This is a genomic window from Roseibium aggregatum IAM 12614 (assembly GCF_000168975.1).
GTDB classification, from domain to species: Bacteria; Pseudomonadota; Alphaproteobacteria; order Rhizobiales; family Stappiaceae; genus Roseibium; species Roseibium aggregatum.
Genome location: NZ_AAUW01000008.1, coordinates 56,472 through 114,142 on the forward strand (window position 1 = coordinate 56,472; position 57,671 = coordinate 114,142).

General features: G+C 59.2%; 50 protein-coding genes (2 of these 50 cut by a window edge). 21 read left to right on the forward strand and 29 right to left on the reverse strand.

Translation table 11 applies throughout. From position 1 onward, the window contains the following. Positions 1-1,284: the 5' portion of a Na/Pi cotransporter family protein gene (locus tag SIAM614_RS12280; RefSeq protein ID WP_006934866.1), read on the reverse strand. The gene continues 330 nt to the left of window position 1, outside the view; only the first 1,284 of its 1,614 coding nucleotides appear in the window; the start codon lies at positions 1,282-1,284; the stop codon falls past the left edge of the window. A gap of 219 nt (positions 1,285-1,503) precedes the next feature. Between SIAM614_RS12280 and SIAM614_RS12285 the strand changes: the two genes are divergently transcribed. Continuing rightward, complete coding sequence (locus SIAM614_RS12285; RefSeq protein ID WP_040440109.1) at positions 1,504-3,009, forward strand: phage tail sheath family protein; 1,506 nt, start codon at positions 1,504-1,506, stop codon at positions 3,007-3,009. 71 nt (positions 3,010-3,080) lie between these two features. On the opposite strand, the gene purN is transcribed toward SIAM614_RS12285, so the two are convergent. Then, positions 3,081-3,728 carry a phosphoribosylglycinamide formyltransferase gene (gene purN, locus SIAM614_RS12290; protein WP_006934868.1) on the reverse strand — a complete coding sequence of 216 codons (648 nt, stop codon included), beginning with the start codon at positions 3,726-3,728 and terminating at the stop codon, positions 3,081-3,083. Beyond that, positions 3,725-4,801, reverse strand: coding sequence for a phosphoribosylformylglycinamidine cyclo-ligase (gene purM, locus SIAM614_RS12295; protein ID WP_006934869.1), 1,077 nt, complete (start codon positions 4,799-4,801; stop codon positions 3,725-3,727). Before purM ends, purN begins: the two co-directional genes overlap by 4 nt. A 315-nt stretch (positions 4,802-5,116) precedes the next feature. Here purM and SIAM614_RS12300 point away from each other — a divergent pair, with 315 nt between their 5' ends. The 4 genes from SIAM614_RS12300 to SIAM614_RS12315 all read left to right on the forward strand — a co-directional run bounded on the left by SIAM614_RS12300 (position 5,117) and on the right by SIAM614_RS12315 (position 10,775). Next, positions 5,117-6,214 carry an AI-2E family transporter gene (locus tag SIAM614_RS12300; RefSeq protein ID WP_006934870.1) on the forward strand — a complete coding sequence of 366 codons (1,098 nt, stop codon included), beginning with the start codon at positions 5,117-5,119 and terminating at the stop codon, positions 6,212-6,214. Positions 6,215-6,216: 2 nt separating this feature from the next. Beyond that, positions 6,217-6,897: a P-loop NTPase family protein gene (locus tag SIAM614_RS12305; RefSeq protein WP_006934871.1), complete on the forward strand. Its 681-nt coding sequence runs from the start codon at positions 6,217-6,219 to the stop codon at positions 6,895-6,897. A 133-nt stretch (positions 6,898-7,030) separates the two neighbouring features. Further along, positions 7,031-9,253 (forward strand): RNA degradosome polyphosphate kinase, encoded by a 2,223-nt coding sequence (locus tag SIAM614_RS12310; RefSeq protein WP_006934872.1) that lies wholly within the window; start codon positions 7,031-7,033, stop codon positions 9,251-9,253. Between the two features lies 1 nt (position 9,254). Beyond that, entirely contained in the window at positions 9,255-10,775 is a 1,521-nt protein-coding gene (locus SIAM614_RS12315) for a Ppx/GppA phosphatase family protein (RefSeq protein ID WP_040440041.1), read from the forward strand. 48 nt (positions 10,776-10,823) lie between these two features. Here SIAM614_RS12315 and rnd read toward each other — a convergent pair whose 3' ends face one another. Further along, on the reverse strand, positions 10,824-12,008 hold the full coding sequence (gene rnd / locus SIAM614_RS12320) for a ribonuclease D (RefSeq protein WP_006934874.1): 1,185 nt from the start codon (positions 12,006-12,008) through the stop codon (positions 10,824-10,826). A gap of 146 nt (positions 12,009-12,154) precedes the next feature. Between rnd and SIAM614_RS12325 the strand changes: the two genes are divergently transcribed. The 3 genes from SIAM614_RS12325 to SIAM614_RS12335 all read left to right on the forward strand — a co-directional run bounded on the left by SIAM614_RS12325 (position 12,155) and on the right by SIAM614_RS12335 (position 16,819). Beyond that, a complete protein-coding gene (locus SIAM614_RS12325) occupies positions 12,155-12,781 on the forward strand; it encodes a ParA family protein (RefSeq protein WP_006934875.1) in 627 nt (208 codons plus the stop codon). 162 nt (positions 12,782-12,943) lie between these two features. Next, on the forward strand, positions 12,944-14,911 hold the full coding sequence (aspS, locus tag SIAM614_RS12330) for an aspartate--tRNA ligase (protein WP_006934876.1): 1,968 nt from the start codon (positions 12,944-12,946) through the stop codon (positions 14,909-14,911). A gap of 120 nt (positions 14,912-15,031) precedes the next feature. Beyond that, entirely contained in the window at positions 15,032-16,819 is a 1,788-nt protein-coding gene (locus tag SIAM614_RS12335; protein ID WP_040440043.1) for an ABC transporter ATP-binding protein, read from the forward strand. Between the two features lie 70 nt (positions 16,820-16,889). Here the strand turns inward: SIAM614_RS12335 and SIAM614_RS12340 are convergent, their stop codons facing one another. Together SIAM614_RS12340 and SIAM614_RS12345 are read right to left on the reverse strand one after the other, a co-directional pair. Beyond that, entirely contained in the window at positions 16,890-18,065 is a 1,176-nt protein-coding gene (locus tag SIAM614_RS12340) for a hypothetical protein (RefSeq protein ID WP_208983972.1), read from the reverse strand. A 172-nt stretch (positions 18,066-18,237) separates the two neighbouring features. Then, positions 18,238-19,137, reverse strand: a complete 900-nt coding sequence (locus tag SIAM614_RS12345) for a sugar kinase (protein WP_006934880.1) — start codon at positions 19,135-19,137, stop codon at positions 18,238-18,240. Between the two features lie 156 nt (positions 19,138-19,293). On the opposite strand from SIAM614_RS12345, the gene SIAM614_RS12350 reads away from it, so the two are divergent. The 4 genes from SIAM614_RS12350 to SIAM614_RS12365 all read left to right on the forward strand — a co-directional run bounded on the left by SIAM614_RS12350 (position 19,294) and on the right by SIAM614_RS12365 (position 25,982). Further along, positions 19,294-20,940 carry an EAL domain-containing protein gene (locus SIAM614_RS12350; protein WP_006934882.1) on the forward strand — a complete coding sequence of 549 codons (1,647 nt, stop codon included), beginning with the start codon at positions 19,294-19,296 and terminating at the stop codon, positions 20,938-20,940. Between the two features lie 232 nt (positions 20,941-21,172). Next, positions 21,173-21,736 (forward strand): TetR/AcrR family transcriptional regulator, encoded by a 564-nt coding sequence (locus SIAM614_RS12355; protein ID WP_006934888.1) that lies wholly within the window; start codon positions 21,173-21,175, stop codon positions 21,734-21,736. Positions 21,737-21,749: 13 nt separating this feature from the next. After that, positions 21,750-22,844 (forward strand): efflux RND transporter periplasmic adaptor subunit, encoded by a 1,095-nt coding sequence (locus SIAM614_RS12360; protein ID WP_006934890.1) that lies wholly within the window; start codon positions 21,750-21,752, stop codon positions 22,842-22,844. A gap of 33 nt (positions 22,845-22,877) precedes the next feature. Continuing rightward, positions 22,878-25,982 (forward strand): efflux RND transporter permease subunit, encoded by a 3,105-nt coding sequence (locus SIAM614_RS12365; protein WP_006934892.1) that lies wholly within the window; start codon positions 22,878-22,880, stop codon positions 25,980-25,982. A 564-nt stretch (positions 25,983-26,546) separates the two neighbouring features. Here the strand turns inward: SIAM614_RS12365 and SIAM614_RS31990 are convergent. Together SIAM614_RS31990 and SIAM614_RS12370 are read right to left on the reverse strand one after the other, a co-directional pair. Beyond that, the gene (locus tag SIAM614_RS31990) at positions 26,547-26,750 is read right to left on the reverse strand and encodes a hypothetical protein (protein ID WP_006934896.1); all 204 of its coding nucleotides are present in this window, start codon (positions 26,748-26,750) and stop codon (positions 26,547-26,549) included. A gap of 31 nt (positions 26,751-26,781) precedes the next feature. Further along, entirely contained in the window at positions 26,782-26,967 is a 186-nt protein-coding gene (locus tag SIAM614_RS12370; RefSeq protein WP_006934898.1) for a YdcH family protein, read from the reverse strand. Between the two features lie 121 nt (positions 26,968-27,088). On the opposite strand from SIAM614_RS12370, the gene SIAM614_RS12375 reads away from it, so the two are divergent. The 3 genes from SIAM614_RS12375 to SIAM614_RS12385 all read left to right on the forward strand — a co-directional run bounded on the left by SIAM614_RS12375 (position 27,089) and on the right by SIAM614_RS12385 (position 29,460). Next, positions 27,089-28,018, forward strand: coding sequence for a LysR substrate-binding domain-containing protein (locus SIAM614_RS12375; RefSeq protein WP_006934900.1), 930 nt, complete (start codon positions 27,089-27,091; stop codon positions 28,016-28,018). Positions 28,019-28,156: 138 nt separating this feature from the next. After that, a complete protein-coding gene (locus SIAM614_RS12380) occupies positions 28,157-28,477 on the forward strand; it encodes an antibiotic biosynthesis monooxygenase family protein (protein ID WP_040440045.1) in 321 nt (106 codons plus the stop codon). 128 nt (positions 28,478-28,605) lie between these two features. Further along, positions 28,606-29,460: a GNAT family N-acetyltransferase gene (locus SIAM614_RS12385; protein ID WP_006934903.1), complete on the forward strand. Its 855-nt coding sequence runs from the start codon at positions 28,606-28,608 to the stop codon at positions 29,458-29,460. A 14-nt stretch (positions 29,461-29,474) separates the two neighbouring features. On the opposite strand, the gene SIAM614_RS12390 is transcribed toward SIAM614_RS12385, so the two are convergent. The 3 genes from SIAM614_RS12390 to SIAM614_RS12400 all read right to left on the reverse strand — a co-directional run bounded on the left by SIAM614_RS12390 (position 29,475) and on the right by SIAM614_RS12400 (position 32,222). After that, entirely contained in the window at positions 29,475-30,800 is a 1,326-nt protein-coding gene (locus SIAM614_RS12390; protein WP_006934904.1) for a GNAT family N-acetyltransferase, read from the reverse strand. 90 nt (positions 30,801-30,890) lie between these two features. After that, a complete protein-coding gene (locus SIAM614_RS12395) occupies positions 30,891-31,670 on the reverse strand; it encodes a glycerophosphodiester phosphodiesterase family protein (protein ID WP_006934905.1) in 780 nt (259 codons plus the stop codon). A gap of 84 nt (positions 31,671-31,754) precedes the next feature. Then, positions 31,755-32,222, reverse strand: a complete 468-nt coding sequence (locus SIAM614_RS12400; RefSeq protein ID WP_006934907.1) for a RidA family protein — start codon at positions 32,220-32,222, stop codon at positions 31,755-31,757. 276 nt (positions 32,223-32,498) lie between these two features. On the opposite strand from SIAM614_RS12400, the gene SIAM614_RS12405 reads away from it, so the two are divergent. Continuing rightward, positions 32,499-33,371 (forward strand): cell envelope integrity EipB family protein, encoded by an 873-nt coding sequence (locus SIAM614_RS12405; RefSeq protein WP_040440047.1) that lies wholly within the window; start codon positions 32,499-32,501, stop codon positions 33,369-33,371. Between the two features lie 44 nt (positions 33,372-33,415). Here SIAM614_RS12405 and SIAM614_RS12410 read toward each other — a convergent pair whose 3' ends face one another. Genes SIAM614_RS12410 through SIAM614_RS12420 form a run of 3 tightly spaced genes read right to left on the reverse strand, consistent with a single transcriptional unit; the run spans position 33,416 to position 35,724 of the window. Further along, entirely contained in the window at positions 33,416-34,732 is a 1,317-nt protein-coding gene (locus SIAM614_RS12410) for a DNA polymerase IV (protein WP_081455238.1), read from the reverse strand. A gap of 31 nt (positions 34,733-34,763) precedes the next feature. Continuing rightward, a complete protein-coding gene (locus SIAM614_RS12415) occupies positions 34,764-35,456 on the reverse strand; it encodes an HAD family hydrolase (protein ID WP_006934910.1) in 693 nt (230 codons plus the stop codon). Then, positions 35,449-35,724, reverse strand: coding sequence for a DUF3572 domain-containing protein (locus SIAM614_RS12420; RefSeq protein ID WP_006934911.1), 276 nt, complete (start codon positions 35,722-35,724; stop codon positions 35,449-35,451). The genes SIAM614_RS12415 and SIAM614_RS12420 overlap by 8 nt, the downstream gene beginning before the upstream one ends. A gap of 161 nt (positions 35,725-35,885) precedes the next feature. Here SIAM614_RS12420 and SIAM614_RS12425 point away from each other — a divergent pair, with 161 nt between their 5' ends. Both SIAM614_RS12425 and SIAM614_RS32740 read left to right on the forward strand, forming a co-directional pair. Beyond that, complete coding sequence (locus tag SIAM614_RS12425; protein WP_006934912.1) at positions 35,886-36,257, forward strand: response regulator; 372 nt, start codon at positions 35,886-35,888, stop codon at positions 36,255-36,257. A gap of 360 nt (positions 36,258-36,617) precedes the next feature. After that, a complete protein-coding gene (locus SIAM614_RS32740) occupies positions 36,618-36,866 on the forward strand; it encodes a hypothetical protein (protein ID WP_157139825.1) in 249 nt (82 codons plus the stop codon). Here the strand turns inward: SIAM614_RS32740 and rpmG are convergent. The 14 genes from rpmG to SIAM614_RS12495 form a co-directional block, all read right to left on the reverse strand. Next, positions 36,859-37,026, reverse strand: a complete 168-nt coding sequence (rpmG, locus tag SIAM614_RS12430) for a 50S ribosomal protein L33 (RefSeq protein ID WP_006934913.1) — start codon at positions 37,024-37,026, stop codon at positions 36,859-36,861. The genes SIAM614_RS32740 and rpmG overlap by 8 nt on opposite strands. A gap of 156 nt (positions 37,027-37,182) precedes the next feature. Beyond that, entirely contained in the window at positions 37,183-37,704 is a 522-nt protein-coding gene (locus SIAM614_RS12435) for an AAA family ATPase (protein ID WP_006934914.1), read from the reverse strand. A 58-nt stretch (positions 37,705-37,762) separates the two neighbouring features. Next, positions 37,763-38,509 (reverse strand): NUDIX hydrolase, encoded by a 747-nt coding sequence (locus SIAM614_RS12440; protein WP_006934915.1) that lies wholly within the window; start codon positions 38,507-38,509, stop codon positions 37,763-37,765. After that, a complete protein-coding gene (locus SIAM614_RS12445) occupies positions 38,506-38,976 on the reverse strand; it encodes a DUF983 domain-containing protein (RefSeq protein WP_006934916.1) in 471 nt (156 codons plus the stop codon). Before SIAM614_RS12445 ends, SIAM614_RS12440 begins: the two co-directional genes overlap by 4 nt. Beyond that, positions 38,973-41,225, reverse strand: coding sequence for a ribonuclease R (rnr, locus tag SIAM614_RS12450; protein WP_006934917.1), 2,253 nt, complete (start codon positions 41,223-41,225; stop codon positions 38,973-38,975). The genes SIAM614_RS12445 and rnr overlap by 4 nt, the downstream gene beginning before the upstream one ends. 62 nt (positions 41,226-41,287) lie before the next feature. Beyond that, positions 41,288-43,951 (reverse strand): type I DNA topoisomerase, encoded by a 2,664-nt coding sequence (gene topA, locus SIAM614_RS12455; protein WP_006934918.1) that lies wholly within the window; start codon positions 43,949-43,951, stop codon positions 41,288-41,290. A 188-nt stretch (positions 43,952-44,139) separates the two neighbouring features. Continuing rightward, positions 44,140-45,276 carry a DNA-processing protein DprA gene (dprA, locus tag SIAM614_RS12460; protein ID WP_006934925.1) on the reverse strand — a complete coding sequence of 379 codons (1,137 nt, stop codon included), beginning with the start codon at positions 45,274-45,276 and terminating at the stop codon, positions 44,140-44,142. After that, a complete protein-coding gene (gene plsY / locus SIAM614_RS12465) occupies positions 45,273-45,938 on the reverse strand; it encodes a glycerol-3-phosphate 1-O-acyltransferase PlsY (protein ID WP_006934926.1) in 666 nt (221 codons plus the stop codon). The genes dprA and plsY overlap by 4 nt, the downstream gene beginning before the upstream one ends. A 114-nt stretch (positions 45,939-46,052) precedes the next feature. Then, the gene (locus tag SIAM614_RS12470; protein WP_006934928.1) at positions 46,053-46,832 is read right to left on the reverse strand and encodes a DUF3108 domain-containing protein; all 780 of its coding nucleotides are present in this window, start codon (positions 46,830-46,832) and stop codon (positions 46,053-46,055) included. A gap of 92 nt (positions 46,833-46,924) precedes the next feature. Then, the gene (locus SIAM614_RS12475; protein WP_006934930.1) at positions 46,925-48,226 is read right to left on the reverse strand and encodes a dihydroorotase; all 1,302 of its coding nucleotides are present in this window, start codon (positions 48,224-48,226) and stop codon (positions 46,925-46,927) included. A 17-nt stretch (positions 48,227-48,243) separates the two neighbouring features. Further along, on the reverse strand, positions 48,244-49,200 hold the full coding sequence (locus SIAM614_RS12480) for an aspartate carbamoyltransferase catalytic subunit (protein WP_081455246.1): 957 nt from the start codon (positions 49,198-49,200) through the stop codon (positions 48,244-48,246). A gap of 229 nt (positions 49,201-49,429) precedes the next feature. Then, positions 49,430-50,356, reverse strand: coding sequence for an AEC family transporter (locus SIAM614_RS12485; protein WP_006934934.1), 927 nt, complete (start codon positions 50,354-50,356; stop codon positions 49,430-49,432). 61 nt (positions 50,357-50,417) lie between these two features. Then, positions 50,418-50,906 (reverse strand): Holliday junction resolvase RuvX, encoded by a 489-nt coding sequence (ruvX, locus tag SIAM614_RS12490; protein ID WP_006934936.1) that lies wholly within the window; start codon positions 50,904-50,906, stop codon positions 50,418-50,420. Between the two features lie 48 nt (positions 50,907-50,954). After that, complete coding sequence (locus SIAM614_RS12495) at positions 50,955-52,739, reverse strand: autotransporter outer membrane beta-barrel domain-containing protein (RefSeq protein WP_006934937.1); 1,785 nt, start codon at positions 52,737-52,739, stop codon at positions 50,955-50,957. 234 nt (positions 52,740-52,973) lie between these two features. Between SIAM614_RS12495 and SIAM614_RS12500 the strand changes: the two genes are divergently transcribed. Continuing rightward, on the forward strand, positions 52,974-53,678 hold the full coding sequence (locus SIAM614_RS12500) for a metal-dependent hydrolase (protein ID WP_006934939.1): 705 nt from the start codon (positions 52,974-52,976) through the stop codon (positions 53,676-53,678). A 49-nt stretch (positions 53,679-53,727) separates the two neighbouring features. Here SIAM614_RS12500 and SIAM614_RS30545 read toward each other — a convergent pair whose 3' ends face one another. Beyond that, complete coding sequence (locus tag SIAM614_RS30545; RefSeq protein WP_006934940.1) at positions 53,728-55,755, reverse strand: methyl-accepting chemotaxis protein; 2,028 nt, start codon at positions 55,753-55,755, stop codon at positions 53,728-53,730. A 335-nt stretch (positions 55,756-56,090) separates the two neighbouring features. Between SIAM614_RS30545 and SIAM614_RS12510 the strand changes: the two genes are divergently transcribed. Beyond that, positions 56,091-56,639, forward strand: a complete 549-nt coding sequence (locus SIAM614_RS12510) for a cupin domain-containing protein (protein ID WP_040440117.1) — start codon at positions 56,091-56,093, stop codon at positions 56,637-56,639. Positions 56,640-56,861: 222 nt separating this feature from the next. Then, on the forward strand, positions 56,862-57,671 hold the 5' portion of the coding sequence (locus SIAM614_RS12515; protein ID WP_081455239.1) for an arylsulfatase. Its footprint extends 792 nt past the window's final position; only the first 810 of its 1,602 coding nucleotides appear in the window; it begins with the start codon at positions 56,862-56,864; the stop codon falls past the right edge of the window.

Here is a 57,671-nt window from a genome sequence, read left to right on the forward strand (position 1 = left end):
ATCCAGCGCCAGCTCGTCGATCCGCTGTCTCTGGTCGCAGCGATAAAGCAGGCGGCTCAGGTGATCGAGGATATGAAACTGCCCCCTTAACTCTTCCTGGAACACCATGTCGTTGGGGGGGACGATGATTCTGTCCAGATAGGTTCGTGTGTCCGCAATGGCCTTGGCCAGCTCTTCCCGGTCCAGCTCCTCGTGCGAAACAGGCCTTGCGCCCAGCCGGCTGCGCAACCTTTCGATGATGGCAGCGTCCAGCTCCGCTACGGTCTGACCTGCCAGGGCAGCGGCTGCATGCGGATCCCGCAGCACAAGAGGATCCAGCCGGCTGGTAAGGTCGGAGCCTTTTTCGGGAACCAGTGTTTCAACCAGACGGGCAAAAGGCCGCGCGAAGGGCAGGACCAGAAGCACTCCGAGGGCATTGAAAAAACTGTGAAATGCGACGAGGGCAATCTGTCCTTCGCCGTCTCCGGTCAGTGCCCCCGCCACAAGCTGAAACGGACCCAGCAGAAAAAACGCCATCACACCGGTCAGGACGTTGTAGATCACATGCGCATAGCCCGTGCGCCGGGCCATGGTGCCGCCGCCGATGGTCGCCAGGGCTGCGGTAAATGTGGTCCCGACATCCATGCCGATCACCAGGGCGGCCGCCTGCGGAAAGTTGATGGCACCGGCGCCAAGAGCCGCCAGCGCTGTAGCAACCCCTGCGCTTGAGGACTGGGTCACGACGGTTATCAGCATGCCGATGAACAGAAGTTGCAGACGGCCGAACAGTGTGTCCGGCGGAAAGTCGGTGGGCGTTACGACGCCGCTGAAGGCATCCAGACCGTCCTTCATGTGTTCGATGCCGATAAAGATCAGGCAGAAGCCGGCGAGCGCCTGTCCAGCAAGTGCGACCCGACCGCGAAAGGCCAGCCGCGCGATCGCGCCGAAAAACACGAAGGGCAGGGCGATCTGACCGAGATCCAGCTTGAAGCCGAGAACCGCCACCAGCCAGCCTGTCAGGGTGGTGCCGACATTTGCGCCGAATATGACCCCAAGCGCCTGGGGAAACGTCAGCAGGCCGGACGCGACAAAGCCGACGGCGGCAACGGTGGTTGCGCTGGAAGACTGGATGACCGCTGTGGTGAGGGCTCCTGTCACCGCACCGGACAAAGGCGTTGAGGTGAACCTGGACAACATATCGCGCATGCGCTGCGCCGCGAGGGCCTTCAGCCCATCGGTCAGAAGCATCATACCGATCAGAAACAGCCCGACACCACCAAGCGCCGACAGGAAACTTAACAACATGAAGTGACGTTATCCGACCGGGTGAACCCTCACAATCAGTCAAGATACTATCCGCAGCGCTGTTACGCGTCCTGTGCACGAAAAACGAAACCCGACGTGTTTCCGAGGGCGGCTGCAACTTCTGGCGGAAAGTCCTTTGCTCACCGGCGCGACTGTGGGAGCCTGTGCCGATCAAGAGCCTCAAGTCCCTGCCGGATGCCGCGTCACGAGGAAGAGCACATGAAGAAGTATGAGGCCCCGGGCGTCTACATCGTCGAGAAAAACTCCTATCCTGCACAGGTTGTGGAAGTTGCGACAGATGTCCCTATCTTCATCGGCTACACGGAAAGGGCCGTGCAGCAGGGCAAGGATGTGACCGGCGTACCGGTTCGGGTCACCTCTATGAATGAGTTCGAACTTTGGTTTGGCAAAGCACCGGCGGCGCGATTTGACTTCAGCCTGCGGGCAGGGGAACCGGTTCTGGAGCTGGAGGACTCGAGCCGATTCATTCTGCACTCGGCCATACGCCTGTTTCGGGAAAATGGTGGAAGCGCATGCTGGGTCGTGTCGGTTGGATGTTACGGCGTCGGAGAGCCCGGGATTGCAAAGTCCGCGGAGCATTTCAGTGATGCGATCTGGCAGGAAGTCGCCCAGCAGCAGGAGCCGTCGATGCTCGTCATTCCGGAGGCGGTGCTCCTGCCGTCACCGGAAGACTACAAGGCCGTCTGGGACAGGGGCCTTGCCCATTGTGCCGAGACCAGAAGACGGTTCGCCATTGTGGATGTGTTCAACGGTGACACGAAGAGGACATACGACGAGGCTGACGTGATCTCGGGAAAGACCGGCCTGCGGAATATGCTCTCGGCAGAGGATCTGAGCTTCGCGGCCGCATATTATCCCTGGGTGAACACTGCCCTCCATGTCGCCTCTGATATAACCTTCGACAACATCTCTGCCGGCACCCGAAAGGCTTTTTTCGATTATATCCGGCAGGATACGGACGCACGGACGAACGAGGCTCAAAAAACCGCGCTGGAAAAAGCGCTTGATCTGGCGGTGGATGACGAAACGTCCGACGCTGAAAAGGCACGTGGTGTGCAAAGCTTGAGAGTGCTTTCGAAACGTTACAAAGACCTCATTGACCATGCGGTCGCAGCGCTGAATGTCATGCCTCCGTCAAGTGCGCTGGCGGGTGCCTACGCAATGACCGACACCCGGACCGGCGTCTGGGAGGCCCCGGCAAATATTGGGCTGCTTTCCGTCGTTTCGCCCTGCGTAGATATTTCCGACGCGGAGCAGGACGATCTGAACGCCCCTTTGGACGGCAAGGCCGTGAATGCGATCCGGTCGTTTCCGGCACGCGGTACACTTGTCTGGGGCGCGCGCACGCTGGACGCCAACAGCCAGGACTGGCGCTATGTGAATGTCCGCCGAACGGCGATCATGCTGGAACAATCGATCAAGGCAGCCCTCGACCAATTTGTGTTTTCACCCAATACCGCACCAACCTGTCGAACGATAAAGCTGTCGATTGAGAGTTTCCTGAATGCGCTTTGGATTCGTGGAGCGTTCACCGGAACCTCCTCCGAAGAGGCTTACCGCGTAGACGTCGGACTTGGTACGACCATGACCGCTATAGATGTCGAGGCCGGTACCATGAACGTTGTCGTGCAGGTTTCCCTCCTTCGGCCAGCTGAATTTCTTGTGCTGCCGTTCCGATTGCAGGTCCAGACAAAGCCCGATTGATCCGAAGGTCAGGCAAATTTGCCAGAGAAACCCGCGACCAGTTCACTGTCAGTGGAAAAGCGCTGTGCCGTCTACGGCCAGATAAGCGTTTCGGTGCCTGCGCTGTCGCTGCTGCCTGTCACGCGTGTTCCGGACACCCTGGCCGTGCCGCTGGCTACCATTGAGAGCGCCTTGGGGTAGATCTTGTGTTCGACCTCCAGAACGCGGGCGGCCAGCGTGTCGGGCGTGTCGGCGTCGAGAACCGGAACGGCCCCCTGCACGATGATCGGCCCGTCATCCATTTCGGCCGATACATAATGCACGGTCGCACCGTGCAATTTTACGCCTTCCTGCAAAGCCCGCTCGTGTGTGGCAAGGCCCTTGAACGAAGGCAGAAGGGCAGGGTGGATGTTGATCATCCGGCCTGCCCAGGCGTTGACAAGATAAGGCGTGAGGATACGCATGAAGCCGGCAAGGGCCACCAGTTCGATCTTGTGGTCCTTCAACACGGCATCAACGGATCGCTCGAATGCTTCGCGATCGCCTGCGTAGTCCTTGTGGTCGACGACGGCCGTCTGAATGCCGAATTCCGCAGCTCGTTCCAGTCCCTTTGCGTCCGGGCGGTTGGAAAGAACCAGCGCGATTTCGGCCGGATAATCGGGCGACATGGCTGCGGAAATCAGCGCGCCCATGTTGGAACCGCGTCCGGAAATCAGGATGGCTGTCTTTTTCCGGCTCATGCGCCAAGGTCCAGGCTGCCGTCAAACAGCACCGGTGCAGCGCCTTCAGCCTCGATGGTGCCGATCCGGCTGACCGTCTCGCCAGCTTTGGTAAGGACGTCAACTACAGCGTCCACCGCATCTGCGGAGACGACAATCACCATGCCGGTGCCGCAGTTGAAGGTGCGCAGCATTTCCTTTTCAGCTACACCGCCCGACTTGGCGAGCCAGCCGAACACCGGCGGTACGTTGATCTGGGTGAGATCGATGCGCGCAGAACAGTTCTTCGGCAGGACGCGCGGCAGGTTTTCCGGCAGACCACCGCCGGTAATATGGGCAAGAGCCTTGATGCCGGATGTTTCCTTCAGGGCTGCCAGCAGCGGCTTGACGTAAATGCGGGTCGGCTCCATCAAAGCTTCGCCGAGTGTCTTTCCCTCAGCAAACGGCGCTGCATCCGACCAGTTCATGCCGGACAGCTCGACGATCTTGCGGACCATGGAATAACCGTTGGAATGGACACCGGAAGAGGCAAGGCCAAGCAGCACATCGCCTTCGGCAACATCCGGACGGGGCAGGATTGCGCCCCGTTCCACTGCGCCAACAGAAAAACCGGCGAGATCGTAGTCACCTTCTACATACATGCCCGGCATTTCAGCCGTTTCGCCGCCGATCAGCGCGGCGCCGGCCATCTTGCAGCCGTCCGCAATGCCTGCCACCACATCCGTCGCGGTTGCCACGTCCAGCGCGCCGGTTGCGAAGTAGTCGAGGAAGAACAGCGGTTCCGCGCCCTGAACCACCAGATCGTTGACGCACATGGCCACGAGGTCGATGCCCACAGTGCGGTGCTGGCCGGTCTCAATGGCAATCTTCAGCTTGGTGCCGACGCCGTCATTGGCCGCAACAAGGATCGGATCCTGAAACCCTGCGCCCTTCAGATCGAACAGGCCGCCAAAACCACCGATATCGCTGTCTGCCCCGGGACGGGAGGTTGCCTTGACCAGTGGCTTGATGCGGTTCACCAGTTCATTTCCGGCATCGATGTCGACACCTGCATCGGCATAGGTCAGGCCGTTGGGACCAGAGGATTCGCTCATGGGGCACTCCGAGACTGCGTGCGGTTGGCTGTGCCAGTGCGGATTACAGTCTGCCGCCAAGGAACACAAGAGGCGAGCCACTCTGTGCAGGGCTTAAGAACAGATGGCGGGGCAACTTCCGCATCTTTCTTCGCCGATTGGCTCATTCATTTGCCAGAAAGTGCATTGCCGGCGAAGGGCAAGGCTCAAGTGGCTCGGTGCCGGGCCAGGACCTCTCATGGCTGACTATTCTGGACTTGACCCGAGGCAGGGTTTAATCCCATGTCCGCAGGAAAGCCATTTTCACGCGCCGGAACAAACCGAGGAGCGCCATTCATGACCCTTCGTCGTCAGGTACAGTTCTGGCTGATCTCCCTGATTGTCTTCTGCCTGTTTCTGTATGTCTTTTCCAGCGTGCTTCTGCCCTTCGTTGCGGGCATGGCCGTCGCCTATCTGCTGGACCCGGTTTGCGACCGGCTGGAAAAGCTGGGCATGGGGCGCATGTGGGCGACGCTCTGTATCCTGTTTGCCTTCGTCGTCATTCTTGTGATGTTCTTCATTCTGCTGCTGCCTCTTCTCGGAAACCAGCTCTCGCTTTTCCTTGAGAAGTTCCCGGAACTGATCCGCAAGCTGCAGGCTCTGCTGTCGGAAAACTTTCCGGCCAATCTTGCGTCTGTCGCCGGCATAAGCGCGGAAGATCTTCAGTCCTCCATGTCCAATCTCATCGGCCAGGGGGCTTCCTTTATCGGCAAGCTGGCGCAGTCTCTGTGGAGTGGTGGACAGGCATTGCTGTCGATCCTGTCACTCTTCGTCATTACACCGGTGGTTGCCTTCTATCTGTTGCTGGACTGGGACCGCATGGTTGCGCGCATAGATAGCTGGCTGCCGCGCCCTCATTTGTCGGAAATCCGCGGGCTTGCGCGGGAAATGGATCAGGCGGTTGCCGGCTTCGTGCGCGGGCAGGTGTCCGTGTGCCTCATCCTCGGTTCGTTTTACGCTATCTCGCTGGCGCTGGTCGGGCTGAACTTCGGCCTTCTGATCGGAATGGCAGCAGGCCTCGTCAGCTTCATTCCCTTTGTCGGAGCCGGGTTGGGGCTGGTCCTGTCTCTTGGTGTGGCAATCGTCCAGTTCTGGCCGGAGTGGCCCTGGATTGTCGCCGTCGCCGCGGTCTTTGGTGTCGGCCAGTTTCTGGAAGGCAATATCCTGCAGCCCAAACTTGTCGGTGACAGCACGGGGCTTCATCCCGTGGCGCTGATGTTTGCCCTGTTTGCCTTTGGATATCTCTTTGGATTCGTGGGGATGCTGATTGCAGTTCCCGCAGCCGCGATGATCGGCGTGCTTGCGCGCTTTGCCCTGAAGCAGTATCTGGCAAGCCCGGTTTACCGGGGAACGGGCCATCCCGCGTCGGAACAAGAACAGCAGGTTTCAGAGTAGAAATGGCGGAAACACCACGCCAGTTGCCGTTGGAATTGCCGCATGAAGCGGCCCTGAGCCGTGATGACTATCTGGTTGGAGGCTCCAACCGGGCTGCGTTCGAATTGCTGGAACGCTGGCCGGACTGGCCGTCGCCCGTCGTCGTGCTGGCAGGACCTGTCGGGGCGGGCAAGACCCATCTGGTCCGGGCTTTTCAGGATGAAACCGGTGCGGTTGTTCTGCCGGCGGCCGAACTTACCCCCCACTCTGTGCAAACCCTCGTCGCAGCGCCCGCCTGCGTGATCGAGGACGCGCATCTGGGCATCGACAACACGGCGCTGTTTCACCTTCTGAACGCGGCGCGTCAGGCCGGCAAGACCGTACTCATCACCAGCCGCACCTGGCCTGCAAGCTGGAAAATTTCCCTGGCGGATCTGCAGTCCCGCCTGCGGGCGGCGACCCCCGTGGAAATTCTGGAGCCGGACGATGATCTTCTGCGCCGGGTGTTGGTGAAGCTGTTCGCCGACCGTCAGATTGCGGTCGATCAAGGTGTCGTCGACTATCTTGTGGTGCGAATGGAGCGGTCGCTCGAGGTTGCCATGCGCGCTGTCGAAGCTATCGATCAGGAGGCTTTGGCCGGACGGGTTAAGATTACAAAACCACTGGCTGGGCGGGTCTTGGAAAATGTGCATAAAGGCCAATAATCGCCGATACTGCCACAGGACTGTCATTTGCCCGCTTGGGACTTCATGTTAGTCACGTCGGCAATAACGCAGAATGGGCATGTCCTGTTTTGCCTGATCGAAGCGGAAGTCGCACGGAAAAAGGGATGATGCCATGAACGAAGCCCCTGATATTTCTGACATTCTGCCCGCTTCCACAGTTGCAGCCGATGGCAAGGGAACCGTGCCGGAACTGGCGCCGGAAGGTGAGCTGGCTACATCTCCGGCCCGTTTCATGAACCGCGAACTCTCGTGGCTGCAGTTCAATCTGAGGGTTCTGGAAGAAGCCATGAACCCGAACCACCCCTTGCTTGAGCGGGTTCGGTTCCTGTCGATCTCGGCCAACAACCTCGACGAATTCTTCATGGTGCGCGTTGCCGGTCTGCGCGGTCAGCAGCGAGCGGATGTCACCAATCTGTCCGACGACGGCCTGACACCAACCGAGCAGCTTCAGAAGATCAGCGATGCCGTGCGGGACCTGCAGGCCTCCCAGCAGAAAATCTGGGTGGAATTGCGCCGTGAGATTGCCGACAAGGGTATCGAGATCCCGCAAGGCGAAACGCTGGACCACACGGACAGGGTCTGGCTGCAGGACTATTTCCTGGCCTATGTCTTCCCGGTTCTGACGCCGCTGGCCATCGATCCGGCGCATCCGTTCCCATTCATACCGAACCTCGGCTTTTCCATCGTCTTCGAACTGGCGCCGACATCCGGTGGGCGAGGCATGATCGCGCTGCTCAGAATTCCAAGCCAGGTCGACCGCTTCGTGCAATTGCCCAATGGTGCAGATGGCGCAGCCCGGTTCATCGCCATCGAAAAGGTCGTCAGCCTGTTCATCGGGCGCCTGTTCCCCGGTTATGAGATCCGCGGCAAGGGGGCCTTTCGCGTCATCCGCGACAGCGACCTGGAAATCGAAGAAGAAGCGGAAGACCTCGTCCGCCTCTTCGAGAGCGCCCTGCGCCGCCGCCGCCGGGGCTCGGTGATCCGCCTGGAAATCCAGGAAACCACACCGCCGGCCCTGCGCGAATTCGTGGCCGAGGCGCTGCACGTCGGGGAAAGCGAGATCTTTCTGGCAAACGGGCTGCTTGCGCTCAACAACCTGTCTCAGGTTGTCGATCTCGAGCGGCCGGATCTCAAGTTTCAGCCCTATACCGCCCGCTTTCCCGAGCGCATTCGCGAACATGGCGGCGACTGTCTTGCGGCAATCCACCAGAAGGACATCATCGTCCACCACCCTTATGAATCCTTCGATGTGGTGGTCCAGTATCTGCGGCAGGCGGCGCGTGATCCGGACGTGGTGGCGATCAAGCAGACGCTTTATCGCACATCCAATGACAGCCCCATCGTGAAGGCGCTGGCAGAGGCTGCCGAAGCCGGCAAATCCGTTACGGCGCTGGTGGAGCTGAAGGCGCGTTTCGATGAGGAAGCGAACATCAAATGGGCGCGTGACCTGGAGCGGGCAGGGGTGCAGGTCGTTTTCGGTTTCATCGAACTGAAAACCCACTCCAAACTGTCCATGGTGATCAAGCGTGAACATGGCCAGCTCAAGACCTATTGCCACATCGGCACGGGGAACTACCACCCGATCACCGCGCGGATTTATGAGGATCTGTCCTTCTTTACCGATGATCCCGGCATTGCCGAAGATGCAGCCCGCGTTTTCAACTTCATCACCGGTTACGCTCAGCCGGCGGAGCTGAACAATCTGATGGTCTCTCCGGTCAATCTGCGCCAGCGTATGCTGGAGATGACCGAGGGTGAAATCGAGCATGCGCGTGCCGGACGTCCTGCGCAGATCTGGTGGAAGATGAACTCGCTGGTGGATCCGGCGATCATCGACGCCCTTTACCGTGCAAGCCAGGCAGGCGTGCAGATCGACCTGATCATTCGCGGCATCTGCTGCCTGCGTCCGGGCATTCCGGGCCTGTCCGACAACATCCGGGTGAAATCCATTGTCGGACGGTTTCTGGAGCATTCGCGGATCTATTGCTTCGGCAACGGCCAGGGGCTGCCGTCGCCGGAAGCTCATGTCTACATCGGGTCGGCGGATCTGATGCCGCGCAACATCGACCGTCGGGTCGAGGTTCTGGCGCCGCTCAAGACACCGACCGTACACGAACAGGTCCTGGATCAGATCATGGTCGCCAACCTGAAGGACAACCAGCAAAGCTGGCGCATCCTGTCCGATGGCAGTCATGAGCGCATCGTTCCGAACGCCAATGAAGAACCCTTCAATGCGCATCAATATTTCATGACGAACCCCTCACTATCAGGGCGCGGCAAGTCGCTGAAGAGTGACCGGCCGAGGCCGTTCCTGGAACGGCAAAAACGAGGTTAGCATGACTGCTGAGTTTCACCCGGCACGTGGCCGTCTTAACGGGTCCGGCCCTATCGCAGTCGTGGACATCGGTTCCAACTCCGTGCGCCTCGTGATCTACGAGCGCAAGGCGCGCACGCCGACGATGCTGTTCAACGAGAAGCTGCTGGCCGGTCTTGGCAAGGGCATCGCCGCTACCGGCCGCCTGGCCGACGATTCCGTCAGTCTGGCGCTTGGTGAGCTGACCCGTTTCAAGACGCTGATCAAACACACCGGCTGTCAGGATATCTACATCGTCGCGACCGCTGCGGCGCGTGATGCTGAAAACGGTCCTGAATTCGTGCGCGAGGTCGAGCGGTCTCTGGATGCGCCGGTCCGTATTCTCGACGGTAGTGAGGAAGCGTATTATTCAGCCCTTGGCGTAATCGCCGGCTTCTGGCAGCCGCGCGGCATTGTGGGCGACATGGGCGGCGGCAGCCTGGAACTGGTGGAAATTGCCGACAACACCCCCGGCGCCGGGGCAACGTTCCCCCTCGGCGGATTGCGCCTGTCGGAAGAGGCCGACGGCAAGATCGCAAAGGCGCAGAAGATCACTGAAGCCGCGCTCAAGGACTTTCATTGGCCAGATCTCGCGCCAGGCGAACGGACGTTTTACGCCGTCGGCGGCACCTGGCGATCGCTCGGGCGTCTGCATCTGATGCAGAACAAGTATCCACTGCACGTGATGCACAATTACGAAATCAGCGCGGAAGAGGCGATTGCCTTTTGCAGGCGGATCGCAGTTCCCAATCTCGAAGGTGTGGAGCTTGCCGAGATCGTCTCCAAACAGCGCCGTCCGCTGGTGCCGATTGGCGCGGTCGTTCTGGAGCAGGTGCTGCTGTCAATGAAGGCGGAACGTCTGGTCTTTTCCGCAACCGGCGTGCGCGAAGGTTTGCTGCACGAAAAGCTGCCGTTGGAAATGCAGGCCCATGACCCGGTGATCGAAGCCGCGCGCGAGCTGTGCACCCTGCGGGCGCGCTCTCCTGCCCATGCCGAAGAGCTGATCGTCTGGACGGACACGCTGTTCAGGCAACTCGGCATTGAAGAAACCGCCAACGAGACCCGGCTGCGGCACGCGGCGTGTCTCCTCTCCGATATCGGTTGGCGCGCCCATCCGGATTATCGCGGCGAGCAGAGCCTCAATATCATTTCAAACGCGTCCTTCGTCGGCCTGGATCATGCCAGCCGCGCCTATCTGGCCGCGGCCGTCTTCTACCGCCACCAGGGCCTGCGCGAAGGTGACCTTTCGCCTGTGATCCGGGAACTGTTTACCGACCGTCTGCGCATTCGCGCCAAGGTTCTCGGTGCAACCATGCGGGTGGCCTCGCTCCTGAGCGCGTCGATTGCCGGCATGCTGCCGAAGGTGGGTATCACCAAAACAGACAAGGGACTGTCGCTCGACCTCGGGAAGGAGCTGGCCAATCTCGACGGTGAGCGCCTGCGCAAGCGCGCGAACCAGCTCAGCAAGGTCATCGAGGTCGATGTTGCGGTAAACGCAGGCTGAGGTCAGGGCTGTTCAGTCAGGAAAGCTCAGAAAGCAAAGCGGCAGAGATTACTCTGCCGCTTCCTTTTCCACATCTGGCCGCAGCGGCTGTTCAATCGCGACGATCTGCCGGTCCTGGAAGGCGAGGGCAACTTCGCCGCGTTTCAGCTTGAGGGCGGTTTCGCCGAAAAGCTCGCGCCGCCAACCTTTCATGGCCGCCACATCAGCAGCGTCGTCGGCAGCAATCTTTTCAAGATCATCCACGGTGGCGATCACCTTGGCCGCAACGCCATGGGCTTCGCTGACCAGTTTCAGGAGAACCTTCAGGAGATCGACAGCCGCAGCCGAACCATCCGGGGCCTGACGGCCCTTGGGCAGTTTCGGCATTTCGTTCTTGGGAAGCGAAACGGCGCGTCTGACGGCTTTCAGGATTTCATCTGCGGATTTGGACCGTTCAAAGCCGCGCGGAATGGTTCTAAGGCGCGCAAGCGCTTCCGCGTCCTGAGGCTGCTGGGCCGCCAGTTCGTAAATGGCATCGTCCTTGACAACGCGGCTGCGGGGAACGTCGCGCGATTGCGCTTCCCGTTCGCGCCAGGCGGCGACTTCCATCATGACAGCCAGCTCAACCGGCTTGCGCACACGCAGTTTCAGGCGTTTCCAGGCCTGTTCCGGGTCGGTGCGATACGTGTTCACGGACGTCAGAACCTGCATCTCGTCCTGAACCCAGTGGATGCGGTCCTGCTCGGCAAGATTCGCTTTCAGAAACTGGTAGGCGTCGCGCAGATGCGTGACGTCTGCCAGGGCATAGTCCAGTTGCTTTGCCGTCAGGGGTCTGCGAGCCCAGTCGGTAAAGCGGGACGACTTGTCGATTCGGGCGCCGGTGACCTTGTAGACAAGCTGGTCGTAGGAAATGGAATCGCCGAAGCCGCAGACCATGGCCGCCACCTGCGTGTCGAACAGCGGTGCCGGGATCAGTTCACCCAGGTGGTAGATGATTTCGATATCCTGGCGGGCAGCATGAAAAACCTTTGTCACACTGCCGTCGCGCATAAGCTCGAAAAAAGGCTCAAGGTCCAGCCCTTCTGACAGGGCATCGACGATGAAGGCCATGTCAGGCCCTGCCATCTGAATGACGCAGAGCTTGGGCCAAAAGGTTGTCTCACGGAGAAATTCCGTGTCGACGGTCACGTAATCATGAGCGGCAAGACGCTGACACGCAGCGGCGAGATCTTTTGTTTTTGTAATCACATGCATGGTGACGGAAAGCTATACCCGAGTTCTGCCGCTTTGTCGCCACGAAATGGTAATTTTCGCGCCCAAAGCTCTTGAAAAGGCGCATTTTGTGCGCCTATGTTGAAGCTTAGGCGAGCGTGTGCGAAAGAACACACAGAGGAGTGGAAATGCGCAAGATACTGGTGGTGAATTCCAAGGGCGGTTGCGGCAAGACGACCCTCGCCACGAATCTTGCAGTCGCGCTTGCCGCCCGGGGGGACGATGTTGCGCTTGCCGATGCGGACCGGCAAAAGTCCAGCCAGTCCTGGATCAAACGCAGGCCCAAGAGCCTGGCGCGGATCGAAGGTCTCAACTGGACCAAGGAAGAAGCAATCGGCGACAAGGACAAGGATCTGGATGCCATCATCATTGACGGACCTGGCGGGCTTCGCTCCGAACTGGCCAAGAACCTGATCGCCGAGGCCTCCGATATCATTGTTCCGGTTCTCGCTTCGGCTTTCGACTGGGACGCCACCTTGAAGTTTCTTGACCGCATTTCCGATATCAAGCGCGTGCGCAAGGGCAAGGCCGACATACACGTGGTCGCAAACCGCATCGACCGACGGTCCAATCAGGTCGGCGATCTGGAACAACTGCTTGCCAGGAAGGGCTATCCGCTGCTTGCGCGGATATCCGAGCGGGTGGTTTATGCCCGTCACGCCGCAGCCGGGTCAGGCGTGTTCGATTATTCCGACGCCGGTTCTCACGAGATCCGCGGCCAGTGGCATCCACTGTTGCAAGCGGTCGACGCCTGAGAGAAATTCCGACCCGTTTCCCGTTCAAAAAGGGAGAGGCAAGCATAGCGCAAGCCTTTTCCTTGACTTTCGTGCTGCAACATGGATTGTGCAGCCGGACTCGGCCTGCCTCCGGCGGGCCGTAACGATTTTCTATGCCAAGAAAAATGTCGAGGAATGAGAATGCACCCCTACCGTAGTCACACATGCGGTGACCTCCGTCTGTCCGACGAAGGCCAGACTATCCGTCTTTCCGGCTGGGTCCACAGGGTCCGCGATCATGGCGGGGTGCTGTTCATCGATCTGCGCGATCATTACGGTGTCACCCAATGCGTGGTCGACCCGGACTCCGCGGCCTTCAAGCTGGCCGAAACCGTTCGCTCGGAATGGTGTATCCGCATCGACGGCAACGTGAAGAAGCGGACGGACGAAACCATTAACCCGGACCTGCCGACCGGTGACATCGAAGTTTTCATCCGCGAAATGGAAATCCTGGGCGCGGCGAAGGAACTGCCGCTGCCGGTCTTCGGTGATCTGGAGTATCCGGAAGAGGTTCGTCTGAAGTACCGCTTCCTGGATCTGCGCCGCGAGAAACTGCACCAGAACATGATTCTGCGCTCCAACGTGGTGCGCGATCTGCGCGACCGCATGTGGAACATCGGCTTCAACGAATTCCAGACGCCGATCATCACGGCCTCTTCTCCGGAAGGCGCGCGTGACTTCCTGGTGCCGTCGCGACTGCATCCGGGCAAGTTCTACGCACTGCCGCAGGCGCCGCAGCAGTTCAAGCAGCTCCTGATGGTCTCCGGCTTCGACAAGTATTTCCAGATCGCGCCGTGCTTCCGCGATGAAGATCCGCGCGCCGACCGGTCACCGACGGACTTCTACCAGCTCGACATGGAAATGTCTTTCGTCACCCAGCAGGACGTCTTCGACACCATCGAGCCGGTGATTGCCGGTTGTTTCGAGCGTTTCGGCAACGGTCGTCCGGTCAACCGCAACTGGCCGCAGATTTCCTACAAGGATTCCGCGCTCTGGTACGGCACGGACAAGCCGGATCTCAGAAACCCGATCAAGATGGAAATCGTCTCCGAGCATTTTGCCGGGTCGGGTTTTGCGATCTTCGCCAACCTGCTGGAGCAGCCGGGCACGGAAATCCGCGCCATTCCGGCACCGAAGGGCGGCAGCCGCAAGTTCTGCGACCGCATGAACAAGTTCGCCCAGGAGCAGGGTCTGCCGGGCATGGGCTACATCTTCTGGCGTGCAAATGCAGAAAAAGTAGCGGACGAAGATTTCATTAATCGAATAGCATCGGTACATGATGACGTCATCGCAGAGTCCGGTGGGACTCCGATTGATGAGGGGCAAAAACTTAGCAATATTGATGTTTCGTTGTTGGTGAAGATGCTTCAGAGACTTCAAGAAAATGGGAACGTTTCTGAAGCCGAGGCCTTATTTTCAAAATATATGGAAGCAGCGGGACCGCTGGCAAAAAATATTGGTTCGGAGCGGACTGAAGCGATACGTAAGCAACTAAATCTCGACATCGGCGATGCTGTGTTCTTCCTCGGCGGCAAGCCGAAGCAGTTCGAGCCGGTTGCGGCCAAGGCCCGTGTCATCATTGGCGAAGAACTCGGCCATACGGACAAGGACCGCTTCGAATTTGCCTGGATCGTGGATTTCCCGATCTACGAGCGCGACGAGGAAACCGGCGAGATCGATTTCTCGCATAACCCGTTCTCCATGCCCCAGGGCGGAATGGAAGCGCTGGAAGGCGATCCGCTGGACGTTCTTGGCTATCAGTACGATCTGGCCTGTAACGGTCACGAGCTGATTTCGGGTGCGATCCGGAACCACAAGCCCGAGATCATGTACAAGGCTTTCGAGATCGCAGGTTATCCGGCTGAGGAAGTCGACAGGCGTTTTGGCGGCATGGTCAACGCGTTCCAATATGGCGCGCCTCCGCACGGTGGGTGCGCCGCCGGGATCGACCGTATGGTCATGCTGATGGCTGACGAGGCCAACATCCGTGAAGTCATGCTCTTTCCGATGAACCAGAAGGCGGAAGACCTGATGATGGGCGCGCCGAGCGAACCGACATCGGCGCAGCTTCGTGACCTGCATTTGCGTCTGAATTTGCCGGACGCGTGAGAACATCCTACTTGCGGGTGACCGTTAAATAGGGATACCCCTCTTCAAAAGAGGCGAGAGGCCGGCCCTGCCGGCCTCAGTCGTGTTATGCTTTGCAAGTTTTTGGAAAGGCGGCTTACAGTGCTCAACCCTGCAAAATGGGAGATCTGGCAAGATCCGGATGGCACGGTTCAAGTCATCAAGCGCCTGTTGAGCGAAAATCTCCGGGCCTATATCCCGCGCTACATGGTGGCCTTCGTCTTCATGGGCATGGTTGCGGCAACGACTGCTGCAAGTGCCTGGATCATGAAGGATGTCATCAACGAGGTCTTCATCAATCGCGACAAGATGATGATCTACGTGATCGCCGGGGCCGTCATCTGCATCTTTACCCTGAAGGGTGCTTCGACTTATGGCCAGATGGTCATTTTATCCAGGGTCGGCAACGCGATCGTTGCGGACCTTCAGAACCGCCTGTTCCATCGACTGACCAAACAGGATCAGGCTTATTTCGACCGGATGTCTCTGCCGGAACTCGGCATCCGCGTGAACACCGGTGCCGGCAGCGCGCGTTCGGTCATCGACATGATCGTGCTCAGCCTCGGCAGGGATGTTCTGACCTTGATCGGTCTCGTGGGGGTCATGATTGTCCAGGATCCCCTGATGAGCCTGCTGGCCCTGGTGATCATGCCGCCGATCGTTGTCGGCGTCAGCTTCCTGGTCAAACGGGTCAAGACCTATGCCAAGCGGCAGGTGGTCTCGAACGCCAAGATCGGCTCGACCCTGCAGGAAACCGTTCTGGGAATTCGCATCGTCAAGGCTTTCAGGGTGGAGCCGACGATGCAGCAGCGGATGGCGACCTCCGTTGCCGAAGTGGAGCGCCAGTCCAACAAGATCGCCTCGTTGACGGCCCGCACGTCACCCTTGATGGAATCCCTCGGCGGTTTTGCAATCGCGCTGGTCATTTTCTACGGCGGTTACTCGGTCGTCGAACTGGGCAAGGATCCCGGTGCCTTCTTCGCATTCATCACCGCACTGCTGCTTGCCTATGATCCCGCGCGCCGTCTGGCCCGGCTGAACGTCAATCTCAGCAAGTCGCTGGTCGGTGTGCGCCTGATGTACGAGCTGATCGATGAGCAACCGGACTTGGAGCAGATTGAAGATGCACCGGATATCAAGGTCGGTCGTGGTCAGATCGAGGTGCAGGACGTCAAGTTCTCCTACGGTGAAGGTGCCGCGCTCAACGGGCTGACCTTTACGGCTGAAGGCGGCAAGACAACGGCGCTGGTCGGTGCGTCAGGGGCCGGCAAGTCCACTGTCTTTGCCCTGATCGAGCGTTTCTACGACCCTCAGGAAGGAAACATCTCCGTCGACGGGCAGTCGATCAAGTCGGTCGCAATGGGCTCTCTGCGCCGGAACATTGCCTACGTCAGCCAGGACTCCTACCTCTTTAACATCAGTATCCGCGATAATATCGCCATCGGCAGACCGGATGCTTCTCAGGAAGAGATCGAGGCAGCGGCACGGGCAGCGAACGCCCATGACTTTGTCATGGAAATGCCCGAGGGCTATAACACCCTGGCTGGCGATGGCGGCGGCCGGTTGTCGGGCGGTCAGCGGCAGCGCATTGCCATTGCGCGCGCCATGCTGCTCGATGCACCGATCCTGTTGCTGGATGAGGCAACCTCGGCTCTCGACGCAGAGTCCGAAGCCAAGATCCAGGCCGCGCTCGAAACGCTGATGGAGGGGCGCACCACGCTTGTGATCGCCCACCGCCTCAGCACGGTTCGCCATGCGCACCAGATCCTCGTCATGGATAGGGGGCGAGTTGTGGAAAGCGGAACGCATGATGAATTGTTCGAGCATGACGGCATTTACCGGCGGCTGTGCGAGCTGCAGTTCCAGAGCCGCAACGAGGCTGCCGAATAAGCCTCGGCCTTGAGTATCAAAACAAAAAAAGCCCGGGTCAGTGCCCGGGCTTTTTGCATTTGAGGCAGATTTACTGGTTGGCGGTAATTCCAACAGACAGGATCTGCGGGATCATCTGCGGCGCAAACATCGCCGTTCCCATGATCTGGGACAGCGGAACAGGTGCTCCCGGAGCAGCCGTCAGTTCCAGCGAGCCAGGCGTATTGAGGAACTGGGTCACAGCCTTGGCGATCTGTCCTTCCAGTTCCTTGTTCTGCAGCATGCCGAGCATCATGGGCAGCGTGCCGGTGAGGCCGGCCACATAGGTCGGCGTGTCGACACCTGCCTTTTGCGATTCCTGATCCAGGACCCGTCCCGTCAACGAGGCGTCGTCCAGACGGATCTTTGCATTTTCGATGGTCACATTTTGCAGGAGCGCCATCGCTTCCTCAGGCTTTTCCGACTTTTCGTTGAGCTGGGTGACCACGTCGCGGGTAACCCCGCCCATGGAGAGCGAGACAGACAGGCTGGCAGCGTCCTTGGCGTCGATCTTCAGTTCCGGAACCACGAGTGTGGCCGCTTCCGGATCCCATTTGCCCGATCCGGACACATCGATCGTCAGGGTTTCATACCCGAGTTCCGTGAGGGATTTCGTTTCCTCCGTTTCCAGCTCCTTGACGTCGATGGTGGCGCCGGTGACAGCAAACTGGCCCGCAGTCGGAAGGTCGCCGTCCATGGCCTCGATCGAGGAAGAGATTTTGACGATGTCGGCAATCTGGTTGTCTTCATCGCGGATCTGAATGCTGTTGGCTTCAAACGTCTTGTAGCCGGGGCCAACCGGTGGCGTATCGGAGGCAGCTTCTTCCGGCGTCGGCAAGAGAAGGTCCGTGACCTTGAGATCTGCCAGCGACATGCCCCCGTCCTTGGCCGTGAGCTGAAGGTTGCTCATGTCGAGGCTTGAGAGCTTGAGCCGTCCGTCGGACTGGATTTCTCCACCTGTCAGAACGGTCGAAGCGATGGTCACGCTGGCGTTTTCTTCGTCTTCCTTGCTGATGACGATGTCGCTGAGCGTGACGGCTCCGCCCGCTTCTTCAACCGAACCGTAGCTTTCGACGGTGCCTTTTTCAGCGTCCAGCAGGGTCAGAAAAGCATCGGCAATCTCGTTCCCGGACGGATCGAAGGCAAGCGCCGGCGAGGCTTGAAGAGCGATCAGGCTGACGGCAGCCGTTAGACCGGCTGCGATCCGGGGCGAACGGGAAAACATCATTGAAAATCTCCACGAAATAGAGGTGGTCCCACTCTGAGGGAAGTTCCACAGTGTGGCAAGGCGAAAGCCGGAGGAAGCAATAGCCGGGCTTATTCGGTCAAAATATGTCCTGCGTCACATTTTGCCCGGTTGAAACGCGAAGGCCGCATACACACCGGTTTTGCTGTCTCTGTCAGGCCACGGCCTTTTCGGAGTAAGTGGCGTTGGCGCGTTCGATGTCTTCCAGCGTCGGAAGGCTGGCCTCGTTGCCCAGATGCTGGATTGCATGGGTCGAGGCGCCTCGTGCAAAGCGGAAATGCTGATCCCAGCTTCTCTCCGGCCAGCGCAGATAGGATGCAATGTAAGCGCCGTGGAACACATCGCCGGCACCGTTGGAATCGACCACCTTCGACAAAGGCACGTTCAGGGCCGGCATCACCTTGTCCGGACCGCCGGCTTCGTACCAGACCATGCCTTCGCTGCCGAGCGTCACGGCACCGACAGGGCAGTTCTTGGTGCGCAGATACGAAAGCGTTTCGCCGGTCGACATGCCCAGTTGCTGGCAGAAGCGTTCGGAAACGACAGCAATGTCGATCTGGTTGAGAAGCTCATCAGTGTTCTCGCGCACGGCGCCACCATCGAGAGACGTCAGGATGCCGAGGTTCTTGCAGGTGGTCGCATAGTGCAGTGCTGCGTCCGGCATATGACCGTCGAGATGCAACGCCTTCATGCCGGTCAGGGTGAGGGGCGGGAAGGGATGCAGGAACTCGTTGTCGCGGCAGCGCACAATTGCACGCTTGCCTCCCTGCGGCATGATGAAGGAGAGAGAGCTTTCACGCACCTTGCGCCCGTGAATGGAAATGCCGTAGGCCGCTGCCATGTCCAGGAACATGCGTGCCAGCCAGTCGTCCGCCTGCGAGCACAACAGCTCCGGCTTTCCGCCCAGTTTGGCGCAGCAAAACGCCGCCGTCACAGCGTTCCCGCCAAAGCTGATTGCGTAATCCCGGGCAATCGTCTTTTCGTCGCCCGTCGGCAATTGGTCGGTCAAAAAAGTAACGTCGATATAGGCTTGTCCAATAAACAACGCCTGCATGTAACCCTCCCGAAGTCCGGTTTTTCTCGTCTGGTTTGCAGCTAACACGGCAATGAGGCAGGTGGCTTTGATCTGAATGAAACGACTGAATCTTCAGTCCTTGTTTACCCAGATCAGCCATGTTCAGAAAGAGTTTATCATGAACAGGCCTGTGACTTGTCTTTCCGCTATGTTGGTTTCGCTAAAACGGTGCTGATCGCCCTCGCGCTGGCGACCGCTCCGCTGTTTGCGATCAACGTAATTCTCAACCAGTATGCAGAACGCCGCGCCGTCGTTGAGATGGAGGCCATGGGAAATGTGGCCATCCACCGCGCCGAAGAGGCGATTTCCACGACAGTTTCGCTGCTGCAGAGGCTGGACCGGGACGATGTCCAAACCTGCAATGCCGAAGATCGAGGTATTTACGAGAAGCAGATTGTCGAACACGGGATGATCGACGCCATCGGGCTCGCCGATGCGGCCGGTCAGCGCATGTGCATTATCCCGGACAGGGATCTGGCCGGCCAGATCGTTCTGCCGCCGATGCGTGAGGACGGCCCGCTTGTCGGCATCGGCATGCTGGACCGGAACTATCTGGGGGCTCGCGCGGCAGTGATAAGCTGGGACCTGAAGGACCAGACCCGTCTTTTCGCGGAAGTGACGCCTGCCGTGATTGCCATCGATCCGGGCCCGGAATATCTGCGCTCTTATCGCAGGGCGGAATTGCGCCTTGGCAACAACCTGCTCTGGTACAGCGTCGGTGGTTATAATTCCGAGGCGACGGATCCTTCTGAAATCCTGTCAGTCGAGGTTTCCTCGCAGCTTTATCCGCTCGTTGCGACGATCACCGCACCGGTCTCCGCCGCCGGCAAGGTCGTGCAGGACCTGAAGGTCGTTGCCGCTGCCGCCTGCGCGGGGATTGCGCTTCTGTTCGTTGCCATCGGCGTGTGGCTGTCCTGGCGGCCCGAACGGGAAGCCGATGACGAATTCATCGCCGCGATCCGAAATGGCGAATTCATTCCCTACTATCAGCCGGTCATGGATATCGAGAGCGGACGCCTGCGCGGCTGTGAAATCCTGATGCGCTGGCGCCGTCCGAACGGTATGATCGTGTCACCGGGACAGTTCATGGCCTACGCCGAGAACAACGGTCATATCTTCGACATGACCCGTCACATCATGCGCGTTTCCTCGGAGGAAATCGGCGACCTTTATGGCGACAATCCGGATCTGAAACTGTCGATCAATCTTTTCGCAGGTCACTTCCTGGATCGGGAAGTCATTTCCGACATCCGTTCGATCTTCGAAAAATCGCGGATCTCCTTCCAGCAGATTGTCGTGGAAGTAACCGAACGCCATCCGCTGGAAGACATGGAACTGGCGCGCAAGATCATCGCGGAACTGCAGGCGCTTGGTGTGCGTGTGGCGCTGGATGACGTCGGTACCGGCCATGGTGGCATGGCCTATCTTCAAAAGCTGGGCGTCGATATCATCAAGATCGACAAGATGTTCATCGATACCATTGGTTCGGACGACAACTCCACGACGATCGTCGATTCCATGGTCGAACTGGCAGACAATCTGGGCATGGGCATCATTGCCGAAGGCGTCGAGATGGAAGAGCAGATCGACCGCCTGCTCGAACTGGGTGTGACCGCGGCTCAGGGCTATTACTTCGCAGCGCCGATGCCGGCGGATGAGTTCATCGCCTTTGCGGAACGGACCGAAGAAGAAGCAAACGAACGTTCGCGGCTTGCAGCGGAAGCGGCAGCGGCGGAGCGGGCAGCCAATGAAGCTGCGATGCGGAAGAACGCAGCAGCCTGATCCCTTTGTGGTGCGCTGTGCCTCGTCTCCCGTGAGGGTCAATCTCACAAAATCTCGTCTGCCTGCTGGCGGAATTGCTCACTTCTTGAGCCCTTCAGGCTTTTTTCTGCGCTGTCTCGCCTCATAAACGGGCGCGACAAAAATGCGGGATGATTTATACGTACCAGGTGCCTTGTCTGTACCGGCTGGACGGTATAAAGAGTGCGAAACTGTACTGACTGGACGGTAAAGAATGGCCGCGCGTTCGACACGCACTTCGCATGAATCGAAATCGGAAATACTGAAAGCAGCACTCGAGGTTGTCCGGCGCGCGGGCGCACAGAGCCTGACCATGGACGCCGTGGCCGAGGAAAGTGGTTTTTCCAAGGGCGGGGTTCTCTATAACTTTCCCACCAAGGACGCGCTTATCACCGGCATGGTGGAGTTTCTGGCCGGCCAGTTCGAAGCTGAAGTGGCTGCTGCGAGGGACCGCAATCTTTCTTCCCAGTCCCCGACCCTGAGTGCAATGATTGAGGTCTCCGAAGGCTGGTTGAGCGAGCGGCGTGACCTGGCGCAGGCGATGCTTGCCACGAAAGCGGACCGGCCCGACCTGAGTGAGCCCTTCATGTGCGTCAAAACACGTCTCAAGGCGGCCATCGAAACCGAACTTCCCGACCGTGGCAAAGCCTGGTCTATCTGGGCCTGCCTGGAAGGCCTTCATTTCTCCGAGGCGCATTGCGTCACCATTTTTTCTGATGATGAACGCGCGCTGGTGTTTCAGGACCTTCGCAAGCGTCTGACCCAACTCAAAGACTAGAACGGAAGACCAAATGTTGGCACTTCACAAAGCCCCAATCCGCCGTTGGGTCGCCCTTCTGTTGACTGCCGGGATGCTGGCTTCCTGCCAGGACGATTCCGTCGATCCGGTTTCCGAAGCGGAGGCGAAGCTGAACGCTGCGCCCAGACCTGCGAAGATCTTCACGGTGACGGACCAGATCGGTCTTTTGGAACGGCGCTTCGCCGGCCGGGTGGCGGCGGTGAAAACCGTCGACCTGTCTTTTCAGGTGCCGGGTAAACTTGTCGAGCTGCCGGTGTTGGAGAGCCAGCACGTGAAGGAAGGCGACCTGATCGCCAAACTGGACACGACCGACTACGACCGTGCGGTGCGACAGGCGACCATCAACGCCGAGCAGGCAAAAAGAGAACTCGATCGGCTGGAAACACTGCGCGAACGGTCGGTCATCTCCCAGTCGACCTATGATGAACAGAAGAACAAGCACGACCTTGCGCTTGAGACGCTGAAGGAAGCCAAGCAGAACCTGAAGTACACCACCTTGAAAGCGCCTTTCGACGGCATCGTCTCCGTGCGTCTGGTCGACAATTTCACGACGGTCAGTGTCGGCACGCCAGTCGTGCGGCTTCATGACGTTTCGGAAATCCAGGTGGACATCAACGTCGCCGAGGCCCTGTTCGGACGGGTGTCGGCATCCGAAGTGGCGTCCATCGAAGCAAGATTTCCCGCTTACGGCGACAAGCACTTTCCCCTGACCTACCGCGAGCATTCCAGCCAGGTCGACGATGTGGCGCAAACCTATCGCGTTACGCTTGCGATGCCTCGTGAGGGTGCGGAGCAGCTCTCGCCGGGCATGACAGCCTCGGTCACCGTGAAGTTTCTGCCTGAAGGCCTGGAACTGGGAGAGCAGTTCCTCGTGCCCTCAAGTGCCATAGCCGTGGATAGCGACGGCAAATCCTACGTCTGGAAATTTGATTCCGGCTCTGGGGCTGTGTCCAAGCACCCGGTCGAAATCGGCACTGTCATGGGCAACTTCATTCCCGTCCGTGCAGGCCTGGAAAAAGGCGACGAAATCGTTTCCGCCGGCGTTGCTTATCTCAGCGACGGCCAGGTCGTGCGGCGTTTGAACTGATCCGGTTCCGGACAGGCAAGAGGATCAGATAAAGTGGATATTGCACGCTACTCCATTCAAAAGCCGGTCAATACCTGGATGATCGTGATCATGTCGCTCCTGGGCGGGCTGTGGGGCCTGTCCACCGTGGGGCGGCTGGAAGACCCGGCCTTCACCATCAAGCAGGCTCAGGTGATCACCAGCTACCCGGGCGCAACAGCGGCTGAAGTCGAAAACGAAATCACCGAAAACCTGGAAACGGCCATCCAGCAGATGCCGCAACTGGATCTGATCACCTCCGTGTCGGAGCCCGGCTTGTCGCGCATCGGTGTGGAGATCAAGCCGACCTATGACGGTGAGGAATTGCCACAGGTCTGGGACGAGTTGCGGCGAAAGGTCAACGACGAGGTGCGTAACCTGCCGGCAGGGGCAGGAACGCCCCTGGTTTATGACGATTTCGGCGACGTTTACGGCCTGTTCTACGCCTTCACTGCCGACGGCTACACGAACCGGGATATTCGCGAAACGGTCAAGCGCATCCGCCGCGAGCTTCTGACCGTGACAGGGGTCGGCAAGGTTGAAATTGCCGGCGAACCCGAGGACGTCATCTATCTGAACGTCAATCAGGACAAGATGGCCGGGCTCGGCATCACCTTCAACGATGTGATCAGTGTTCTGGACGCCGAAAACCGGATCCAGACCAACGGATCGGGCATTTCAGGCGACAAACGCATTCGCCTGATGACGGCCTCCGCCTTCGATGATTTCCGGGGGATTCAGGACCTCGTCATCGGCCGGGCGGGGTCGACCGCGATGATCCGTCTGTCCGACATCGCAACGCTGGAACTGGGAGAACCGGAACGGCCGAACCGGCTCATAAGGCACAATGGTCATGCGGCCGTCACGATCGGGGTCTCCCAGGTCGACGGCACGAACATTGTCGACGTCGGCGAACGTGTGATCGAAAAGCTTTCCCAGGTCGAGGCGCAACTGCCTGTCGGCATGCAGCTTCATCCCATTTACGAACAGAATATCGTGGTCGATGAATCCGTGAACGGCTTCATCACGAACCTGGCCGCCTCCGTCGTCATCGTGATCGGGGTGCTGGCCCTGTTCATGGGGTGGCGCGCAGCCATCGTTGTGGGCACGGTGTTGCTGCTCACCGTGATGGCAACCGTTCTGTTCATGCGCATTTTCGCCATCGAGATGGAACGCATCTCGCTCGGTGCGCTGATCATCGCCATGGGCATGCTGGTGGACAACGCCATCGTGGTCGCGGAAGGCATGATGATCAACATGCAGCGGGGCCAGAAGGCAATCGAGGCCGCCAGCCGTGTCGTTGGCCAAACCATGTGGCCGCTGCTTGGAGCAACCGTTATCGGCATCATGGCGTTTTCCGGCATTGGTCTGTCGCCGGACGCGACCGGTGAGTTCCTGTTTTCGCTCTTTGCCGTGATCGGCATTTCGTTGCTCCTGTCCTGGGTGTTCGCGATCACGGTCACGCCGCTTTTCGGCAAGTATTTCTTCAGGACAGCCACGGGCAATCTGGACAATCACGATCCCTACAAGGGCATTTTCTACAAGACATATCGCGGGATCCTGATCGGCTCCCTGCATGTGCGGCTGCTGACGGTTGCCGCTCTGATCGGGATCACGGTTGTCTGTGTCATGGCCTTCGGCAATGTGAAACAGGCATTCTTTCCGGACAGCAACACCCCGATCTTCTATCTCCATTATTGGGCACCCCAGGGCACCGACATCCGGTCGACCGAGGCGGACCTGAAGGAAATGGAGAAGATCGTCCTGGCGGATGAACGCGTGGCGAAAGTCACCAGCTTCGCCGGTGGTGGGGCAACGCGTTTCATGCTGACTTATTCGCCGGAAGATGCAAACCCGAGCTATGGTCACATGATCATCAGAACGCACAGCCGCGAAGAGATCGACATGCTGGCGCTGGATCTGAGAGAGCGGTTCGCAGAGCTCTTTCCGTCGGCTCAGATCATTACCAAGCGCCTGGTATTCGGCCCCGGTGGTGGCGCCAAGATCGAGGCACGCTTCTCCGGCCCGGATGCGGACGTGCTCAAGCGGCTTGGCAACGAGGCGCAGGCGATCTTCGACAAGACGGAAAACAGGCTTGCCGACGTCAACACGGACTGGCGGCAGCGTGAGCTCGTCGTGCGGCCGATCTTCGATGAGGACCGTGCCCGAATTTCGGGTGTGACCCGGGAAGAATTGTCTGTTGCCCTGCAATTTGCGACCGAGGGCGTTCGCGTGGGGTCCTATCGCGATGTCGACGAAAGCGTGCCTATTGTCGCCCGCAAGGCCGATCAGAACGGCATCTCCGTGAACGAAAGCGTGTCGGACGCCCTGGTTCTGAGCAGCAACGAACGCCGTTATGTGCCGATTGAGCAGGTGGTGCGGGACTTCGTGATGGAGCCTCAGGATACGCTCATCCATCGCCGTGACCGTGTTCGCACGCTCACCGTGAAGGCAGAAACCACCGGAGGCGAAACCGCGTCTGCGGCTCTTGCCAGGGTCCGTCCGCAAATCGAGGCGATAGAGCTTCCACCGGGGTACGCACTGGAGTGGGGCGGCGAATATGAAAGCACCAACGATGCTCAGGCATCTCTGGGCGCGCAGTTGCCGCTTGGTTTTCTGATCATGCTGATCATCTCGATCCTTCTGTTCGGCTCCGTGCGTCAGCCGCTGATCATCTGGCTGATGGTGCCCATGTCGATCAACGGTGTTGCCATCGCTCTTCTGGCCACGGATACGGCCTTCGGCTTCATGTCTCTCCTGGGATTCCTGTCGCTGTCCGGCATGCTGATCAAAAACGCCATCGTCCTGCTGGAAGAGATCGATCTTCTGATTGGCGAGGGCAGGGACAAATACGAGGCTATCGTGGAGGCCAGCGTCTCGCGTATGCGCCCGGTGATGCTGGCGGCAATCACCACCATCCTCGGCATGGCACCGCTTCTGTCGGATGCCTTCTTCCGCGGCATGGCGGTGACGATCATGGGCGGCCTGGCGTTCGCCACAGTGCTCACGCTGATCGCCGCACCGGTTCTTTATGCGCTGTTCTTCCGGGTTCGTCCGCCGAAGAAGAACAAGGCAAAAGCAGAACCGTCAGCTCCGGTGGATGCCGTTCCAGCCAACTAGGGTCAGGCGCAGTCATGACGATCAAAAGGCGGCCACGGGCGGCCTTTTGACTATGTACCCTCGCGCATCTGGCAAGCTGAGGTGCACAATAAAACCGGGCTGAGGAAGAGGAGAGGCAGCGTTGGCTAAAGCCTTCCTAAATCCCGTAATATCAGTATCTTGGCGACGGTTTCGGACTCATTTTCTGAGTCTCCTGCAGAGCCGCGCCCGTCTCGATCACCACCCAGTCTGATTAAGCCGCTAATGGGCGTTTGCGTCCAGAATGTAAAGTCCGTGTTCCATGGCACGGGTTTCGGCGGAGGGGATTGCGTGACCCAGTTTGTCAGACGCCGCGTCTGCGGCGGGCGGCGCTGAAGGGGACATAGTCGGTTGATGATTTCAGGCGGTGCCCAGGGCTGTCGCCAAAAAGGCGGCCAGGCAAAAAAACGCGGCTTCCCACAAGGCAGATAAAAAGAAACCCGCCCGCGAGGCCTGCGGGCGGGGTGTCCAGCTTGATGGTTTTAAAAGGGCCGGATGGCGGAAGTCCGGTGGGCAAATAAGCCGTCCTTTTTGTGGGCTAGCGCTCTAACGCGCCGTGACCATCTCGCGCTGGACTTTGCTCCTTGCGGTCTTGACGTTGTCGAGCACCTTGGGGCAGGTGGTGTCCGACGTCTGTTTTTCGCGCAGAAACGAGGCCATTCGGGCGTCGATATCCCTCAGGCGGGATTGTCTGGATGGCGCGCGGTGCAACGCTGCAAAAGGTGAAAACATGGGCAGAAACGGGTTCATTCAACCCTCCCGATTGGCGTGGTGAAGTGGTTTAGTACGCGAGCTGCGGAGCTCTGAGGCTGGTTTCGATCCGCGCGATCTCGTCCCGTAACCGGAGTTTGAATTTCTTCAGGGACCGTATGTGCTGCGTATCCGGATAGGGGTGCAATTCCTCCCTGCGGATAAGGGCATCCAGGGTGTTGTGCTGGCTGCGCAGCGACTTCAGTCTGTTGTACATCGCCTTCCTCCTCTCGTGGGCCGTGTCTTGGACACCCTTGATATGGTGGCTGAACGAGAATAGATGAAATACATTGTTTCGATTGAGTTGATAGAAGTTCTCTATCGATTGCGGAGGTGCAATGCGGTTTCGGCCATCGTCACGGCAACTGGACTATTTTGTTGCGCTCGCAGAAACCTTGCACTTCGGCAAGGCCGCTGCACGGTGCCACGTGTCGCAACCGACACTTTCAGCCCAGTTCAAGCTGCTTGAAGACCAGCTCGGCTGCACATTGCTGGAGCGTGGCAGCGGTGGCATCAGCCTGACGGCCTCCGGCGAACGCCTGCTGCCGCTCGCACGGCGCGCACTCGAAAATCTCGACGAAATCGTGACACTGGCTCAGGCGGGACAATCAAATCTGGGCGGTTTGATCCGCCTCGGCGTCTCGCCCACATTCGGGCCGTATTTCATGCCCTTTCTTCTGCCGATTCTGAAGCGTGAGTTTCCGCTGCTTGAACTCTATATCCGCGAAGACAGGCCGAATCTTCTGGAAGAGGGACTGATGTCCGGGGCGCTCGACTGCATACTGACGCCGGATTTCGCAGCGTCGGATCAGTGGACCGCGCGGGTGCTGTGCCGGGAAAGCGTTTCTCTTGCCGTGCCGAAGTCGCACCCGTTGGCCGGGGTAGACGTGATCCCCGTTGAAATGCTGCGCGGTGAGAAGTTGCTCGCGCTCGGTCAGGGCTTTCGTCTCCACAACGACGTTCAGGCGCTGGCGCACGCTGCAGGGGCTGATTTCCGGCAGGACTATGAAGGCACAAGCCTTGACGCCTTGCGTCAGATGGCCTCGATCGGCATGGGGCTGGCACTCTTTCCGGCCGCCTACATTGCCTCCGAGTTCGGCAAGGAGCCGGACCTTCTGTTGAAGAAGGTCGAGGGCCTGCCGATGCGCCGGATGATGTATCTCGTCTGGCGTCATGGGTCTTCCCGCACAACTCATTTTGAAAAGCTGTTGTCGCTTGCGCTGCAGGCAGTGGGAAACATGAACGTTGACGGGATCGAACCTGCCTGAGGGATGACTTGAAGCCGGATCAGGGCTGCCGGGCGGGGGAGCCGGGAAACCCGTTCTGCAGGTCCACGTAATCCTCCCCATATTGCCGGTCCCGCAAAAACGTGCCAGCCTCGAAACAAACGGCGGAGGAGGAGAGCCATGCCCGAAATTTCAAGCGACCGAGACTGCCAGACCGTCATTACCACCTTCGAGATGACGCCGGGCACCTGCTACGACCTTCTGGACGAGTTGAAGGACGCCTACGAGAATTTCATTCGCCATCAGCCGGGATTCATCGGTGCGGGACTGCATGTGAACGATGCGCAGACCCGGATCGCCAATTATTCGCAGTGGCGCCGGCGGGAAGATTTTCTGGCAATGTTGCGCACCCCGGAAATGCGTGAGCGCAACCGGCGCATCAGTTCGCTGTGCAAAAGCTTCGAGCCTGTGATGTACGACGTCGCGGAAGCCTTCGACTGACCAGACTTTGTTTGCCTGAAAATGCCGGCGCCGGTCTCTGAAGATCGGCGCGGCCGCATGATCGGCTTTCCCGCAGGAGGGTTCGGTGCTAGGGTTTGCACCTTCCTGAATTCCTTCGGAAATTTCCCATGACCTATCAGATTGTCGATTGCCGCTCGTTCGAGGCTGCCCAGCTTTGCGAAGCCTTGAACCTGGCGTTTTCGGATTACGTTACGCCGATGCATCTGAGCGAAGAGGCCTTTCGGGAATTTCAGCGTCAGCGCGGGTTTTCTTCACAGCACTCCTTTGCAGCCGTGGCAGGGACGGAGATTGCTGCCTTCTGGTTTTCAAGCGCGCCCAATTCGGAATACGGCAACCGGGCCTATACGTTGTCCGTCGGCACGAGCCCGGCCCACCGCCGCAACGGCCTGTCGCGGCAACTGCTTGAGGCGGTGATCGAAAAACAGCAGAAGGTGGGGTCGAAAGGCCTTCAGCTTGAGGTCATCACGACCAACGGCAAAGCCGTTTCCGCTTATGAGGCCTTCGACTTTCGCCGCGAGCGGACGCTTGGTGTGTTTCGCCTCATAGAGAGCAAAGCGCTTGCGGCGAAGGCGGGAGACTGGTCTGCCTGCAAGATCGGGCTCGACGACCTGCCGGAAGATACGAGCGCCTTCTTCGACACACAGCCGACACCTCAGAACGGCTTTGCAGCGCTGCGTGGCCTTAGCCCGGATATCCATCTTCTGGCCGTCCGCCGTGGTGACGATCTTCTGGGATGGGGCGCAAGTTTTGCAGATGGGGCGGTTGCGCAGATCGCCGTTCACAAGGACCATCGCCGAAACGGCATCGGCAGCGCCTTGCTGCATGGGCTGATGAAAGCTGTCGGTAAATCTGACTTGCGGTTCGTCAACGTCGATGCCGCCACGCAAAGCGCCAACGCCTTCCTGCGTCAGGCAGGTGCGGAGGAACTGCTTCAGCAATATGAAATGCAGCTTAATTTTTAAGGGAGCCTGAGAGGTCAGGTTTCCTGGTCGGTCTTGCGGAACGGCGCGTGTTCGGCAAGCGCCTCGTTCTCGCGCTCAACGGCGAGACGCTCATGTTCCAGAAAATCGGCGACAGCCTGATGCAGCCCTTCATGGGCGATCCAGTGGGCTGAGTAGGTCGTTGTCGGCAGATAGCCACGCGCCAGCTTGTGGGCACCCTGTGCGCCGGCCTCCACGCGCTTCAGCTTGTTGACGATGGCAAAGTCGATTGCCTGGTAGTAGCAAAGCTCGAAATGAAGGAACGGATGATGCTCGGTGCAGCCCCAGTGGCGCCCGAACAACGTCTGTGAGCCGATGAAGTTGAGGGCGCCCGCAATATATTGGCCGTGCCGCTTGGCAAGCACCAGCAACGTGCGGTCTGCCAGCCTCTCGTTGATCAGCGAATAGAATTTGCGGTTCAGATAGGGGCGGCCCCACTTTCGTGAGCCCGTGTCCATGTAGAACTTGTAAAACGCGTCCCAGTGCGCCTCCGTCAGATCAGATCCGGTAACCCACTCCACCTCGATGCCGTCGGCGCTCAGAGCTTCGCGTCGTTCCTTCTTCACCGCCTTGCGCTTGCGGGACGCGAGATCTGCCAGAAAGCCGTCGAAACTGTCGTAGCCGTTGTTTTCCCAGTGAAACTGCTGATCTGTCCGTTGCAGATAGCCAAGGTCCCCCAGAGTGTCCCACTCCGACCTGGTCAGAAAAGTTGCATGAACGGATGAGGCCCCGGAGCGCTGACACACCTGTACCAGACCGGCTGCGAGCGCCTGCAGCCCCGCCTCACGGTTGACGCCGGGCCCCGTCAGAAACCGGCGCCCGGTGGCCGGCGTAAAGGGGACGCTGATCTGCAGCTTGGGGTAATACTCCCCGCCGGCACGGTAAAACGCATCCGCCCAGCCGTGGTCGAACACATATTCGCCCTGCGAATGGCTTTTGAGATAGGCAGGAACGGCACCGAGGATCTTCCCGCCGCCATCTTCCAGCAGCATATGTCTTGGCAGCCAGCCGGTCGCTTCCGTGGCACAGCCGGATGCCTCCAGGGCCTCCAGAAAGGCGTGGGACAGGAAGGGGTTGAAATCGACGTTGTCGCTGGCCGGTTCAGAGCCGCCACCGAGTGCTCCGGAGAGCTCGGCCAAGGCCTCGCCTCTCGGATCCTTCTGCAACTGCCCCCGACCGGAAAGCTGCCAGCCCGGATTGGCCACCTGGTCCCAGTTGGAAGCAGAGACATCCTTCAGGGAAGACAGAATGCGCAAGGTGGCTGTCTGTCCGCCGTCGTCATGCGCCGGGGAGTTGCTGTCGGTGGACCGGGAGGAGGTCATGCGTCAGAAAAAACCAAGGTTGAAACCATCCTCTTGATGTAGCGCTGGCATTTTGCAGTGCAAGAGGTTGCGACCGTGTGATGGCTAATTCTACACCGACCGGGCCGCGCCCCTGTCTGGATCGAAGCCTTCGAAAACGATCTGGTCGGCGTAGCGGTTGGCCTTTTCCCGTTGTTCCGTAGTGCGCACGGTCCACGACATCAGCGGCACCTTGAACACCGACCGCAGCAGGCTGGGGCCGGCCTTGGGCAGGTCCTTGACGCCATAGGAAATGAAGTGCGGGCGCGTGCGCGGTGCATGCAGGATATGGCGCAGGATGAAACGGTCGACGCGGCTGTAGCGTGCATAGTCAGGACCCGGCTCGGCACCGTCGGCGACGATGCCGCGCAGCACCGAGGCGTTGCGCGCCTTTGCGATCGACAACATGTCCGGATCGAACGACTTGATGCAGGCAGGGCCCTTGTAAGCCGCCACATGGTCGGTGACATGGCGCACGAAGTCCATTTGTGCGTCACGGCGCATCAGGGACTTGATCTCGATCACCAACGGCACGCGGCCGTCGACAAGGTCGAAGAGGTCCTTCAGCAGCCAGAGCCTGTCCGTTCCGGTCTTCAGGTGAATATTGGTGAGCTCGGAAGCGGCAAGATCGATGACCCTGCCGGTTCCCTCCGCCAGCCGTTCCAGCGTGTAGTCATGGAACACCAGAGCTTCGCCGTCAGCCGTTTCCTGAACGTCCACCTCGATCGCGAAATTCTTGTCGATCGCATGCTGGATGGCGGTTGGCGTGTTTTCGATGACGCCGTTGTCGGCATCGTGATAGCCGCGGTGGGCAATCGGGCGGGCGAAGATTGCTGCGAGTTCCGGTGTCATGGCGGCGGGCTCGGTTGAAAAGAAATGCCTCGCCGGCCGGAATGGCATCGGGAGGAGCAGGGGGCGGGAACCCTCAGGTATCGGTCAGTCTTCGATTTCGAAAATCGCTTCGATCTCGACAGCGGCACCGAAAGGCAGGGACGCGGCACTGACGGCAGAGCGCGCATGTCGGCCTTTATCGCCCATTGCCTCAACCAGGAAGTCGGACGCACCGTTGATCACCTGGGGCTGGTCGGCAAATTCACCTGTGGAGTTCACGAACCCCACGATCTTCACAAGCCGGGCAACCTTGTCGAGATTTCCCGTGGCCGCTTTTGCCTGTACCAGCAGGTTGATGGCGCAAAGCTTTGCTGCGGCCTTGCCTTCGTCGATCCCGAGACCGTCACCCAGCTTGCCGGAAACCTGAAGCTTGCCGCCCGCCATCGGCAGTTGGCCGGAAACGAAGAGCTGATTGCCTGTCTTCACGAAAGGCACGTAATTCGCCGCAGGGGCCGCTGCTTCCGGAAGGGTGATGCCAAGCTCGCTCAGCCGAGCTTCGATAGCGCTGCTCATAGGAGGCTCCAAGTTTGAGAACTGTCGGCGTGTCTTGGCGTAATTCGTCTGAGGTGACAAGGCCAAAATGGGGCGTGTACGGTAAAAGGAAACTGTGGAGGAGCTTGGTTTCGTGAGCCCTGGCCCCCACCTTAATATCACGATTTGTGAAATAACAGGCCATCGGGGCTTTAGGCGAGGCCGTACATTCACGGTGGCGGAATGTGCAGTTTGCCGCATAATGTGTGGAACCGGTCCAGGTAGCGTTTCCACCCGGACAAGAATGAGGTTTTTTTGATGCAATGCGTTCCGAAGTCAGTGTCCACGACCGTTGGTGCGATCGTTCTTGCCGTCACCGCTTATGCGGTGCCTGGCACGACCGGCGCCAACGCGAGCGGCGCTGCCGGTTTTAAGCTCGTGCCCCATCGTGCCGTTTACGACATGAACCTGGGAGACAGCGAGGAGCAAGCCGGAATTGCCGGTCTGAGCGGGCGCATGGTCTATGATTTCTCCGGAAGCGCCTGTGAGGGATACAGCGTCAATTTCCGATTTGTCACCGAGTTCCAGGACACAGATGGCGGGTCCCAGATCACAGATCTGCAGACCACCTCGTTCGAAGAGCCTCGTGCCGAAAGCTACCAGTTCCTGTCCAAGACCTTTGTCGACCAGAAGCTGGTTGAGGCAACTCGCGGGACCGCGCGCAATGGCAAGAAAGTACGCACCGTCGAATTGAAGGAACCTTCGGAAAAGTCGCTGGAGATCGGCCGGGAAGTACTGTTTCCGACGGAACATCTTCTGACGATCCTGAAGGCTGCCGAAGCGGGTGTGCATTTTGTTGCGGCCGATATCTATGATGGCGCTGAAACCGGAGAGAAGGTTTACGCCACAACGACGGTGATCGGTGCCAAGGCTGTCAACGATGCAACGACCGACGCCGACCATGTCGACGCTCCACTGTCGGGCAAAAGCTACTGGCCTGTCACCGTTGCCTATTTCGATCCCACTGCCGAAGACGCAAGCGGAGAGCTTTTGCCGGTCTACCAGCTTTCTTTCTGGCTCTATGAGAATGGTATCAGCGGTCACCTGAAGCTCGACTACGGTGATTTCACCATTCACGGCAAGATGGCGTCCCTGGAGCTTTTCGACGAGACCGAATGTCCGCAGCAGTAACCGGGACTGGCTATCCGTTCAAAACATCACCGATGGCGGGCCGATTACGGCTCGCCATTCTTTTTGGCTTCCTTCGCTGCGCGTGCCGCGTGCGTGAGGCCGAGTTCCACCGCCGAGTTGCCGAATTTGTCCCTCAGGCGGTCCACGGCCAGTTCCGCACTCTTCCGCCGTTCCGCTGCCTGGTCGAGCAGGTCTCTGGGATCGGCCCGATCCGCATTTTCCAGATCGCTGACGCCAATGCCGATAAGCCGGAACCGGCGGCCATCGGCTTCGATCTGAAGAAGGCTTTCGCCAGCGGCATAGATCTTGTCGGCCAGTTGGGTCGGATCGGAAAAATGCCGGGCACGGGTGATCGTCTTGAAGTCTGCGGTTTTCAGTTTCAGGGTGACACCACGTCCTGAGAGTTCGGCTTTCTTCAGCCGGGCTGACACCTTTTCCGCAAGGTTTCTGAGGATAGGGCGCAGGGTGTCGACGTTTGAGATGTCGGTAAAAAACGTGGTTTCCGCAGAAACGCTTTTCGCGCCGCGCTCGGGCGTGACCTCCCGGCTGTCGTCACCGTGGGACAGGCGGGCAAGACGCAACCCGATGCTGCCATACCTGCGGGCGAGATCCGTTGCATCCATTTCCTGAAGCTGGCCGATGGTCCGGATGCCGTCCTTCTCCAGTTTCTTCTGGAACACCTTGCCAACACCCCAGATACGACCCACCGGCATGGTGGCCAGAACCTCTTCAGCTTCTGCAGCGCCAATGATGGAAAAGCCACGCGGTTTTTCCAGATCGGAGGCAAGTTTTGCCAGAAACTTGTTGGGGGCAAGGCCGACGGACGCCGATATGCCGATGTCGGTTTCCAAGTCGCGTATGAAGCCGGCGAGGGTTTCAGCGGGCGACTTCTTGTGCAGACGTTCGGTCCCCGTCAGGTCGAGAAAGGCTTCATCGATGGACAGGGGCTCCACAAGTGGCGTGAGCGCCCGCATACGTTCGCGGATCTCTTTTCCCACGCTTGCGTATTTCGCCATGTCGGGCTTGATCACGATCGCCTGCGGACAAGCCTCGAGCGCCTTGAACATGGGCATTGCGGACCGCACACCATAGATGCGGGCAATATAGCAGCATGTGGACACCACTCCGCGCTGGCCGCCACCCACGATGACAGGCTGGTCCTGAAGCTCCGGATTATCGCGCTTTTCAATCGAGGCGTAAAAGGCGTCGCAATCGATATGGGCAATGGCCAGCGTGTCGAGCTCCGGGTGCCTGGCCAGCCTCGGGCTGCCGCAACGAGGGCACCGCGCGGCCGACGGGGCAGGGCGGGCACCGCAGTCTCGGCAAAGGGCACGTAAGGGCGGAGCGGTTTGGGACACGATGCTAGCAATCGGCTGCGGTGCGGACGGGCAATCAGCCGTTCTGGTGGTTTCGGCTCGAGCCTTGCAGAATAGCGCCGATAAAGGCGGCCGTCTCCTGCCAATCGCCGCTCAGAAGGTCGATATGGCCGGCCTTTTCGGTCGCGTTCAGAAACCTGGCATCGGCGATGAACTGGATCTGGACAGCAGACGGCAGTGTCGCGTGCACGGACGCATGATTTGTCGGACTGTCGTCAATGAAGACGACCGGCTCCGGACGGCCGCGGGACAGGGCTGCCACAGCACCGCCCTTGGGCCCCGAATTCGTCAACAAGGGGAAGGAAATGCCAAGGCCGGCCAGCAGCTTTTCCCGTGCGGGTTTGTTGTGACCACCGGGCAGATTTGTCAGCAGGATCACGTCCCAGTCGTCCGCCAGTGCATTGAGAGCGTCGCCCGCGCCGGGCACCATGTCCTGAGAATGGCTGACCTCGTCGAAGAACTCGAGCAGAAGCCTGCGAACGTCATCGGACGACAGTGGCTGCCGGTTATCCCGCCGGCCGATGTTGCCGGTCAGTCTGTATTCGTATTTCAGGAAAGCCAGTTCGCGCGCATGAAGGTAGTTTTCCAGATGCGCGATCAGATGCAGGATCACTTCATCGACATCGCAGACGATCAAGGGACGGCTTGATACCGGCAGTGCCTGGATCTGGCTCAGAACCTCGGGCAGTACCTGCGTCGGCTCAGGCATAATCTTCGTCTCCACCGGCGATCGCGTAGCGTGCGGCCGCCATCATTGTCGGCCGTATTCCGGCGTTTTCACAAAAGGCAAGCAGCAGCGCCTCGTCCATCATGTAGAACTCGAGCACCCCGGCCAGAAAGCCCGGTTCACCCGCCGCTTCTCGAATCATTTCCGGCCCAATCCCGGAAAAAGCCAGAAACCTGCCGATCTGTTCGGGGTCCCGGCTGAGCTGCAGAAGGGCTTCAGTGGCAATTCCTTGTGCTTCTTCAACGGACAATGACTTACTCTGTATATTTTTCATTGTGTTTTTTTGCCTTTCTGAAACGATTCCGGGTTAGAAGAAATTTAATGCGGACCGGGGAAGGGTTCTACCGCGGACTAAAACGTGCTGCGAAGATAAAATGGGACCGGCAAGTGGCCGGGTAAAGGGCCGGACATATGGCAAAATCCGTGTTGATCGTCGAAGACAACGAGCTGAACATGAAGCTGTTTCATGATCTGCTCGAAGCGCACGGCTATAATACATTGCAGACCCGGACCGGCATCGAAGCGTTGCAGTTGGCCCGTGAGCATCATCCCGATCTCATCCTGATGGATATTCAGCTTCCGGAAGTTTCCGGGCTTGAGGTCACCAAGTGGATCAAGGAAGACGAGGACATTGCGTCCATCCCGGTTATCGCGGTGACGGCTTTCGCCATGAAGGGTGACGAGGAGCGTATCCGTCAGGGCGGCTGCGAAGCCTATATTTCCAAGCCGATCTCTGTCGCAAAGTTCCTGGAAACAGTACGCGCATATCTTGGCGAAGCATAACGGGCTGCCCGGCGAGGGGCTGCAACCGGCAAAGGTTTCAGCAAGGTTTCACGGTTGAATGGCTCTGCCGCCCGCGGATATACCGCGCGAATCGCAAATCCTCGTGTTCACGCGCTCTTCATATTAAGGTTACGGATTTACTAAAACGGCATTGTTTCTGTGCATATTTTGCGGAATATATTGCAATCAGGCAACATTCAGGTAGGGTGACCCGCAGGTCAGGGTTTTCCCTGATCGCCTCTATGACGTGGTTAAGAACGCTGTTGCGTCAAAACAGGCAAGACAGTTTCCCCTCGGAGTGCTCAGGTCCGCCGCATCTCCTGGGTCCGTGGGGCAGGTCGGCAGGGAACCGGCCGATGAGTGGCCTCCTCGAATGCCGTGTTCCCGCCGACCACTAATTTTTCTGGTGAAAACAAGAGAAGCAGCGTCAGCAGCAATGCTGAAACTGCTTCGTCGTGCCTTTCCATCGCCAGGCCTGACTTTGCCAGGCATGTGTCGCGACGCTCAATTGACTCGGTAAAACTCCAGCAATTCTTTCTGTCAGACATCAAAAAACCCGCCGTTTCCGGCGGGTTCTTGAAAGGTCGTCTGAAACCGGATCTTACTTGATCTTAGTTTCCTTGAACTCGACGTGCTTCTTTGCAATCGGGTCGTATTTCTTTTTGACCATCTTCTCGGTCATCGTACGGGAGTTCTTCTTGGTGACATAGAAGAAGCCGGTGTCAGCCGTGGAGAGGAGCTTGATCTTGATTGTTGTCGCCTTGGCCATGGCCTTGGATCCTGTTCTCTGTTGTCGGGCAAAGAGTTCTTGCGGCCAGATGGCTGGCGATGAATCTGCCCCAATGTCTGAAATCAGCGCGCAACCTACTCATCGCAGCGCGAAAGTCAAGCACTTGCTTAGGTCCGGCCGCCTTTTCAGGCCATCTCAGCCATTCTGCCGCAGGGCTGTCAGAGCCTTCATTATCGCATCGACCGATTGATCCACAGTCAGACTGAAGCTGTCCAACTGAAGACGGGGTTCTGTCCACTGTTCGTAGGCATGTTTTTGAACCTCAAACCACCGGGGCAGGGTCTGCCCATCGATCTCAGAGGTCCTGCTTTCGACGCGATTTCTGTGTTCATGCTCATCCGAACAGATGATTTCGACATTCAACAGTGCTGCCCCGGCAGACTTCGCGGTGTCCGCCCACAGTTGCCGGGACTCGGCCACCGGATTGACCGTGTCGGCAACGACGTTGTGGCCAAGTTCCAGATTTCCGGCAGCGATCGCTGCAAGAGCGAGATATCCGGCATCTTCGGGAGCATGAACGTTCAAGGCGCTGCGCTTCAGCGCAGTCTCAACGGAATCGACGCGCAGGAGAAACGCGGGCAGGCGCTGGCAAAGTGTCTTGGCGATGGTCGACTTGCCGACGCCGGGCAAGCCGGAAAGCGAAATCAGGAAGGGCATCTCTCGAAATAAGCCTTCGTGCGCCGTAAGCCCGGCGATGCGTCGATCGCAGGTGGCCTTAAAGCTCCTGCTTCACGAAGCCGCCCTTGCGGAAGAAATAATAGGGGACAGGAGTTGCAGGAGAAAGGTCTGGGTCTTTCTCCAGCCTGTTTTCCAGATCCGTCAGGATCTTGTTTGTGATCATCGGCATGTCTTTCTGCCGTGCTTCTTCAAACGTCAGCCAGGCGCAATCTTCCAGTTCCCCGGACGGCCCTGTGCCAGTGGGCAACCTGTCGGCAATAGCATCGGCCCAGACGGCCAGAAAACGGGTGTCGAAGCGCCGCGGGCGTTGCGGTGGGGTGATGGCCCTCGCAATCATGCGCAGGCCGCCCAGGTCCGGCTGTATGCCACGCTCGGCAAAAGCCTCGAAGCCGGTGCCGAGGCGAAGACCACTGCCCTGCGCCGGACGGCCGATGAACAGGCCGGCCTCTTCATAGGTTTCCCGAATGGCCGCCAGTGCCAGCGCACGAACACGCGCAGCCGATTTGGCGTTCTTCAGGTCGCGTGTCAGCTTGGCTTCGACATCCGGATGATAGGGAAGCACGTCGGTGATACGGGAATCGGCGACATCCACCCGCCCTCCCGGGAACACGAACTTGCCCGGCATGAAGGCATGGCGCATGTGGCGCCGACCCATCAGAAGCTTGACCGAGCCCTGGTCGTCACGGTCCAGAATGAGCAGCGTCGCGGCATCTTTGGGACGGATATAGGGGTAATTTCCGGCTTTTTCGTCTTTCGCCAGTTGCTTTTCGAACGAACCGTTCATGTGATCCTTTCGGAAGGCACCGGGATGGGAGGCGTGTCGTCTTCCGCGTCCGGGTCAAAACCATGCATGTAGAGCGCCCACTGCAGACCGATCAGCGCTCCCTTGATCGGTCGCAGCAGCGACAGCGACAGGATCAGCGTCAGCGGTACCCAGAGGGACATGTGGATCCACAGCGCGGGGTGCCACAACACTTCCACGGCCAGAAGGCCGGGGACGATGATATGACCGACAATGGTGATCGTGAAATAGGGCGGGGCGTCGTCTGCCCGGTGATGATGGAACTCCTCACCGCAGACAGAGCAGGCATAGTGAGGCTGAAGGAAGCCATCGAACAATTTGCCTTCACCGCAGTTCATGCACCGGTTGCGCGCACCGCGCAGCATGGCCTGCAAAACGTTGCGCCGCGGCTTTTCGGAAACCGTTTCCGGCTTTTCCAGTTTGTCGTGCAGTTCATAGCGGACCGTCACGAAGACCTCCTTCGACCCTGTTTCTTCGGTGAGGTCTTGCCGCGTCCGCCCTTGGGCGGCCCGCGCCGCACCTTGGGTGCGGCTTTCCGGATGCGTTTGCCGGCAATGGTACCGTGGCTTTGCAGTTCGAATGTCAACGCACCGGCAAAGGGGGCTGCTTCCACCAGCCGGACCTCAACCTGATCGCCAAGTTGGTAGGTCTCGCCGGTTTTGTCACCTATCAGAGCATGCGACCCTTCGTCATAGCGGTAATAATCAAGGCCGATGGTGGAGGCCGGCACAAAGCCGTCTGCCCCAGAGTCAGACAGGCGAACGAACATGCCGGACTTGACGACCCCGGCAATTCTGCCCTGGAAGGTCGCGCCGATCTGGTCGCTCATCCAAAGGGCGATCAGACGGTCGATGGTGTCGCGTTCGGCAAGCATGGCCCGCCGTTCTGCGGCCGAGATCTCGGCGCCGATGGCCTCCAGCTTCGTCTCGATGCCTTCCGGCAGGCCGTCGTTGCCGAGGCCGAGTGCGGATATCAGCCCACGGTGAACGATAAGATCGGCATACCGGCGGATCGGTGAGGTGAAATGCGCATAACGCCTCAGGTTCAGCCCGAAATGGCCGATGTTCTGCGGGGCGTATTCTGCCTGGGCCTGGCTGCGCAACACCACCTCGTTGACGAGGTTGGCCTGGGGCGTGTCCTTCACCTTGGCCAGAATGCCGTTGAAGGAGGACGGGCGCAGCCCTCCGGAAGAGGGCAGCTTTATGTTGAGCGTCGACAGGAAGTCTTTCAGGCTTTCCAGCTTTTCCGGCGTCGAGGCATCATGGATGCGGTAGAGCAGGGGTGTTTTCTTCCGCTCCAGCGTTTCGGCGGCGGCCACGTTCGCCTGGATCATGAATTCTTCGATCAGCTTGTGAGCGTCGAGACGCTCCGGCACATAGACATGATCGACAGTCCCGTCCGGTTTCAGCTTGATCTTGCGTTCCGGCAGATCCAGTTCCAGCGGTTCGCGCGCCTCGCGTCCCTTCTTCAGCACTTCATAAGCCCCCCAGAGGGGCTTCAGGACGCCGTCGAGCAGGGTTTCGGTCTTCTCGTCCGTCGTGCCGCCAATTGCCTTCTGGGCCTGCAGATAGGAGAGTTTTGCCGCAGAACGCATCAGCACCCGGTGGAAGCTGTGCCCGGTCTTGCGCCCGGTCTTGTCGAAGATCATCCGCACGCCAAGCGCCGGTTTGTCTTCCTTTTCTCTCAGCGAGCAGAGCTGGTTGGAAATGCGCTCCGGCAGCATCGGGATGACCCGGTCAGGAAAATAGACCGAGTTGCCGCGCAGGTTCGCTTCCCGGTCCATGGGCGATCCGGGGGTGACGTAATAAGCGACGTCCGCGATGGCCACGTAGCAGATGTAACCGCCTTCGTTGGCAGGGTCGTCGTCCGCTTCGGCGAAGACGGCATCATCGTGGTCTTTTGCGTCGGGCGGGTCGATGGTGATCAGCGGCACCTGCCGCCAGTCCTCGCGCTTGCCGAGTTTCTCGACGGGCTTTGCGCTCTCGGCCTGCGCTTCGACGGCCGCCGGGAAGACATGCGGAATACCGTGCGACTGCAGCGCTATTTCCGATACAGCCTTTTCCGAATTCATCGAGCCGAAGCGCTCGACGACGGACGCGACGGGATGGCCGTAGCGGCCGGAGCGCGTCACCTGAACGCTGACAAGATCACCGTCTTCCGCGTCTTTCAGCTCGCGCGGATCGATGTCGAGTTCCCGCTGCTTGCGGTCAATCGGCTCGAGATAGTGCGGGCGGCTGCCGTCGCGCTTCCGCAGAATGCCGAGAATTGCCCCCTGACGCTTTTCCAGAACCCGGATGACGCGGGCAACGTGATCTGCTTCGGGGCTGCCTTCGGCTTCGGTCAGGCGAACGAGTGCCCGGTCACCGAGGCCGGGTTGCGTTGCCTTTGTCTTACCGGTCAGGACAAGAATTTTCGGCGGGGTACCGGCCTCCTCGTCCCAGTCGACCGGGGTTGCGATCAGCTCGCCGTCCTTGTCGCGCGCGATCAGGTTGGCCACAAATACCGGCGGCAGGTCGCCCGGACGGATCATGCGCTTGTTGCGCTTTTCCATGAGGCCGTCGTCGGTCAGGTCCTTCAGCATCTTTTTCAGATGGATGCGGGCGCCGCCGATAATGCCGAAATGGCGGGCAATCTCGCGCTTGCCCGCACGTCCCGGGTTATCGGCAACAAACGCGAGAATATCCTCGCGAGAGGGCATTTCACCCGGAACCTTGGCGTGTTTTCGATTGGTGTGCTTGCGCGTGTTAATTCGTTTTGCGCTCAACTCGCATCATCCCAGGGCACCTCGTCGGACGACGCATCAACCTTGGCCTTCGCGGATGACTTCGCCGTCGTCTTCTTGGTGGCCGTCTTTTTGGTTGCCGGTTTCTTCGCAGCCGCTTTCTTCTTGGTGCCGCCCTTGGAGGACTTCGCCGCGATCAACTCCAGTGCCTGTTCCATCGTCACGGCCTTGGGGTCGGTGTCCTTCGGCAGCGTGGCGTTGATCTTGCCGTGCTTGACATAAGGCCCGTAGCGACCGTCGTAGACATTGATCGGGCCGCCTTCGGACGGATGCTCGCCAAGTTCCTTCAGCGGCGTTGCGGCCGCGCCGCCACGGCCACCGCCCTTGGCACGTTTCTGCGCCAGCGCATCAACCGCACGGTTGATGCCGACGGAGAAAACCTCGTCCGCTGTGGAAAGGTTCGCATAGGTACCTTCGTGCAGCACGAACGGCCCGTAGCGGCCGATCCCGGCCGTGATCATCTTGCCGTCTTCCGGGTGCGGGCCGACTTCGCGTGGCAGTGACAGAAGCTGCAGAGCCTTCTCAAGGTCCATGTCCGGCGCGGACCAGCCACGGGGCAGGGACGCGCGTTTCGGCTTGGCTTCTTCGCCCAACTGAACGTAAGGGCCGAAGCGGCCTTTGCGCAGGGAAACATCAAGACCGGTTTCCGGATCGGTGCCGAGAACCTTCGGGCCATCGTCACCTTCGCCGTCCTCACCGCTCGGCTTGCCGAGCTGCCGCGTGAAGCCGCATTCCGGGTAATTGGAGCAACCGATGAAAGCGCCCCAACGGCTGACCTTCAGGGAAAGCTGGCCGCTGTCGCAAGACGGACACTTGCGCGGATCGGAACCGTCTTCCTTCGGCGGGAAGATATGCGGACCGAGCAGCTCGTTCAGGGCGTCGATAACATGGGCAACGCGCAGGTCCTTGATCTCGTCGACAGCACCGGAAAAGCCGGTCCAGAAATCGCGCAGCACGTCGAGCCAGGAAAGCTCGCCGGCGGAAATCTTGTCGAGTTGTTCTTCCAGGCTCGCGGTGAAATCGAACTCCACGTACCTATGGAAGAAGCTTTCCAGGAACGCGGTAACGATGCGGCCCTTGTCCATCGGGACAAGCTGCTTCTTGTCGAGCTCGACGTAGTCGCGGTCGCGCAACGTCTGCAGCGTCGAGGCGTAGGTGGACGGCCGGCCGATGCCGAGCTCTTCCATTTTCTTGACGAGGCTGGCTTCGGTGTAGCGCGGCGGCGGGGTCGTGAAATGCTGCGAGGCTTCGATTGCCTTTGCAGTTCCATCGATCGAGGCTGCCGTCAGGGCAGCGCCTTCATCGACGGCCGGCAGACGCTTGGAGTTTTCGTCTTCCTCGTCGTCGCGACCTTCCTGGTAAAGCGCAAGGAAACCGTCGAACCGGACAACGGAGCCTGTGGCCCGCAGATTGGCACGCTTTCCGGAGCCGTCGGCAAGGATCTCGATGGTGGTGCGTTCCAGCACCGCCGATTCCATCTGAGACGCCATGGTCCGTTTCCAGATCAGCTCGTAAAGCTTGGCCTGATCCGGATCCAGGAACCGGGCGACATCCTTCGGATGGCGCGAAAGGTCCGTCGGCCGGATCGCTTCGTGCGCTTCCTGGGCGTTCTTTGCCTTGGAGGTATAGACGCGTGGTTTTTCAGGAACGTATTTGTCGCCGAAATCCTTGGCGATGACGGAGCGGGCAGCCTCGATTGCTTCTCCGGCAATCTGAACGCCATCGGTACGCATATAGGTGATGAGACCGGAGGTCTCGCCGCCGATGGCAATCCCCTCATAAAGCTTCTGCGCCACCTGCATGGTGCGCGAGGCGGAAAATCCGAGCTTGCGCGAGGCTTCCTGCTGCAAGGTAGAGGTGGTGAATGGAGCTGCCGGATTGCGCTTCGCGGGCTTTGACGCGACACTATCGACCTTGAAGCTGGCGCTTTCCAGCATGGTCTTGATCGCGGCGGCTTCCGCCTCGTTGTTGATGTCGAGACGGCCGATCTTCTTGCCATCGAACCCGGTCACACCAGCCTGGAACATGTCCCCGGTCGGTGTCTTCATGTTGGCGAAGATCGACCAGTATTCCTGCGGCTTGAAGGTTTCGATCTCCATTTCCCGGTCGCAGATCAGCCGTAGGGCGACCGACTGGACGCGGCCTGCGGAACGAGCACCTGGCAGCTTGCGCCACAGGACGGGAGAGAGGGTGAAGCCGACGAGGTAATCAAGGGCCCGGCGGGCGAGATAGGCATCGACCAGCGGTGTATCGAGCTGGCGCGGATTGTCCATCGCCTCCAGGATCGCTTTCTTGGTGATCGCGTTGAAAACCACGCGCTCGACCTGCTTGTCCTTCAGCACCTTCTTTTTCTGCAGCACTTCCAGAACGTGCCACGAAATCGCTTCCCCTTCGCGGTCGGGGTCAGTCGCGAGAATGAGGCGGTCGGCATCCTTGACCGCACTTGCGATTTCGCTGAGCCGCTTCTGTGCTTTCGCATCCACTTGCCAGCTCATGGCGAAATTGTCGTCCGGCAGCACCGAGCCATCCTTGGCCGGGAGATCTCGCACATGGCCGTAGGAAGCCAGAACCGTATAATCGGAACCGAGATATTTGTTGATCGTCTTGGCTTTCGCCGGCGATTCCACAATGACGACGTTCATTCTTACCCAAATAATTTTTGCCGGATACGGAGCCCCCGTCCGGTGGAGAAGGTGATCTGAGTGCTAATTCAGTGGCGCAGACGATCAAGGATCAAGCGCCGCCTGTCAAATGGACCTTTGATCCTTCCGGGTCAAGCGGTTCGGTCCAGATACGGGTTATCCACTGAGATTCAAGGAAATTCGGACCTTTACATCAAAGCGGAGATTTTGTTGCCGCGATGTCTTTCCAGCCGTCCGGCAAGTTCGAGTTCCAGAAGGACGACGTGAACTGACCGTGCGTCGCCGTCTGCAAAGCGGATCAATTCGTCCATATCCACCGGCGTGGGTCCCAGCGCGGCCAGCACGCGCTCGCGCAATTTTTCGTCCGGGTCGGATGGGCTCAGCGGCGTGGTTTCGCTGTCTTCACGGAATTGTCTGCCGAAGGGCAGGGTGGGTGCCAGCCGGCCGTCGAGGCCTTCCAGAACATCGTCGGTGGTCGAGACAAGCGTGGCGCCCTGCCGGATCAGCCCGTTCGCACCTTCAGAGCGCGGATCGAGAGGAGAACCGGGCACCGCGAAGATGTCCCTGTTCTGTTCAAGTGCATAACGAGCGGTATGAAGCGAGCCGGAGGCCTTTGCCGCTTCAATGACGATGACGCCCAATGAGAGGCCCGAAATCAGCCGGTTGCGCCTTGGAAAATCCCGGCTGCGGGGTTTCCAGCCCAAGGGCATTTCGCTGATGACGGCGCCGCCTGTTTCAAGAACTGCCGCGAGCAATCGGTCGTGCTCCGGCGGATAGAGCACATTGATGCCTCCGGCGAAGACGGCAATGGTCCCGGTTTGCAAGGCGGCTTCATGGGCGGCGGCATCGATCCCGCGGGCAAGGCCGGAGACGATGGAAAAGCCCTCGGCGCCAAGGCCATGCGCAAACCGTGCGGCGAGTTTTCTACCCGAGAGCGAAGCGTTACGAGAGCCGACGATGGCCATCATGCGCTCGCGGGTCAGCGCGGATGGGCCACCCTTGACGGACAGGAGCGGTGGCGGTCCATCGATGTGCCGCAGGTGCTGTGGATAGTCGGGTTCGTTGAGCCCGACGAGCCGGGCACCGGTCCGTCTGTGAGCGTCCAGCTCGGCTTCAGCATCTTCAACGGAACAAATGCGTCCCGTCTTGCCGCCGCGTCTGGCAAGATCGGGAAGCAGCTCAAGTGCTCTTTGGGCAGTGCCTGCGTGTTTGAGAAGTTCGGAGAATGTGACCGGGCCGACGTTTTCCGAACGGATCAGCCGGAGCCAGGCCAGGCGCTCCGCTTCGGAGAGGGCGGTCGGTCGATTGTCAGAGATGGGGTTCACGCGCTTTCGTCACCGGTCGCGGCAGAAGCCTCAGCCGACGGTTTCGATTTCGCGCCGATCTTGCTTTCTTCGCCGCGCAGAAGCCTGCCGATGTTCTCATGATGCTTGGCCCACAGCAGGACCGACAGCAATACGAACATTTGTGCGATCTGCGCCTGATGGAACACGAAATAGAGGATGATCGGGGTCAGCAAGGTTGCCGTCAGTGCCGACAGGGAGGAGTAGCGGAACAGGAAGGCCATGCCGATCCAGATGCCTGCGGCCAGCAGGAACATAGGCCAGAACAGGCCAAGCAGAATGCCGAGATAGGTCGCAACACCCTTGCCGCCCTTGAACTTCAGCCAGACGGGAAAGAGGTGCCCGAGGAACGCGCCAAGGCCTGCGATCAGGGCCATTTCCTGGCCGTAAAAATGATTGACGATAAGAACGGCAACCGTGCCCTTCAGACCGTCACCTAGCAACGTCGCGGCGGCCAGCGACTTGCGCCCGGTGCGCAGCACGTTGGTGGTGCCGATATTGCCCGAGCCGATATTGCGGATATCGCCAAGCCCGGCCATGCGTGTGAACAGCAGGCCGAAGGGTATCGAACCGAGCAGATAGCCGAAGGCGAGGGCGCCGAGATAGTAGGGCCAGGCAAGTGCCCAGCTGATCGGTTCTGGCACGCGATACTCCAATGACGTGCATAATTAATAGCCACCGCAATGTAACGGCATGGCGGCCCGGATCAAGCCCGCCAGCAGTGAAAAGAGTGTCTTTGCAGGGAAATAGCGCGAGTTCTATTCCGACAGCTTGTATTTTTCCGCCTCCACCAGCAGCGACCCGAACGGAAGAGAGATGCTGGCTCTGAGCGGTACCAGATACGGCTTGTCGCCAACCGGTGCGAGCCAGACTTCCATGGACTTGTTGGCCGCGAGCTGCTGGATCGACTTGCGCTTCGGCCTGTGCCCCGAAATGGGCTCATAGCGGACGCTGCAGACAAGAACATCGCCCTTGAACCGCCCGTCCGACGTTCTGGTGGCCTTGCGGGATTTGTAAAGCAGGTGCACGTCGTAGCGTTCCTTGCCGTCGAAGATCCGCAAGGTTCTGTTGCAGCTTTCCCTGGCCAAGCCTTGCGGCGCGGGCAGAACGGCGGCTGTCAGCGGATCAAGAACGCCCTTCAGATGTGCTGCCGTTACCTTGATCCGCTCTTTCATCCGGTCCTGCGGCGGCTGAACCGCGACATCGTCGACAGACCCTTTGCGCATTCGCATGGACACGGTCCCGGTCTCGTCTTCGCTTTTCAGGTCAAGATCATAGCGGGCCGGCTCCAGATCGAGTTCCCGGGCGGTTCCAGCCACTTCGACGGTGCCTTTGCCATCTGACACGAGCCGTCCAAAGGCTGCAGTCTGGCCATTGGCGCTGACGTTATAGGATTTGCCGTCGACATCCAGAGACAGGACGCCGGAGCCGATGGGCAGTCCCAGGGCATAGAGCTTGTATTTCAGGTAGAGGTCTGACGCCGAGGCGCTGCCGGTAAACAGCGTGGGTATCAGAAAGACGAGGGCAATCAGACGCATCTGCGTGTTCCGTTCGAAATTCCGTTCGCGCCACGTTCAGGGAGAATTGTGGCGCGAACAGGATAATTGGACGAACGCAAACAAAGACTTGCCTATGCGTAGTTGAAAACCGTCTTGCCGCCGACAACCGTTCGAAGCACCCGTCCGGAAAAGCGGGCGTCCTCAAAGGGAGAATTCTTCGAGCGCGATTTGATGGCACTCTTTTCCAGAACCCACGGACGTTCCGGATCGAACACGGTCACATCCGCCGGTGCCCCCTTGGAGAGACGTCCGGTTTCAAGTCCCAAACGATCCGCCGGGCGGCAGGTCATGGCGCCGAGCAGGGTGACCAGGTCGACCTGTTCGGAATGGTAGAGCCGCAACGCGGCCGCCAGCAGGGTTTCCAGGCCAATGGCACCGTCTTCCGCTTCCGCCCAGGGGTGACGCTTGGTTTCCACGTCCTGCGGGTCATGGTTGGAACAGATGATGTCTATGGTGCCGTCGGCCACCGCCGCAATCATCGCCTGCCGGTCATCCTCGTCGCGCAGCGGTGGAGCCATCTTGAAGAACGTCCGGTAGGCGCCGATGTCGTTTTCATTGTGGGTGAGGTGGTTGATCGACACCCCGGCCGTGATGTCCAGCCCTTTCGCCTTGCCGGCGCGGATGACGTCGGCGCTGTCGGAGGTGGATATCAGGTTTGCGTGATACTTGCCCTTGGACATGGCAACAAGGCGCAGGTCCCGCTCCAGCATGATGATTTCCGCTTCGCGCGGCACACCGGAAAGGCCTTTCCAGCTTGCGTTGAGGCCGGCGTTCATGACGCCGCCGGCGAGATCCGGATCTTCCGTGTGATGGATGACCAGCGCGTCGAAGTCGCGGGCATAGGTCATCATCCGGCGCATGACCTGGGCGTTCTTGACCGATCTGTGGCCGTTGGTAAAGGCGACGGCGCCCGCTTCCTGCAACAGGCCGATCTCGGACATTTCCTCGCCCTTGAGCCCCTTGGTGAGGGCGGCCAGGGGCAGCACGTTGACGATGGCCGTGTCGCGCGCCCGGCGCAGGATGAAGTCGACCAGCGCGGGATCGTCGATGACCGGGTCCGTGTCTGGCATGATGCAGATTGTCGTCACGCCGCCGCTGGCGGCAGCCTGGGAAGCGCTGGCCAGCGTTTCGCGGTGCTCGGCGCCTGGTTCCCCGACAGAGACGCAGAAGTCGATCAGGCCGGGACAGGCAATCGCGCCCTTGCAGTCGATGATTTCCGCGCCGTAGGGCGAACCCTGGTTGGCGGCTTCCGGCCCGGCGGCGAGAATGGTGCCGTCCGCAATGATGACCGATCCAGGTGCATCCAGGCCGCGTGCCGGGTCGATCACTCTGGCGTTGGAAAGAACCAGAGGTTTGGGTGTGTCGTAGGCCACGTTTCTTGTCCCCTGGATCAGTTGTTCGGCAGATTGGCGGCAAGGGCTTCCAGCACGGCCATACGCACGGCAACCCCCATTTCCACCTGTTCGCGAATAAGGCTTTGCGCGCCATCGGCAACTGAAGCGTCGATCTCGACACCGCGGTTCATCGGCCCCGGGTGCATGACAAGGGCATCGTCCTTGGCATAGGCGAGCTTTTCCGCATCCAGCCCGTAGTAGCGGTAATACTCCCGAACGGAGGGAATGAAGGCACCGTTCATGCGCTCCCGCTGCAGGCGCAGCATCATGACGATGTCCGCCCCCGCCAGACCTTCCTTCATGCTGGTGAAAACCTCGACACCCATCTTGGCAATGCCGGACGGCAGAAGCGTGGAGGGCGCGACAACGCGGACGCGTGCTCCAAGGGCGTTCAGAAGAATGATATTGGACCGGGCAACACGGGAATGGGCGATGTCTCCACAGATCGCGACGGTGAGCCGCGCGATCTTGCCCTTGTGGCGCCGGATGGTGAGGGCATCGAGCAGAGCCTGGGTCGGGTGCTCATGCGGGCCGTCGCCGGCATTCACCACGGAGCAGCCAACCTTGCGCGCCAGCAGGTGCACCGCACCGGCTGCGTGGTGGCGGACCACAAGAAGGTCCGGGTGCATGGCGTTCAGCGTCGCTGCCGTATCGATCAGCGTCTCGCCCTTTTTCACCGAGGACTGGGACACTGCCATGTTCATCACATCCGCCCCGAGCCGTTTTCCGGCCAGCTCAAACGAACTTTGGGTGCGGGTGGAATTTTCGAAAAAGAGGTTGATCTGGGTTCTGCCCTGCAGGACCAGCCGTCGTTTGCTGATCTGGCGGGAAACCTCGACGGCTTCTTCCGCCCGGTCCAGAAGGCCCAGAATTTCGTGGGGGTGAAGGCCCTCTATGCCCAGCAAATGACGATGGGGGAAAGGGCTGTCTCGATGGGTGTTGCTCGCGGTCATCGAGATCATCCCTATAAGGGGGAACGCCCCCTTCGACAAGCCAGGAAAACGCATCATACCCGCTGTCCACACACACGCTAAATATTTGATCGGCTGGACAAAGTTTTAGCCTGCGCGCCACAGTGGCCTGAAGAGCCCGGAAAAACGTCACCCGGTGATGCTGCCGGGGAGACCTAAGCGACTGTTTTTCGGCCAAATTCCGCGGCCTTCTGCAGTCAAAGCGCCTCAGTCAGGTGACCAGCAGCAGCGTGAGCGGGATAGTCAGGGTTGCGGCCAGGGTCTGAAGCGTGATGATTTCGGCCATCAGCTTGGCGTCACCGCCCATCTGACGGGCCAGCAGGTAAGAATTGCTTGCGCAGGGTACCGAGCTTGCAATGACGACAACGATCAGCGCCGGGCCGGTGACACCCAGGAAACTGGCAAACGCGAAGGCAACCAGCGGCATGAACACCGGCCTCAAGAACGTGCCGAGGGTGAGGGCCGGTCCGGGTCTGCGCAGCGAGCCGAGGTCGAGCCCGGCACCGACGCAAATAATGCCGATGGGAAGAGCCGCCCTGGAAAAGATTTCCAGTGTGTCGTTGATCATGGAGGGCAGGGCGAGCCCGCTGACATTCATGATGCCGCCTGCACCAATCGACAGGATGAAAGGATTGGTGAACAGGTCTTTCAGGATCTTCGTAGCGCTTGGGGTCGTCCGGCTGGCGTAATGGGACAGCACCAGAATGCTGGCCACGTTGAGCACGGGGATCATGAACACCATCGCGACCGCCAGCATGGCCAGCCCCGTTTCGCCGACGACATTATCGGCGATCGCAAGAGCGATCATGGCATTCCAGCGCAAGGTGCCCTGAAAGATGGAGGTAAAGCGCGGCGCGGCAATTCCCCAGACCCGTTCCAGGGGCGCTCTCGCCAGCAGCAGGAGCAGCGCCATGAACAAGATGGAGCCGAGCAGAGCTCCGCCCATGTTGAGCGTCGGAAAGCTTGCAAAATCGGCTTGCGAGATCGTGCGAAACAGCACGGCGGGGAACAGAACGTAATAGGCAAGACGTTCGACACCGCGCCATTGCTCGCCGGTGATCAGTCCGGTTCGGGCGATCAGGTAGCCAGAGGCAATCACGAGGATGACCGGCATCAGGGCGGCAAGCGTGGTGAGCATGTATTAGGCTTTCGCGTTCGACGGGCCTGAAGGCAATGGCCCGTATCCGGCAGTGGTGGGATTAGCCGTTATCTAATCCCATAAAGCCGAGTCGGTCCAGAAAGCCCTGCAGAATGTAGGCGGCGGCCATCTTGTCGACCACATCTGCCCGCTTCGCCCGGCTGGTGTCGGCTTCCAGCAGGGTTCGCGTTACTGCCGCCGTCGACAGCCGCTCGTCCCAGTAGGTGATCGGCAGGTCTGTCTTCTGCGACAGATTGCGGACAAAGGCGCGGGTCGCCTGGGCGCGCGGCCCCTCGCTGCCATCCATGTTCAGCGGCAGACCGAGCACGATGCCGCCAACACCCTGCTTGGCGCAAATGGTAAGCAGTTGTTCCGCGTCCAGGGTGAACTTCTTGCGGCGGATCGTTTCCATGGGAGACGCGATACCAAGGCCGAGATCGGAAAGTGCCAGACCAATGGTCTTGGTGCCAAGATCCAGACCGATCAGGCGTGTGCGAGCAGGCACAGCGGCTACGAAGTCTTCCAGGGAAAGTGCGGGGTCATTTGCCATTTTGCGGCTTTACCAGTGAGCCATGGAAAACGCCAGTTCGATTTGCTCTCAGAACCCGATAGCGACACGAAGTTGCCCTTCCCAGACGTCCAGACCGTTCTGGCCAAGGCTGAGATAGCCTCCCTTGGCATCCAGTGTGACGTTCTCTGCAAGAAGGGCGGTCGCTCCACCGCGCAGTGTGAAGCTCCACGCCGAGGCGGTGACAAAGTTCAATTCGTCATCGAGGATCTTGCCGTCGTTCGGCCGCAGGTATTCATAGACGGCGCCGGCTTCCACGTAGGGTTGGATCAGAAGCCCGTCCTGCAAGGTGAACTGCCGGCTGAATTCGGTCGAAAGCTCGATTGTGCCGAGAGAGGCGGCATTTCCTGAAATAGGAACACTGACGGCCCGGTTGAGGATCGTTCCGTTCAGATCGTACCCATCGGAAAACACGCGATTGAAGGTCACGGTCGCCTTGGGACGCACCTGGATATCGCTCAAGGCATATTGACCGTGAACGCTGAAAGTCGCACCAAGTTCATGCGTATTGTAGTCTCCGCTCAGCACCGAAATGTCCGATTGGCTGGTTGAAAAACCATAGCTGAGCGAGCCATCGACCGCCCAGTGCTGCGAAAGGCGCACGGCGACATAAGGGCCGATCTCGAAGCCTTGCGTGTCTATTTTCAAGTTGGAATTGAAACCGTCGGTATCGATGGTTTCAAAGGTCACCGAAAGGCCTCCGACAATATTTTCGGTCAGCTTGCGGTCCGCGCCCAAGGCCGCTGTTCCGCTGAGTGTCTGAAAATCCCTGCCGAAGCGACGATCGTCACTGTAAACGCCGGTTACCGTACTCCAGGCATTCCAGAGTGTCGGTTCGATCAGGTCCCGGCCCGGCGTAATTGGAACTTCATCCTGCGCCTGCAGGCGCTCGGCTTCCAGAAGCTGTTCGCGGGTGCAGAACGCCTGTTGGTTGGCTGACTGTGTTTCCTCGACTGACCGTGGATCAATGCAATAGCTGATCACCTGACCATCGGCTCGCCTCACAGGCACGAACCCGGCCGGTAGGCTCGGTTGAGCCGGGTTGCGGCTGCCCGGCGGCAGGGTGCCGATTGGGGGCGTGACCGTTCCAGGCGCACCTGTACCTCCACCTGAGGGGGGAAGTGTTCCGATGGGCGGGGTCACGCCCCCGGGAGCACCCGGCAACACGCCGGACGGCGGCACCACCGCAATAGGCGGTGCGGGTGCGCCCGGGCGCCCTGGGGAGAACCCACCGGGTGGCCGCGTGCCGATCGGAGGCGTAACGCCTGGCGAAGGTAAGGTTCCTATCGGCGGGGTGACCCCACTTCCAGGTGGTGAGATCGGTCCCGGCAGGCCGGGCATCACGCCACTCGGGGGCAGGATTGCGATCGGAGGGACTGGCCGCCCGAAATTCGGAAACAGCCTGCCTATGGGCGGGGTTACAAGGTTTGGCGGCTTGATGTTGTCCGGAAGCTGAAAATCGCGTTTCTGATTCTGCGTGTCGATCAGGCAGTCGGATCCGCCGTCGACGCTGTAAAGCTTGTGCGTGCCGCCATTTCCGCTCGAAACGACTGGAGAAGTGGACAGATGCAGCCCTTTGCCGGCACGGGACCAGGTGTCGACCGTCTGATTGCCCTGTGCGGCGTCCAGTCTGTAATCCCCGGCAACGGTCCCGGAAATCCAGATCGAACGGCCGTCGGATTTGTTGGTACCCAGAAAAAGCAGCCCGCCATCGTTCTTGCAATTGGCGGCAAAGGCCGGCGTCGAAAGACTGCTCAACAGCAGCGCGGCCGGAAAAGTGAACTTCCGCCACACGCGTTTCTTTTGCTGCCACATCGGCGATGCTCCCAGATGCACAGAAACCTCTGCGTCATTGTGGGGCGAATGCGGGGTGTGATCTAGCTCTGGTTGCTGAAATAAATGGGACGTTGCCATAATTGCACAGTGGCATAGGTAAAAGTACTGACCACCGCGCAGCCTGGTGCAAGTCATCGTGCGCGCAACCGGCTTGTTGGGAGCTGTCCGACCCTGATAGGGTCCGACCCAACCTGACGCAACTAGGAGACCTCAATGAAACTGACCTGGTATGGCCATTCTGCCTTCAAGATCGAGATTGACGGCGCGTCCATCCTCTTTGATCCGTTCTTCTCCGGAAATCCGTCGTTCCCGGAAAATCTGTCAGTCGATCAGGTCGCAGAAGGGGTGACGCATCTCATACTGACTCACGGTCACAACGATCACATTGGTGATGCCGTCGATATCCTTAAAAAGACCGGGGCACAGTTGACCTCGAATTTCGAGATCTGCATGTGGGCAAACCGGCAGGGGATCGAGAACATCAGTCCGATGAATTCCGGCGGCAAGGTGAACGTCGGTCCGTTCAGTGTCGCACTGACACGCGCTGATCACTCGTCATCCTTCCAGGGTGGCGAAGAGGCCATCTATCTCGGCAATCCTCATGGCGTTATCGTCGAGGCCCCCGGTGAAAAGGTCCTTTATCACCTCGGAGACACCGACATATTCTCCGACATGGCCCTGATCAACGAAATCTATCAGCCGAAGATCGGCCTTGTTCCCATCGGCGACAGGTTCACGATGGGCGGCAAGTCGGCAGCACTTGCCTGCACCCGTTTCTTCGACTTCGATACGATCATTCCCTGCCATTACGGCTCGTTTCCTATCATCGATCAGACGGCAGACACATTCCTGAAGGAGATGGGGGAGGCGAAAGACAAGGTCGCGTCTCCCAAGCCGGGCGAAACGCTTGAGTTATAGGACGGTTTTGGTGCTGGCCTTTTGTGAAGCCAGCACCTTTCGGCCTTAATCAGGCGGCGTCCAAACGGGCGAGGAAGTCGTCCAGCGATTGCCGGAGATTTGCCGACTGATCCTGAACGGACGCGGAAGATCCGCGCAACTGACTCGAAGAGTTGACCAGGGCCTGTATGGCTTTCTGCATCTGCATCATGTTCCGGGACACGATGTTCGTTTCCGAAGATGTTTCCTGAGCGTTTGCGGCAATCTCTGTTGTTGCCGCACCCTGCTGCGCCACTGCGGCGGAAATCGTGGTCGTATGGGTGTCGACGTCGGTCATGGTCGTTGAAATTTGCTCGATCGCAAGCACGGCCTCTCTGGTTTCCGACTGAATGGCGGCGATCTGTCCGCCGATCTCTTCGGTCGCCTTCGATGTCTGTGTGGCCAACTCCTTGACCTCCGCCGCGACCACTGCAAAGCCCTTGCCGGCTTCACCGGCTCGGGCAGCCTCAATGGTCGCATTGAGCGCGAGCAGGTTTGTCTGTTCCGCAATCGCCTGGATGAGCACCACGACTTCGCCGATCTTGTCGGCTGCGTCGGCCAGGTTGGAAATCTTCCTGTTGGTTACGGAGGCCTGGCCCGTCGCAGAAGCCACTACGGATGCGGTCGCTTCGACCTGACGGCTGATGTCTGCGATGGAAGCTGTCAGTTCCTCGGCTGCTGCGGCAACCGTATCCACCTTGCCAGAAGCATTGTCGGCTGCGTGCGTGGTCGATTGCACGATGGAACCGGATTCGTCCGCGGTCTTGGTGGACATGTCCACGGCGACCTGCAAACCTTCGGTGGCATTGTCGAGCGCTGCGAGAACCGCCTCCGTGCTTTCGCGGAAATCTTCGGCAAGTCTGTGCATCAGCTTCTTGCGGTCCGCGGCTTGAATCTCCCGTTGCCGGTCGACTTCATCCGCCAGTTGCCGCTGTTCGATCAGCGAACCCTGGAAAATGTTCAGCGTATCGCGCAGTTGGCCGAGTTCATCCGCTGCTTTCCAGGTGGGGGGATCGATATCCAGTTGGCCGGACGCAAGCAGATTGGCGTTTTCAGAAAGCTGCCGGGCACGCTGGCCGATTGTACGGCTGAAGTAAAACCAGGCGGCCACGGCAAGCAGGGAGAGCAACAGCGTGCCACCGATCTGCAGAGCATTGGACGTCTGGGCCGTCGAGCGCAGAGAAGACAACCCCTCATCCATCTCCTCGTGAATCAGCGTTTCGGCGTCATCTGCCAGTGCGATGAATTGGTCGAAGGTTTCGTCAAACGCAACATCTGCTCCAGAGCCTGCCTTCTCTGTCGAAAGCGTGGCCTGGTGCCGGAGGTTTGCTAGATCGATGAGCTCACCGATTTGCGAAAGAACTGCGTTGTTCTTCTGAAGGGCAGGGTGGGCTTCAAGCGCCTTTCGGGCATTCTCGAAACTTCCAATGGCTTCGGAAAAATCCTCGCCGTCGTCACCGCCGAGAATCTCCGCGACCAGCAAGTGACCGTGGGCGAGACTGTATCTTGCTTCACCGGCCAGAGCTTGTGCCTGGGCATCGTTTGCAAGGGGGGCGGCGATGGCTGCGATCTTCTGTTCCAGATCGTCATAAAGCGCGTCGAACTGCTCGTCGGCCGAACTGCCGACACCCTGATCGCCTGCCAGAGAAGCGTACCGGCCTTTTGCGGCGGCGACAAACTCATCGACCGCGATCAGAACGTCTTCGATTTTGCTGCGGACTTCTGGAGAGCGGGACGGGTAAAAGGCGCCTTCTTCGTTGGTTCCGCCGTTGAGGATGGCGTTGGCATAAAACCGCGTCTCTTCAAGCAGGCCCCAGACTTCGTCGATGCTCTCGCCATCGTCGCCCGACATGATCTCCTCAAACAGCAAATGCGCATGCGTTGCCGTGAGTTTTATCTCCATTGCGGCATCCCCCAGGGGCGCTAATTCCGCTCCAAGGTGCTCGCCTTCCTGCGCGACGCTTTTCATGAGGGTGTAGGAGAAGAAGCCCATCGACAGGGAAATCAAAACCAGAGCACCGAATATCAGCGCCAGCTTGCGGGAAATACCAAATCTCATGAGAGCCCCAACGTATCTGAAGTGCAGGTGGGGATGGTATTAGTTTCGAATTAAATTAGTATTTAACCTGATGATTGAAGAAAAAGACATTGGAAGTTTTAGTTATAGTTGCGACATTGATTTGCAATCTTGTCGTGTATTTCGTTGAATCTATTTGCGTTGCTTCGCAGGTGGATGGTGGCCGAATGCGGATTGGTGTGTGATAAGTTGTTCAAGTCATTGTGAGAATGTTGTTGCGCCTTGAAACGTCAGGCACAATGCAAGCACATTTTGGTGCTAGCCAGGCGGTCGTTCTGGCCAAGTCACTCAAGCAAATGAAAAACCGGGGACTTATCATGAAGCTTTCCAGCTTTGCTTTCATCGTGGTACTGAGCGGCGCTCTTTGCGCGATGCCAGCCTTGTCTGCAGACAAGTCGATTACGCCTGATGGCAAACCTGCACCCTCCAAGCCGCACGCCAAGCCGGGATCCAAGGCCGCGCAGGAAGAAGAAGCCGCTTCCAAGACGCCCTACGCCACGGTTCGCGACGTTTTTTCCGGGGATGAGACTGTAGCGGGAGAACAGGTTGCCTTTCCGCAGTCGAACCCCTCCGTAAAGGCTATCGAAATCACGATGGAGCCAGGCGAAGTCAGCCAGTGGCATCAGCATCATGCACCGCTGTTTGCCTATATTCTTGAGGGTGAGATCACCGTCACCTACGAGGAATTCGGCAAAAAGGTCTACCGCGCGGGTGAAGGCTTGCTGGAGGCGATGGACGTTACCCACCAGGGGGAAAACACCGGAGAAGGGCCGGCAAGGATATTGGCTGTCTTTCTGCTAGGGGATGACGGTGTGGCCACGGTTGCCGAGGACAATCCCGGAGCAAACAAGAACAAGGTGGAATGAGTGCGGGAAACCGCTCTTTTCTTTCTGCACATCCATTGATTGAACAGCCCCGGTTGCGCTGACAACGCATTCGGGGGTTCCGAACTTTCTGTAAATTATCGAAAATTCCTTGTCAGACCGAAAAACTTACCTAAGGTAACCTTAGACTGCTTGCCGGAAGTTGCAAGACCATGCTTGCAATCATAAGGCGCGGTCCAGGCAACCATTCAGGTGGGAGTTTTCATGAGCCATTTTCGCATTTTACCGCGTTGGAGCGCGGTGGTCCTCGGACTTGCAGCAGCTTTTGCCGTAACATCCCAGACAACTCTGGCGCAGGAAGCACAGAAGCCGAATATACTCGCCATTTGGGGGGATGATATCGGTACCTGGAACATCAGCCACAACAATCGTGGCATGATGGGCTACCGCACGCCGAATATCGACCGGATTGCACAGGAAGGCGTCGCCTTTACCGACTATTACGCCCAGCAAAGCTGTACGGCCGGGCGCGCTGCGTTCATCGGCGGCAACGTGCCTGTGCGTACCGGCATGACAAAGGTAGGTCTGCCGGGCGCCGAGCAGGGCTGGCAGGAAACCGATGTCACCATGGCAACCATCCTGAAAGCGCAGGGCTACAAGACAGGCCAGTTCGGCAAGAACCACCAGGGAGATCTGGACGAACATCTGCCGACCAATCACGGCTTCGATGAGTTCTTCGGCAACCTCTATCACCTGAATGCGGAAGAAGAGCCGGAAAACCGCGATTATCCGGGGGACATGGTCCTCGCAAACGGCAAGACCTTTCGCGAGCAATTCGGTCCGCGCGGTGTCCTGCATACCTGGGCCAATGCAGACGGGACACAGAAGATCGAGGACACCGGTCCTCTTACAAAGAAACGCATGGAAACCGTGGACGACGAGACGCTGGCGGAAGCCAAGCGCTTCATCCGCGAAGCGGTGGAGGAGGGCGTTCCCTTCTTCGTCTGGTGGAACGGAACACGCATGCATTTCCGCACACATGTAAAATCGGAGCATACGGGGATTGCCGGTCCA

Bases quoted from the DNA above. Each gene is read 5' to 3' on its own strand.
- SIAM614_RS12405 (WP_040440047.1), top strand. From the start codon at position 32,499: ATGCAATGCGTTCCGAAGTCAGTGTCCACGACCGTTGGTGCGATCGTT.
- SIAM614_RS12310 (WP_006934872.1), top strand. From the start codon at position 7,031: ATGAACGAAGCCCCTGATATTTCTGACATTCTGCCCGCTTCCACAGTT.
- SIAM614_RS12340 (WP_208983972.1), bottom strand. From the start codon at position 18,065: ATGATGTTTTCCCGTTCGCCCCGGATCGCAGCCGGTCTAACGGCTGCC.
- SIAM614_RS31990 (WP_006934896.1), bottom strand. From the start codon at position 26,750: ATGAACCCGTTTCTGCCCATGTTTTCACCTTTTGCAGCGTTGCACCGC.
- rnd (WP_006934874.1), bottom strand. From the start codon at position 12,008: ATGCATGTGATTACAAAAACAAAAGATCTCGCCGCTGCGTGTCAGCGT.
- rpmG (WP_006934913.1), bottom strand. From the start codon at position 37,026: ATGGCCAAGGCGACAACAATCAAGATCAAGCTCCTCTCCACGGCTGAC.
- topA (WP_006934918.1), bottom strand. From the start codon at position 43,951: ATGAACGTCGTCATTGTGGAATCGCCGGCGAAAGCCAAGACGATCAAC.
- SIAM614_RS12360 (WP_006934890.1), top strand. From the start codon at position 21,750: ATGTTGGCACTTCACAAAGCCCCAATCCGCCGTTGGGTCGCCCTTCTG.
- SIAM614_RS12285 (WP_040440109.1), top strand. From the start codon at position 1,504: ATGAAGAAGTATGAGGCCCCGGGCGTCTACATCGTCGAGAAAAACTCC.
- SIAM614_RS12400 (WP_006934907.1), bottom strand. From the start codon at position 32,222: ATGAGCAGCGCTATCGAAGCTCGGCTGAGCGAGCTTGGCATCACCCTT.
- SIAM614_RS12370 (WP_006934898.1), bottom strand. From the start codon at position 26,967: ATGTACAACAGACTGAAGTCGCTGCGCAGCCAGCACAACACCCTGGAT.
- SIAM614_RS12395 (WP_006934905.1), bottom strand. From the start codon at position 31,670: ATGACACCGGAACTCGCAGCAATCTTCGCCCGCCCGATTGCCCACCGC.
- SIAM614_RS12435 (WP_006934914.1), bottom strand. From the start codon at position 37,704: ATGCCCTTCCTGATTTCGCTTTCCGGCTTGCCCGGCGTCGGCAAGTCG.
- SIAM614_RS12390 (WP_006934904.1), bottom strand. From the start codon at position 30,800: ATGACCTCCTCCCGGTCCACCGACAGCAACTCCCCGGCGCATGACGAC.
- SIAM614_RS12325 (WP_006934875.1), top strand. From the start codon at position 12,155: ATGCGCAAGATACTGGTGGTGAATTCCAAGGGCGGTTGCGGCAAGACG.
- SIAM614_RS12345 (WP_006934880.1), bottom strand. From the start codon at position 19,137: ATGCAGGCGTTGTTTATTGGACAAGCCTATATCGACGTTACTTTTTTG.
- SIAM614_RS12315 (WP_040440041.1), top strand. From the start codon at position 9,255: ATGACTGCTGAGTTTCACCCGGCACGTGGCCGTCTTAACGGGTCCGGC.
- SIAM614_RS12500 (WP_006934939.1), top strand. From the start codon at position 52,974: ATGAAACTGACCTGGTATGGCCATTCTGCCTTCAAGATCGAGATTGAC.
- SIAM614_RS12480 (WP_081455246.1), bottom strand. From the start codon at position 49,200: ATGACCGCGAGCAACACCCATCGAGACAGCCCTTTCCCCCATCGTCAT.
- SIAM614_RS12510 (WP_040440117.1), top strand. From the start codon at position 56,091: ATGAAGCTTTCCAGCTTTGCTTTCATCGTGGTACTGAGCGGCGCTCTT.
- SIAM614_RS12425 (WP_006934912.1), top strand. From the start codon at position 35,886: ATGGCAAAATCCGTGTTGATCGTCGAAGACAACGAGCTGAACATGAAG.
- SIAM614_RS12415 (WP_006934910.1), bottom strand. From the start codon at position 35,456: ATGCCTGAGCCGACGCAGGTACTGCCCGAGGTTCTGAGCCAGATCCAG.
- SIAM614_RS12355 (WP_006934888.1), top strand. From the start codon at position 21,173: ATGGCCGCGCGTTCGACACGCACTTCGCATGAATCGAAATCGGAAATA.
- SIAM614_RS12385 (WP_006934903.1), top strand. From the start codon at position 28,606: ATGACCTATCAGATTGTCGATTGCCGCTCGTTCGAGGCTGCCCAGCTT.
- SIAM614_RS30545 (WP_006934940.1), bottom strand. From the start codon at position 55,755: ATGAGATTTGGTATTTCCCGCAAGCTGGCGCTGATATTCGGTGCTCTG.
- aspS (WP_006934876.1), top strand. From the start codon at position 12,944: ATGCACCCCTACCGTAGTCACACATGCGGTGACCTCCGTCTGTCCGAC.
- SIAM614_RS12375 (WP_006934900.1), top strand. From the start codon at position 27,089: ATGCGGTTTCGGCCATCGTCACGGCAACTGGACTATTTTGTTGCGCTC.
- rnr (WP_006934917.1), bottom strand. From the start codon at position 41,225: ATGCCCTCTCGCGAGGATATTCTCGCGTTTGTTGCCGATAACCCGGGA.
- SIAM614_RS12305 (WP_006934871.1), top strand. From the start codon at position 6,217: ATGGCGGAAACACCACGCCAGTTGCCGTTGGAATTGCCGCATGAAGCG.
- SIAM614_RS12380 (WP_040440045.1), top strand. From the start codon at position 28,157: ATGCCCGAAATTTCAAGCGACCGAGACTGCCAGACCGTCATTACCACC.
- purN (WP_006934868.1), bottom strand. From the start codon at position 3,728: ATGAGCCGGAAAAAGACAGCCATCCTGATTTCCGGACGCGGTTCCAAC.
- SIAM614_RS12300 (WP_006934870.1), top strand. From the start codon at position 5,117: ATGACCCTTCGTCGTCAGGTACAGTTCTGGCTGATCTCCCTGATTGTC.
- ruvX (WP_006934936.1), bottom strand. From the start codon at position 50,906: ATGGCAAATGACCCCGCACTTTCCCTGGAAGACTTCGTAGCCGCTGTG.
- SIAM614_RS12470 (WP_006934928.1), bottom strand. From the start codon at position 46,832: ATGCGTCTGATTGCCCTCGTCTTTCTGATACCCACGCTGTTTACCGGC.
- SIAM614_RS12485 (WP_006934934.1), bottom strand. From the start codon at position 50,356: ATGCTCACCACGCTTGCCGCCCTGATGCCGGTCATCCTCGTGATTGCC.
- SIAM614_RS12440 (WP_006934915.1), bottom strand. From the start codon at position 38,509: ATGAACGGTTCGTTCGAAAAGCAACTGGCGAAAGACGAAAAAGCCGGA.
- SIAM614_RS12495 (WP_006934937.1), bottom strand. From the start codon at position 52,739: ATGTGGCAGCAAAAGAAACGCGTGTGGCGGAAGTTCACTTTTCCGGCC.
- purM (WP_006934869.1), bottom strand. From the start codon at position 4,801: ATGAGCGAATCCTCTGGTCCCAACGGCCTGACCTATGCCGATGCAGGT.